General features: G+C 46.5%; 58 protein-coding genes, 1 tRNA gene and 1 rRNA gene (1 of these 60 only partly in view). 57 read left to right on the forward strand and 3 right to left on the reverse strand.

Annotated features, from left to right (window positions below):
- Both rrf and K1I94_RS09420 read left to right on the forward strand, forming a co-directional pair.
- Nucleotides 1–89: ribosomal RNA gene (gene rrf, locus K1I94_RS11485) — 5S ribosomal RNA — on the forward strand; the annotation flags it as partial.
- Nucleotides 90–94: 5 nt separating this feature from the next.
- Nucleotides 95–168 (forward strand) — tRNA-Asn (locus K1I94_RS09420).
- A 203-nt stretch (nt 169–371) separates the two neighbouring features.
- On the opposite strand, the gene K1I94_RS09425 is transcribed toward K1I94_RS09420, so the two are convergent.
- The gene (locus K1I94_RS09425) at nt 372–1736 is read right to left on the reverse strand and encodes an aspartate kinase (protein ID WP_002902457.1); all 1365 of its coding nucleotides are present in this window, start codon (nt 1734–1736) and stop codon (nt 372–374) included.
- Between the two features lie 250 nt (nt 1737–1986).
- On the opposite strand from K1I94_RS09425, the gene K1I94_RS09430 reads away from it, so the two are divergent.
- The 17 genes from K1I94_RS09430 (at nt 1987) to K1I94_RS09510 (ending at nt 19554) form a co-directional block, all read left to right on the forward strand.
- Nucleotides 1987–2778: an enoyl-CoA hydratase gene (locus K1I94_RS09430; protein ID WP_223315163.1), complete on the forward strand. Its 792-nt coding sequence runs from the start codon at nt 1987–1989 to the stop codon at nt 2776–2778.
- Nucleotides 2779–2919: 141 nt separating this feature from the next.
- Nucleotides 2920–3354, forward strand: coding sequence for a fatty acid biosynthesis transcriptional regulator FabT (fabT, locus tag K1I94_RS09435; protein ID WP_002901186.1), 435 nt, complete (start codon nt 2920–2922; stop codon nt 3352–3354).
- Entirely contained in the window at nt 3354–4328 is a 975-nt protein-coding gene (locus K1I94_RS09440; protein ID WP_223315164.1) for a beta-ketoacyl-ACP synthase III, read from the forward strand. Before fabT ends, K1I94_RS09440 begins: the two co-directional genes overlap by 1 nt.
- A gap of 55 nt (nt 4329–4383) precedes the next feature.
- Entirely contained in the window at nt 4384–4608 is a 225-nt protein-coding gene (locus K1I94_RS09445; RefSeq protein WP_002893611.1) for an acyl carrier protein, read from the forward strand.
- 136 nt (nt 4609–4744) lie between these two features.
- Nucleotides 4745–5719, forward strand: a complete 975-nt coding sequence (gene fabK / locus K1I94_RS09450) for an enoyl-[acyl-carrier-protein] reductase FabK (RefSeq protein WP_002902460.1) — start codon at nt 4745–4747, stop codon at nt 5717–5719.
- Nucleotides 5712–6632, forward strand: coding sequence for an ACP S-malonyltransferase (fabD, locus tag K1I94_RS09455; protein ID WP_223315165.1), 921 nt, complete (start codon nt 5712–5714; stop codon nt 6630–6632). Before fabK ends, fabD begins: the two co-directional genes overlap by 8 nt.
- A gap of 12 nt (nt 6633–6644) precedes the next feature.
- Nucleotides 6645–7379, forward strand: coding sequence for a 3-oxoacyl-[acyl-carrier-protein] reductase (fabG, locus tag K1I94_RS09460; RefSeq protein WP_002893608.1), 735 nt, complete (start codon nt 6645–6647; stop codon nt 7377–7379).
- A 64-nt stretch (nt 7380–7443) separates the two neighbouring features.
- Nucleotides 7444–8676: a beta-ketoacyl-ACP synthase II gene (fabF, locus tag K1I94_RS09465; protein WP_124765618.1), complete on the forward strand. Its 1233-nt coding sequence runs from the start codon at nt 7444–7446 to the stop codon at nt 8674–8676.
- A 6-nt stretch (nt 8677–8682) separates the two neighbouring features.
- Nucleotides 8683–9171: an acetyl-CoA carboxylase biotin carboxyl carrier protein gene (gene accB / locus K1I94_RS09470; RefSeq protein WP_124765616.1), complete on the forward strand. Its 489-nt coding sequence runs from the start codon at nt 8683–8685 to the stop codon at nt 9169–9171.
- Nucleotides 9168–9590, forward strand: coding sequence for a 3-hydroxyacyl-ACP dehydratase FabZ (gene fabZ, locus K1I94_RS09475; RefSeq protein WP_002896886.1), 423 nt, complete (start codon nt 9168–9170; stop codon nt 9588–9590). The genes accB and fabZ overlap by 4 nt, the downstream gene beginning before the upstream one ends.
- Nucleotides 9591–9608: 18 nt before the next feature.
- Nucleotides 9609–10976, forward strand: a complete 1368-nt coding sequence (locus K1I94_RS09480; RefSeq protein ID WP_049540997.1) for an acetyl-CoA carboxylase biotin carboxylase subunit — start codon at nt 9609–9611, stop codon at nt 10974–10976.
- A gap of 99 nt (nt 10977–11075) precedes the next feature.
- Entirely contained in the window at nt 11076–11939 is an 864-nt protein-coding gene (gene accD / locus K1I94_RS09485; RefSeq protein WP_002901174.1) for an acetyl-CoA carboxylase, carboxyltransferase subunit beta, read from the forward strand.
- Complete coding sequence (locus tag K1I94_RS09490) at nt 11936–12706, forward strand: acetyl-CoA carboxylase carboxyl transferase subunit alpha (RefSeq protein WP_002927615.1); 771 nt, start codon at nt 11936–11938, stop codon at nt 12704–12706. The genes accD and K1I94_RS09490 overlap by 4 nt, the downstream gene beginning before the upstream one ends.
- A 199-nt stretch (nt 12707–12905) precedes the next feature.
- Nucleotides 12906–13454 (forward strand): carboxymuconolactone decarboxylase family protein, encoded by a 549-nt coding sequence (locus tag K1I94_RS09495; RefSeq protein WP_223315166.1) that lies wholly within the window; start codon nt 12906–12908, stop codon nt 13452–13454.
- Nucleotides 13455–13472: 18 nt separating this feature from the next.
- The gene (locus K1I94_RS09500) at nt 13473–14537 is read left to right on the forward strand and encodes an acyl-CoA dehydrogenase family protein (protein WP_223315167.1); all 1065 of its coding nucleotides are present in this window, start codon (nt 13473–13475) and stop codon (nt 14535–14537) included.
- Between the two features lie 73 nt (nt 14538–14610).
- Nucleotides 14611–15528, forward strand: a complete 918-nt coding sequence (locus K1I94_RS09505) for a TDT family transporter (protein ID WP_223315168.1) — start codon at nt 14611–14613, stop codon at nt 15526–15528.
- A 327-nt stretch (nt 15529–15855) separates the two neighbouring features.
- Complete coding sequence (locus K1I94_RS09510; RefSeq protein WP_002907205.1) at nt 15856–19554, forward strand: pullulanase; 3699 nt, start codon at nt 15856–15858, stop codon at nt 19552–19554.
- A 95-nt stretch (nt 19555–19649) separates the two neighbouring features.
- On the opposite strand, the gene K1I94_RS09515 is transcribed toward K1I94_RS09510, so the two are convergent.
- Both K1I94_RS09515 and K1I94_RS09520 read right to left on the reverse strand, forming a co-directional pair.
- Nucleotides 19650–20615 (reverse strand): LacI family DNA-binding transcriptional regulator, encoded by a 966-nt coding sequence (locus K1I94_RS09515; protein WP_002907204.1) that lies wholly within the window; start codon nt 20613–20615, stop codon nt 19650–19652.
- Entirely contained in the window at nt 20596–22050 is a 1455-nt protein-coding gene (locus K1I94_RS09520) for a sucrose-6-phosphate hydrolase (protein WP_223315169.1), read from the reverse strand. The genes K1I94_RS09515 and K1I94_RS09520 overlap by 20 nt, the downstream gene beginning before the upstream one ends.
- A 196-nt stretch (nt 22051–22246) precedes the next feature.
- Here K1I94_RS09520 and K1I94_RS09525 point away from each other — a divergent pair, with 196 nt between their 5' ends.
- The 38 genes from K1I94_RS09525 to K1I94_RS09710 form a co-directional block, all read left to right on the forward strand.
- Nucleotides 22247–24259 carry a sucrose-specific PTS transporter subunit IIBC gene (locus tag K1I94_RS09525; protein WP_223315170.1) on the forward strand — a complete coding sequence of 671 codons (2013 nt, stop codon included), beginning with the start codon at nt 22247–22249 and terminating at the stop codon, nt 24257–24259.
- Between the two features lie 159 nt (nt 24260–24418).
- Nucleotides 24419–25318 carry a fructokinase ScrK gene (scrK, locus tag K1I94_RS09530; protein WP_002907200.1) on the forward strand — a complete coding sequence of 300 codons (900 nt, stop codon included), beginning with the start codon at nt 24419–24421 and terminating at the stop codon, nt 25316–25318.
- 46 nt (nt 25319–25364) lie between these two features.
- Nucleotides 25365–25775 (forward strand): peptide deformylase, encoded by a 411-nt coding sequence (locus K1I94_RS09535; protein ID WP_223315171.1) that lies wholly within the window; start codon nt 25365–25367, stop codon nt 25773–25775.
- Between the two features lie 78 nt (nt 25776–25853).
- Nucleotides 25854–26189 (forward strand): hypothetical protein, encoded by a 336-nt coding sequence (locus K1I94_RS09540; RefSeq protein ID WP_002903845.1) that lies wholly within the window; start codon nt 25854–25856, stop codon nt 26187–26189.
- 174 nt (nt 26190–26363) lie between these two features.
- Nucleotides 26364–26822: a MarR family winged helix-turn-helix transcriptional regulator gene (locus K1I94_RS09545; protein WP_002907197.1), complete on the forward strand. Its 459-nt coding sequence runs from the start codon at nt 26364–26366 to the stop codon at nt 26820–26822.
- Complete coding sequence (locus K1I94_RS09550; protein ID WP_223315172.1) at nt 26815–28578, forward strand: ABC transporter ATP-binding protein; 1764 nt, start codon at nt 26815–26817, stop codon at nt 28576–28578. The genes K1I94_RS09545 and K1I94_RS09550 overlap by 8 nt, the downstream gene beginning before the upstream one ends.
- On the forward strand, nt 28568–30325 hold the full coding sequence (locus K1I94_RS09555) for an ABC transporter ATP-binding protein (RefSeq protein ID WP_223315173.1): 1758 nt from the start codon (nt 28568–28570) through the stop codon (nt 30323–30325). The genes K1I94_RS09550 and K1I94_RS09555 overlap by 11 nt, the downstream gene beginning before the upstream one ends.
- A gap of 300 nt (nt 30326–30625) precedes the next feature.
- Nucleotides 30626–31984 carry a cobyrinate a,c-diamide synthase gene (locus tag K1I94_RS09560; RefSeq protein ID WP_223315174.1) on the forward strand — a complete coding sequence of 453 codons (1359 nt, stop codon included), beginning with the start codon at nt 30626–30628 and terminating at the stop codon, nt 31982–31984.
- A 1-nt stretch (nt 31985) separates the two neighbouring features.
- Nucleotides 31986–32936, forward strand: a complete 951-nt coding sequence (gene cbiB, locus K1I94_RS09565) for an adenosylcobinamide-phosphate synthase CbiB (protein ID WP_223315175.1) — start codon at nt 31986–31988, stop codon at nt 32934–32936.
- Between the two features lie 9 nt (nt 32937–32945).
- On the forward strand, nt 32946–33644 hold the full coding sequence (locus K1I94_RS09570; RefSeq protein ID WP_223315176.1) for a cobalt-precorrin-8 methylmutase: 699 nt from the start codon (nt 32946–32948) through the stop codon (nt 33642–33644).
- Nucleotides 33645–34349 carry a cobalt-precorrin-8 methylmutase gene (locus K1I94_RS09575; protein ID WP_002901146.1) on the forward strand — a complete coding sequence of 235 codons (705 nt, stop codon included), beginning with the start codon at nt 33645–33647 and terminating at the stop codon, nt 34347–34349. It abuts the gene before it with no gap.
- The gene (gene cbiD, locus K1I94_RS09580; RefSeq protein WP_223315177.1) at nt 34349–35476 is read left to right on the forward strand and encodes a cobalt-precorrin-5B (C(1))-methyltransferase CbiD; all 1128 of its coding nucleotides are present in this window, start codon (nt 34349–34351) and stop codon (nt 35474–35476) included. Before K1I94_RS09575 ends, cbiD begins: the two co-directional genes overlap by 1 nt.
- On the forward strand, nt 35467–36099 hold the full coding sequence (locus tag K1I94_RS09585; protein ID WP_125377357.1) for a cobalt-precorrin-7 (C(5))-methyltransferase: 633 nt from the start codon (nt 35467–35469) through the stop codon (nt 36097–36099). Before cbiD ends, K1I94_RS09585 begins: the two co-directional genes overlap by 10 nt.
- On the forward strand, nt 36071–36640 hold the full coding sequence (locus tag K1I94_RS09590) for a decarboxylating cobalt-precorrin-6B (C(15))-methyltransferase (protein ID WP_223315178.1): 570 nt from the start codon (nt 36071–36073) through the stop codon (nt 36638–36640). The genes K1I94_RS09585 and K1I94_RS09590 overlap by 29 nt, the downstream gene beginning before the upstream one ends.
- Nucleotides 36640–37413, forward strand: coding sequence for a cobalt-precorrin-4 methyltransferase (locus tag K1I94_RS09595; protein ID WP_002896463.1), 774 nt, complete (start codon nt 36640–36642; stop codon nt 37411–37413). The genes K1I94_RS09590 and K1I94_RS09595 overlap by 1 nt, the downstream gene beginning before the upstream one ends.
- Complete coding sequence (gene cbiG, locus K1I94_RS09600) at nt 37403–38464, forward strand: cobalt-precorrin 5A hydrolase (RefSeq protein WP_223315245.1); 1062 nt, start codon at nt 37403–37405, stop codon at nt 38462–38464. The genes K1I94_RS09595 and cbiG overlap by 11 nt, the downstream gene beginning before the upstream one ends.
- 76 nt (nt 38465–38540) lie before the next feature.
- Entirely contained in the window at nt 38541–39266 is a 726-nt protein-coding gene (cobJ, locus tag K1I94_RS09605) for a precorrin-3B C(17)-methyltransferase (RefSeq protein ID WP_002896461.1), read from the forward strand.
- Entirely contained in the window at nt 39263–40012 is a 750-nt protein-coding gene (gene cobK / locus K1I94_RS09610; protein WP_223315179.1) for a precorrin-6A reductase, read from the forward strand. The genes cobJ and cobK overlap by 4 nt, the downstream gene beginning before the upstream one ends.
- Before the next feature lie 18 nt (nt 40013–40030).
- A complete protein-coding gene (gene cobA, locus K1I94_RS09615; protein ID WP_223315180.1) occupies nt 40031–41470 on the forward strand; it encodes a uroporphyrinogen-III C-methyltransferase in 1440 nt (479 codons plus the stop codon).
- 13 nt (nt 41471–41483) lie between these two features.
- On the forward strand, nt 41484–42251 hold the full coding sequence (locus K1I94_RS09620; protein ID WP_223315181.1) for a sirohydrochlorin cobaltochelatase: 768 nt from the start codon (nt 41484–41486) through the stop codon (nt 42249–42251).
- A gap of 9 nt (nt 42252–42260) precedes the next feature.
- Nucleotides 42261–42962 (forward strand): cobalt-factor II C(20)-methyltransferase, encoded by a 702-nt coding sequence (locus tag K1I94_RS09625; RefSeq protein WP_002910536.1) that lies wholly within the window; start codon nt 42261–42263, stop codon nt 42960–42962.
- Between the two features lie 69 nt (nt 42963–43031).
- Nucleotides 43032–43766, forward strand: coding sequence for an energy-coupling factor ABC transporter permease (locus tag K1I94_RS09630; protein WP_002901131.1), 735 nt, complete (start codon nt 43032–43034; stop codon nt 43764–43766).
- Nucleotides 43763–44068, forward strand: a complete 306-nt coding sequence (locus K1I94_RS09635; RefSeq protein WP_002896451.1) for an energy-coupling factor ABC transporter substrate-binding protein — start codon at nt 43763–43765, stop codon at nt 44066–44068. The genes K1I94_RS09630 and K1I94_RS09635 overlap by 4 nt, the downstream gene beginning before the upstream one ends.
- A gap of 116 nt (nt 44069–44184) precedes the next feature.
- Complete coding sequence (locus K1I94_RS09640; RefSeq protein ID WP_002932250.1) at nt 44185–44859, forward strand: CbiQ family ECF transporter T component; 675 nt, start codon at nt 44185–44187, stop codon at nt 44857–44859.
- A gap of 62 nt (nt 44860–44921) precedes the next feature.
- On the forward strand, nt 44922–45737 hold the full coding sequence (locus K1I94_RS09645; RefSeq protein WP_223315182.1) for an energy-coupling factor ABC transporter ATP-binding protein: 816 nt from the start codon (nt 44922–44924) through the stop codon (nt 45735–45737).
- Complete coding sequence (locus tag K1I94_RS09650) at nt 45722–47221, forward strand: cobyric acid synthase (RefSeq protein WP_223315183.1); 1500 nt, start codon at nt 45722–45724, stop codon at nt 47219–47221. The genes K1I94_RS09645 and K1I94_RS09650 overlap by 16 nt, the downstream gene beginning before the upstream one ends.
- Nucleotides 47218–47793 (forward strand): cob(I)yrinic acid a,c-diamide adenosyltransferase, encoded by a 576-nt coding sequence (locus tag K1I94_RS09655; protein WP_002919585.1) that lies wholly within the window; start codon nt 47218–47220, stop codon nt 47791–47793. The genes K1I94_RS09650 and K1I94_RS09655 overlap by 4 nt, the downstream gene beginning before the upstream one ends.
- An 11-nt stretch (nt 47794–47804) precedes the next feature.
- Nucleotides 47805–48236: a precorrin-2 dehydrogenase/sirohydrochlorin ferrochelatase family protein gene (locus K1I94_RS09660; protein ID WP_002903866.1), complete on the forward strand. Its 432-nt coding sequence runs from the start codon at nt 47805–47807 to the stop codon at nt 48234–48236.
- Between the two features lie 15 nt (nt 48237–48251).
- Nucleotides 48252–49505, forward strand: coding sequence for a glutamyl-tRNA reductase (gene hemA / locus K1I94_RS09665; RefSeq protein ID WP_223315184.1), 1254 nt, complete (start codon nt 48252–48254; stop codon nt 49503–49505).
- Nucleotides 49492–50412, forward strand: coding sequence for a hydroxymethylbilane synthase (gene hemC, locus K1I94_RS09670; RefSeq protein WP_223315185.1), 921 nt, complete (start codon nt 49492–49494; stop codon nt 50410–50412). The genes hemA and hemC overlap by 14 nt, the downstream gene beginning before the upstream one ends.
- Complete coding sequence (locus K1I94_RS09675; RefSeq protein ID WP_223315186.1) at nt 50397–51122, forward strand: uroporphyrinogen-III synthase; 726 nt, start codon at nt 50397–50399, stop codon at nt 51120–51122. The genes hemC and K1I94_RS09675 overlap by 16 nt, the downstream gene beginning before the upstream one ends.
- Nucleotides 51109–52080 carry a porphobilinogen synthase gene (gene hemB, locus K1I94_RS09680; protein WP_223315187.1) on the forward strand — a complete coding sequence of 324 codons (972 nt, stop codon included), beginning with the start codon at nt 51109–51111 and terminating at the stop codon, nt 52078–52080. The genes K1I94_RS09675 and hemB overlap by 14 nt, the downstream gene beginning before the upstream one ends.
- A gap of 43 nt (nt 52081–52123) precedes the next feature.
- The gene (gene hemL, locus K1I94_RS09685) at nt 52124–53422 is read left to right on the forward strand and encodes a glutamate-1-semialdehyde 2,1-aminomutase (protein ID WP_223315188.1); all 1299 of its coding nucleotides are present in this window, start codon (nt 52124–52126) and stop codon (nt 53420–53422) included.
- Nucleotides 53415–53999, forward strand: coding sequence for a bifunctional adenosylcobinamide kinase/adenosylcobinamide-phosphate guanylyltransferase (gene cobU / locus K1I94_RS09690; RefSeq protein ID WP_125377389.1), 585 nt, complete (start codon nt 53415–53417; stop codon nt 53997–53999). The genes hemL and cobU overlap by 8 nt, the downstream gene beginning before the upstream one ends.
- Entirely contained in the window at nt 53996–54724 is a 729-nt protein-coding gene (cobS, locus tag K1I94_RS09695) for an adenosylcobinamide-GDP ribazoletransferase (protein ID WP_223315189.1), read from the forward strand. Before cobU ends, cobS begins: the two co-directional genes overlap by 4 nt.
- Nucleotides 54721–55293, forward strand: coding sequence for a histidine phosphatase family protein (locus tag K1I94_RS09700; protein WP_223315190.1), 573 nt, complete (start codon nt 54721–54723; stop codon nt 55291–55293). The genes cobS and K1I94_RS09700 overlap by 4 nt, the downstream gene beginning before the upstream one ends.
- A 54-nt stretch (nt 55294–55347) precedes the next feature.
- A complete protein-coding gene (locus K1I94_RS09705) occupies nt 55348–56451 on the forward strand; it encodes an NADH-dependent flavin oxidoreductase (RefSeq protein WP_223315191.1) in 1104 nt (367 codons plus the stop codon).
- Between the two features lie 117 nt (nt 56452–56568).
- On the forward strand, nt 56569–57087 hold the beginning of the coding sequence (locus tag K1I94_RS09710; RefSeq protein WP_223315246.1) for an ABC transporter substrate-binding protein. It continues 1077 nt past the right edge of the window; only the first 519 of its 1596 coding nucleotides appear in the window; its start codon is at nt 56569–56571; the stop codon falls past the right edge of the window.

Here is a 57087-nt window from a genome sequence, read left to right on the forward strand (position 1 = left end):
CCTGTACCCATGCCGAACACAGCAGTTAAGCCCTAGAACGCCGGAAGTAGTTGGGGGTTGCCCCCTGTGAGATATGGAAGTCGCTTAGCAGTTATCCGCCATAGCTCAGTTGGTAGTAGCGCATGACTGTTAATCATGATGTCGTAGGTTCGAGTCCTACTGGCGGAGTTTCAAAGAGGTTTTTTACCTCTTTTTATTTTTAGTGATGGAGTATACTGGAGACAAGGTATTCTATAGTCTTATTTTAGTGTATTCTAAAGTTTGACTTTGTATTCTTTATAGTTAAATGAAAAAAGCAGAAGTTAGTCAGTGACTAGTTTCTGCTTTTTTGATTAGATTTTGTTTGATAAACATGGTTTCTAGGTATGGTCTTACTCCTGTGTTTGGGGTTCAAAGAAAGCTCGGTAAAGTGCGCGAATGGCAGCTTTTTCTTGATTCTTTTCAACAACAAACATGATGGATACTTCGCTTGAGCCTTGGGACATCATTTGAATGTTGATATTGTTTTCTGAAAGAGCTTTCGTTGCAGTGGCAGTTACACCAATATGACTTTTCATTTTTTCGCCAACAATCATGATAATGGAAAGGTCGTGTTCAATTTCTGCATGATCAACCTCTGCTTTTTGGACAAGTTGGCGAAGAATTTCTTCCTCTTTGATAGGAGTTAATTCGCGCTCACGTAAGATAATGGAAAGGTCGTCAATTCCTGTAGGCATGTGCTCCCAACCAATATTCAGGTCTTCGAGAATTTGAAGGACGCGTCTACCAAAGCCAATTTCTCTGTTCATCAGGTACTTGGACATATTAATGCTGACAAAGCCTGCATCTCCAGCAATTCCTACGACTGGTAGATGGTCCTTGCTGTGTTTATGAACAATTTGGGTACCTGGATGTTCTGGGTTGTTGGTATTTTTAATAACCAGCGGGATTTTGCCGCGGTATGCTGGAAGCAGAGCCTCGTCATGGAGAACGGTAAAGCCAGCGTAGGCTAATTCACGCATTTCACGATAGGTTAGCTCGGGAATGGAATGTGGCTTGTGGACAATGCCAGGATGGGCAGCAAAGATCCCATCAACATCAGTAAAGTTTTCATAAATATCTGCTTTGACACCCGCAGCAATGATAGAACCTGTAATATCAGAACCACCACGGGAGAAAGTACAGATTTGGCCATCTTGAGTAACACCAAAGAAACCTGGGATAACTAGAACTTCGTCAGAATTGTTGAGTTCTTCAATCTTATCATAGCTAGAAGGGAGAATTCTTGCATTGCCAGGTTCACTGGAAACGACGAGTCCTGCTTCTCTTGGATGTACGTAGCTAGCTGGAACGCCATTTTGACTGAAATAAGCTGCAATTAATTTGGCGTTGTTGTTTTCTCCAGCAGCAAGAAAAGTATCATAAAGAAATGCATTATCTTCAATTGGCAAAGTTGCAAGGCTTGTGATGCTTTTGGAAATTTTCTCCAGAACTTTTGGTTTCAAACCAAGTTCTGCCACCATATCTGCATAGCGATTGATAATCCACTGTTGATTTGGTGTGACATCATTTCCTGCTATGTACTCTCGGTAGTATTTAATCAGAGCATCGGTTACTTTGATATCGTCATCGTGTCGTTTTCCTGGCGCTGATACTACAACAAACCGACGTTCAGGATCAGATTTGACAATGTTCAAAACTTTTTCTAATTGAGTCGCAGAAGCCAGTGAACTTCCGCCAAATTTTACAACTTTCATTGGTTCTCCTATCTTATTTTAAAAATTATAACAAAATTCTGAAAATTATTCAAACGCAGTTTTTATACTATTTTTATCCAAAATATTACTTTTACACTTCAAATTTGAAGACCATCTATTTTTTCCCATTTTTTATTTCCTTTCTTTTATATTTTATGATAAAATATAAGTTGTGTATAATTTGAATATCAAATTATTTAAGAATAAAACAAAACGGCTGATTTGAAATCGGGTCGGGAATGGAGCTGAAATGACATTTAATGGAATTCTCTATCATGTAGCAGATGAGGTAGCAACGATTACTTTTAATCGTCCTGAAGTTTCAAATGGCTTTAATATTCCTATGTGTGAGGAAATTTTAGAGGCTATTGAACTTGCTGCTAAGGATGAGTCCGTCAAATTTTTAGTTATCAATGCTAATGGTAAGGTTTTTTCAGTGGGTGGGGATTTGGCTGAGATGCAGAGAGCTGTCAGTGATGATGACGTCCAATCCTTGGTGAAAATCGCAGAGCTGGTGAATGATATTTCCTTTGCTATGAAGCGTCTGCCTAAGCCTATCATCATGAGTGTTGATGGCCCAGTTGCTGGTGCGGCTGCTAATATGGTCGTTGCAGCAGATTTCTGTATTGCCACTGAAAAATCCCGTTTCATTCAGGCCTTTGTAGGTGTTGGTCTGGCGCCAGATGCTGGTGGTCTTTTCTTACTGACTCGTGCTATCGGGGTAACTCGGGCGACCCATCTGGTTATGACTGGGGAAGCTCTGACTGCAGAGAAAGCTCTGGATTACGGCTTGCTTTATAAAGTCTGTGAAGCAGAGAAATTGGAAAAAACAACGGAACAGTTGCTGAAGAAGCTGAAACGTGGCTCTCTAAATTCTTACAGAGCCATGAAAGAAATGGTTTGGAAGAGTCTGTTCAGTGGCTGGTCTGAGTATGCAGAGCTAGAGTTGGAACTGCAGAAATCGCTGGCTTTCACAGAAGATTTCAAAGAGGGAGTTCGGGCATACTCTGAGAAGCGTCGTCCAAACTTCATAGGTAAATAATGTATTGGTTCAAGGTTGCTTAATTTGCAAGTTGTTTACGGAAATATTTGAAAATCAAATTAATTTTCAAAAAAGCTTGCAAATTACTTTTCTATCTGATAAAATTTGATTGTCAAAGTATTTTCTTAAGGAGGGTTGGTTTTGAATTTTCAGTTAGTAAATGATTACTTAACGTCTATTTTCAATAATGTCTTGGTTATTGAAGAATCGAGCCTAAGAAGCAGTCGCTTCAACGATGTCTCCATTAAGGAAATGCATACAATAGATGTCATTGGCACAACCCCAAATGCTACTCCAAGTGATATATCACGAGAATTGATGGTTACCTTGGGGACTGTTACGACTAGTTTGAATAATCTGGAGCGTAAGGGTTATATTGAGCGGCGTCGGTCGGAAGTTGACCGTCGTGTGGTGCATCTGAATTTGACAAAGAATGGGCGGCTTTTGTATCGTCTTCACAAGCGATTCCACAACCGCATGGTCATGCAAGTAGTGGATGGGATGAGTCCAGAAGAGAGACAAGTGATGCAAAAGGGCCTGCAAAATTTATATAGTTTCCTAGAGGATTTGAAATAATGAACTATGCTAAGATTAGCCAAGCGGCTCATTATGCTCCCCGTCAGATTGTCAGCAATGATGATCTAGCCAAGATTATGGATACCAGTGATGAGTGGATTTCAAGTCGAACTGGGATTAAAAAACGCCATTTATCGTCAGATGAAACGACCAGTGATTTAGCTACAAAAGTAGCAGAGAGTTTGCTGCAAAAGTCAGGAATTTCTGCTCAAGATCTGGACTTTATCATTGTTGCCACCATTACACCTGATTCTTTAATGCCTTCAACAGCTGCTAGAGTACAGGCAAACATCGGTGCTAAGAATGCCTTTGCCTTTGATTTGACGGCAGCCTGCAGTGGCTTTATCTTCGCCCTATCTACTGGGGAAAAATTTATTTCTTCAGGCCGTTATCAAAAAGGTCTAGTCATAGGAAGTGAGACGCTCTCTAAGACGGTAGATTGGTCGGATCGTTCAACAGCGGTTCTCTTTGGAGATGGTGCTGGCGGTGTCCTGTTGGAAAGTGCTTCAGAACAGCATTTTTTGGCAGAAAGTCAGTTTACGGACGGATCTCGCGGAGATAGTCTGACCTGCGGAAAAATCGGTTTGTCTTCACCTTTTTCAGAAAAAGGTGAGAATCAGCCTTATCTGACAATGGACGGTAGAGCTATTTTCGACTTTGCTATTCGTGATGTTGCTCGTTCTATCAGGGAAACCATTGAAAGCAGTCAGCTTTCAGCGGAAGATTTGGATTTTCTGTTGCTGCATCAGGCAAATATCCGTATTTTGGATAAAATGGCTAAGAAGCTTGGTGTTGCGCGGGAGAAACTTCCAGCCAATATGATGGAATATGGCAATACTAGCGCTGCTAGCATCCCGATTTTATTATCTGAGTGTGTCGAGCAAGGACTGATTAAACTGAACGGAAATCAGACAATTTTGATGTCAGGTTTCGGTGGAGGTTTGACATGGGGCACGCTTATTGTTACAATTTAGTTAATCAAGTGGAAACACATGATAAAAAATATTTTATTTTTAAAGGAGTCTATCCATGGCAGTATTTGAAAAAGTACAAGAAATTATCGTTGAAGAACTTGGCAAAGAGCCATCAGAAGTTACTCTTGAGTCAACTTTCGATGATCTTGAAGCAGATTCATTGGATTTGTTCCAAGTGATTTCAGAAATTGAAGATGCATTTGACATCCAAATCGAAACTGAAGAAGGTTTGAACACAGTTGGTGATTTGGTTGCTTATGTAGAAGAAAAAACTAAATAAGCAAGTAACTGAGAGTATCGAAAGATATTCTCTCTTGTTTAGGTAATAGTTTGACTGTCAAAGTAAAGAAAATACATCTAGCGTGTGGTAGTTTGAAATCAAGCTATTACTTAAGCAATGATAAAAGGAAGGTATTATGCAAACACGTATTACAGAATTATTGAACATTGATTATCCTATTTTCCAAGGCGGGATGGCCTGGGTTGCTGACGGCGACTTGGCTGGCGCAGTTTCAAAAGCCGGTGGTCTTGGTATCATCGGTGGCGGAAATGCACCTAAGGAAGTGGTAAAGGCTAATATTGACAAGATTAAGTCCTTAACAGACCGTCCTTTCGGGGTTAATATCATGCTGCTGTCTCCTTTTGCGGACGACATTGTTGATCTCGTCATTGAAGAGGGAGTAAAAGTAGTAACGACTGGTGCGGGTAATCCAAGCAAGCACATGGCTCGTTTCCATGAAGCGGGGATTACAGTTATCCCTGTTGTGCCAAGTGTGGCCTTGGCTAAGCGGATGGAAAAAATCGGTGCGGATGCAGTCATTGCAGAAGGTATGGAAGCAGGCGGTCACATCGGGAAATTGACTACCATGTCCTTAGTTCGTCAGGTTGCAGAAGCAGTCAGTATTCCGGTTATTGCTGCCGGTGGTATTGCAGATGGTGCTGGTGCTGCGGCTGGATTTATGCTGGGAGCAGAGGCTGTTCAGGTCGGAACTCGCTTTGTTGTTGCAAAGGAATCCAATGCCCATCAAAACTATAAGAACATGATTTTGAAGGCTCGCGATATTGATACGACTATCTCTGCACAACATTTTGGTCACGCGGTTCGTGCTATCAAGAATAAGCTGACACGTGATTTCGAAAAGGCAGAAAAAGAAGCCTTCAAGCAAGAAAATCCAGATTTGACTGTTTTTGAAAATCTTGGAGCTGGTGCTTTGGCCAATGCGGTTGTTCGCGGAGATGTGGAAAATGGTTCCGTCATGTCTGGTCAAATTGCTGGTTTAATCAGTAAGGAAGAGACAGTCGAAGAAATCCTCAAAGATATCTACTATGGTGCTGCTGAGAAAATTCAGCAGGAAGCTAAACGTTGGGCAGGAGTAACTAGAAATGACTAAAAGAGCCTTTCTCTTTGCCGGTCAGGGAGCGCAGTACCTTGGAATGGGGCGTGAGCTTTATGATCAGTATGAGCTTGTGCGGTCAACTTTTGATGAAGCTAGCCAAGTTCTAGGTTATGATGTCCGAGCTTTGATCGATCAAGATGAAGAAAAGCTCAATCAAACTCGCTACACGCAACCGGCTATTTTAACAACTTCAGTAGCTATTTATCGGCTCTTGGCTGATAAGGGAATCGAGCCTGATATGGTAGCAGGTCTCTCGCTTGGAGAATATTCTGCTTTGGTGGCTGCGGGCGCCCTTGATTTTAAGACTGCAGTGGGCTTGGTTGCTAAGCGTGGTAGCTTCATGGAAGAGGCAGCTCCAGCAGGTTCTGGAAAAATGGTCGCAGTTTTAAATGCTGAGGCTTCTCTCATTGAAGAGGTCTGTCAGGAAGCAAGCGCTATTGGTGTAGTCTCACCAGCCAACTATAATACGCCTAGTCAGATTGTTATTGGCGGAGAAGTGGCAGCAGTAGACAAGGCTGTGGGGCTTTTGAAAGATGCCGGTGTCAAGCGCTTAATTCCGCTCAATGTATCCGGGCCTTTCCATACGGCGCTTTTAAAGCCAGCCAGCGAACGATTGGCAGAAGTCTTGGAAACAGTTGAGTTTTCAGATTTTGTACGGCCATTAGTCGGAAATACTGAAGCAAGTGTGATGGAAAAAGAAAGAGTCAAAGAGCTTTTGACCCGTCAGGTAATGGAGCCGGTGCGCTTTTATGACAGCATTGCTAAGATGCAGGAAACTGGTGTGACTGAATTTATCGAAATCGGTCCTGGCAAAGTCCTGTCTGGTTTTATTAAGAAAATTGATAAATCTGCGGATGTACGCCAAGTTGAAGATGTAGAAAGTTTGAATGCTCTTCTAGAAAAATAATGAGGAATCATCATGGAATTACAAAACAAGAATGTGTTAATTACAGGGTCCGCTCGTGGGATTGGGCTGGCAATTGCGCATAAATTTGCCAGTGTCGGAGCCAATGTTATCTTAAACGGACTAAGCGGGATTTCTGATGATATTTTGGCTGAATTTGCCGGCTATTCTGGTAAAGTCGTAGCTGTTATTGGGGATGTGTCTAAATCTGCGGATGCTCAGCGGATAGTGGAAGAAGCTGTTGCGGCTCTGGGGTCTGTGGATGTATTGGTCAATAACGCTGGTATTACACGTGATAAGCTGATGCTGAAAATGACGGAAGAAGATTTTGAGCAGGTGCTGAAAGTGAACTTGACTGGAACATTCAATATGACACAATCAGTCCTGAAACCGATGACAAAAGCTCGTCAGGGTGCTATTATCAACCTATCGAGTGTTGTTGGTTTGGCTGGAAATATCGGTCAGGCAAACTATGCAGCTTCCAAGGCCGGTCTGATTGGTTTTTCTAAGTCAGTAGCCCGTGAAGTGGCAGCGCGTAATATCCGTGTGAACTGCATTGCCCCTGGCTTTATCGCATCTGATATGACAGATGTGCTCCCAGAAAAAATTAAGGAAGCGTCTCTGGCGCTCATTCCGATGAAGCGTTTTGGTACTCCGGAAGAAGTAGCAGATGTTGCTCTCTTCTTGGCGGGTCAAGAATATCTGACGGGTCAAGTCATCACGATTGATGGCGGCTTTACTATGCAGTAAGTCACAGTTTTTGAATATTAACGAGTAGAAAATCAGTTGATTCATCTAAATAAAGGAGCTCAATATGAAACTTAATCGAGTTGTTGTAACAGGATACGGTTTAACTTCACCTATCGGGAATACTCCAGAAGAATTCTGGAATAATTTAAAAGAAGGCAATATTGGAATCGGTCCAATTACTAAATTTGATCATAGTGAATACAGTGTTCACAATGCGGCGGAAATTCAGGATTTTCCTTTTGATAAATACTTTGTCAAAAAGGATACCAATCGTTATGATAATTACACACTTTATGCGATTTATGCTTCTCAAGAAGCGGTCAACAATGCTCACTTAGATGTAGATGCGTTGGATAAGGATCGCTTTGGTGTCATTGTGGCTTCAGGTATCGGTGGGATTCAGGAAATTGAAGAGCAGGTTGTTCGCTTGCATGAAAAAGGTCCTAAACGTATCAAACCTTTGACCTTGCCAAAAGCCCTGCCAAATATGGGGGCAGGAAATGTGGCTATGCGCTTTGGAGCCAATGGTATCTGTAAGTCGGTCAATACAGCCTGTGCCTCAGCAAACGATGCGATTGGTGAAGCTTTCCGCTCAATTAAGTTCGGTTATCAAGATGTCATGCTGGTCGGTGGCTCAGAAGCTTCTATTACGCCGTTTGCGATTGCTGGTTTCCAGGCTCTGACTGCTCTTTCTATGACAGAAGATCCTAAGCGCGCTTCTATTCCGTTTGATAAGGACCGCAATGGCTTTGTCATGGGTGAAGGTTCTGGTATGCTGGTTCTGGAAAGTTTGGAACATGCTGAGAAGCGTGGAGCAACTATTTTGGCTGAGGTGGTAGGATACGGCCACACTTGTGACGCTTACCATATGACCTCTCCGCATCCAGAAGGTTTGGGCGCTATCAAGGCGATTAAACAGGCGGTTGAAGAAGCTGAAATTGAGCCAAAAGATGTAGCTTATGTCAATGCTCATGGTACATCAACCCCTGCTAACGAAAAAGGCGAAAGCGGAGCCATTGTTTCTGTCTTTGGTAAAGATGTAGCGGTGTCTTCAACTAAATCCTTTACAGGACACTTGCTCGGTGCAGCGGGCGCGGTTGAGGCTATTGCGACGATTGAAGCAATGCGTCATAGCTATGTGCCAAAAACAGCTGGTACAACAGAGCTGCCAGACTATATTGAAGCCAACGTTATTTACGGTCAAGGTAAGGAACAGGAAATCCCTTATGCAATTTCCAATACATTTGGCTTTGGCGGCCACAATGCAGTTCTTGCCTTTAAACGCTGGGAGGCTTAAAAACCTATGAATATCAACGAAATTAAAGATTTAATGGCGCAGTTTGACCAGTCTAGTCTGCGTGAGTTTTCTTACAAAAATCAGAGCGATGAGCTGACTTTTAGTAAGAATGAAGGTCAGGCTCCAGTTCCAACAGCCAGTGCTGCTCCAATTGCTGCACCTTTGCAGGCTACGAGTGCGCCTGTGATTGAGCCAACTCCTCAAGCAGCTCCGCCTGCAGAGCCAGAAGCAGTTTCAGAAGCTCCGGCACCTGCTGCTGAAGGTGATGTTGTGGAAAGTCCTTTGGTTGGTGTGGCTTACTTAGCAGCTGGTCCAGACAAGCCGCCGTTTGTATCTGTTGGAGACCAAGTTAAAAAAGGTCAAACCCTGATGATTATTGAAGCGATGAAGGTCATGAATGAAGTTCCAGCACCTAAAGATGGTCTGGTTACAGAAATTCTGGTTCAGAATGAAGAAATGGTTGAATTTGGGAAAGGGCTGGTACGGATCAAATGATTGATATCAATGCAATAAAAGAAGCACTTCCGCACCGCTATCCGATGCTTTTGGTAGACCGAGTTTTGGAAGTTAGTGAAGATGAGATTGTTGCTCTGAAAAACGTTACAGTCAATGAGCCTTTCTTTAACGGACATTTTCCTCAATATCCTGTGATGCCAGGTGTCTTGATCATGGAAGCTCTAGCTCAAACAGCCGGCGTGCTGGAATTGTCCAAAGAAGAAAATAAGGGCAAACTGGTCTTCTATGCTGGCATGGACAAGGTTAAGTTCAAAAAGCAAGTTGTACCAGGTGATCAGCTAATTATGACAGCTAAGTTTGTCAAGCGTCGCGGAACCATTGCGGTTGTAGAGGCGAAAGCAGAAGTTGATGGGAAACTTGCAGCCAGTGGTACCTTGACCTTTGCGATTGGCCAGTAGATAAAAGGAGCTTTCACCATGTTTCGTAAAATTTTAATTGCTAACCGTGGGGAAATTGCGGTCAGAATTATTCGTGCAGCCCGCGAGTTGGGAATTGATACGGTAGCTGTCTATTCAACGGCTGACAAGGAAGCACTCCATACCTTACTGGCTGATGAGGCTGTCTGCATCGGCCCAGCCAAGTCTACAGATTCTTATCTGAATATGAACGCTGTCCTGTCTGCTGCTGTTCTGACAGGTACAGAAGCCATTCATCCTGGTTTTGGTTTTTTGAGCGAAAACTCTAAATTTGCGACCATGTGCGAAGAAGTCGGCATTAAGTTTATTGGACCTTCAGGTGCTGTGATGGACTTGATGGGCGACAAGATTAATGCTCGGGCTCAAATGATTAAGGCGAAAGTGCCGGTTATCCCAGGTTCTGATGGAGAAGTTCATACCTCTGAAGAAGCTTTGGAAGTCGCTGAAAAGATTGGTTATCCAGTCATGCTTAAAGCTTCTGCTGGCGGCGGCGGCAAGGGAATTCGTAAGGTTGAGAAGGCTGAGGATTTAGTAGCGGCCTTTGAGTCTGCATCTAGCGAAGCCAAAGCGGCCTTTGGTAATGGTGCTATGTATATGGAGCGAGTCATCTATCCAGCGCGCCATATTGAAGTGCAGATTTTGGCAGATCAGCAGGGGCATGTCGTCCACTTGGGCGAGCGGGATTGCTCTTTGCAGCGTAATAATCAGAAGGTGCTGGAAGAAAGTCCATCTGTGGCGATTGGGAAAACCCTGCGTCAGCAGATTGGTGAAGCAGCTGTTCGGGCTGCTCAGTCTGTCGGCTATGAAAATGCTGGTACAATTGAGTTTCTGCTTGATGAAGCCAAGGGTGAATTCTACTTTATGGAGATGAACACTCGGGTGCAGGTTGAGCATCCAGTGACCGAGTTTGTTACCGGTGTGGATATTGTAAAAGAGCAGATTAAGATTGCAAACGGTCAGAAGCTGTCCTTCAGTCAGGATGATGTTGAAATCCGAGGGCATGCGATTGAGTGTCGGATTAATGCTGAAAATCCAGCCTTTAACTTTGCGCCGAGTCCAGGTAAGATTTCAAATGTTTATCTGCCAAGCGGTGGAGTGGGTCTGCGCGTGGATTCAGCCGTCTATCCTGGCTATACCATCCCGCCTTATTACGATAGCATGATTGCGAAGATAATTGTTCACGGGGAAAATCGCTTTGATGCTCTGATGAAGATGCAACGTGCACTCTATGAACTAGAAATTGACGGTGTTGTGACCAACAGTGGTTTCCAATTGGACTTAATCTCAGATTCTAATGTAATTGCTGGTGATTATGACACAGCCTTTCTCATGGAGAAGTTCCTTCCGGCTTATCAAGAGAAACAATAGATGAGACATGTAAGAGCTGCTCTGTAAACTCGAAAGATAGTGGCTCTTGCTGTTTGATGTGCCTGAGTATAAAATCTTGAAAAGGAGAAGACGTAAACGATGGCTTTGTTTTCAAAGAAGGATAAATATATCCGTATCAATCCTAATCGAGCGAGTCGGGAAAAGCCTCAAGCAAAGCCTGAGGTACCAGACGAACTCTTTTCGAAATGCCCAGGTTGTAAGCATACCATTTACCAAAAAGATCTTGGGAATGACAGTGTGTGTCCTAACTGTGGCTATAATTTCCGTATCTCTGCTCATGAGCGCTTAAACCTAACTGTGGATGAGAACAGTTTTGAGGAGATGTTCACTGGAATTGAAACCAAGGATCCTCTGAACTTCCCAAACTATCAGGAGAAGTTGGCTCTTACCCGTGAGAAGACGGGACTTGATGAGGCTGTTCTGACTGGGACGGCTAGCATCAAGGGGCATAAAACGGCTCTTGGAATCATGGATTCGAACTTTATCATGGCTTCTATGGGGACAGTTGTGGGTGAAAAGATTACCCGCCTCTTTGAGTATGCGACAGAGCATAAATTGCCAGTCGTTCTGTTTACGGCTTCTGGCGGTGCCCGCATGCAAGAGGGCATTATGAGCTTGATGCAGATGGCTAAGGTCTCTGCGGCTGTTCAGCGGCACTCTGCTGCAGGCCTCTTCTATTTGACTGTCTTGACAGATCCGACAACTGGTGGTGTCACAGCCTCTTTCGCTATGGAGGGTGATATTATTCTGGCTGAAACTCAGGCTCTTGTTGGATTTGCCGGGCGTCGGGTCATTGAGTCTACAGTTCGTGAGAAGCTGCCAGATGATTTTCAAAAGGCTGAATTTCTCATGGAGCATGGTTTTGTTGATGCCATCGTCAAGCGTGGTGACATGAGAGATACACTTGCTACCTTATTAGCATTCCATGGAGGTCAAGCATGACAAAAATCACTCGGATTATTAAAGAAGCGCGTGATCAGGCTCGTTTGACTGCGCTGGATTTTGCACAAGGAATTTTTGATAACTTCGTCGAGCTGCATGGAGATCGCTCTTTTCGAGATGACGGTGCAGTGATTGGAGGTATTGGGACACTAAACGGTCAGCCTGTAACGGTGGTCGGTATTCAAAAGGGTCGCAATTTGCAGGATAATTTGCGACGAAACTTTGGACAGCCGCATCCGGAAGGCTACCGCAAGGCTCTGCGTCTCATGAAGCAGGCGGAAAAATTTGGTCGTCCTGTGGTAACCTTTATCAATACGGCAGGTGCTTATCCTGGTGTCGGTGCTGAGGAACGTGGCCAAGGGGAAGCTATTGCCCGCAATTTGATGGAAATGAGCAATCTCAAAGTACCGATTATTGCCATCATCATTGGTGAAGGTGGCTCAGGTGGTGCCTTGGCTTTGGCTGTAGCAGACAAGGTCTGGATGCTGGAAAACTCTATGTATGCAGTTCTTAGTCCAGAAGGCTTTGCTTCTATCCTCTGGAAAGACGGCAGCCGCGCTATGGAAGCAGCCGAGCTGATGAAAATTACTTCACACGAGCTCTTGCAGATGGAAGTGGTGGATAAGGTCATTCCTGAAAGAGGCTTTAACAACCATGAATTACTGGCTGCAGTGAAAGAAGAAATCGCAACTGAGTTGAATAGTCTGTCTCAGCTACCCTTGGAGCAATTACTGGAAAATCGCTACCAGAGATTCAGGAAATATTAAAAAATCGAAGCCCAAAGGCTTCTTTTTCTCGTTTCGGATTCTTGTTTGGAATTGATGTGGAGCTACCTCACGAGGGAAATATATTTTAGTTTGAAAAATCGCATTATATTCTCTTTATAGGACTTATATAAAATATATATTATACAAGCTATTGGTCCTATGTTAAGATAGTTTCTAATTAAAAGAAATGAGGTTTCATATGTCAGAATTTACTATCCACACGATTGAGTCCGCACCAGCCGAGGTAAAAGAAGTCCTGGAAACTGTTCAAAAAGATAACGGTGGTTATATTCCTAATCTTATCGGTCTTTTGGCCAATGCGCCAACGGCTTTGGAAACATATCGGACGGTTGGAGCTATCAATCGCCGTAACAGCCTGACACCGACTGAGCGTGAAGTAGTGCAGATTACGGCTGCGGTTACCAATGGCTGTGCTTTCTGTGTGGCGGGTCATACAGCTTTTTCAATCAAGCAGATTCAAATGAATGATGATCTTTTGGAGGCTCTGCGCAATCGTACTCCGATTGATACAGATCCGAAGTTAGATACACTTGCTAAATTTACCATTGCTGTCATCAATACCAAGGGACGGGTCGGAGATGAAGCCTTGGCAGACTTCCTAGAAGCGGGCTATTCGCATGAGAATGCTCTGGATGTAGTTCTGGGTGTCAGCCTTGCGACTCTTTGCAATTATGCCAATAATCTGGCCAACACGCCAATTAATCCGGAATTACAGCCTTATGCCTAGTATTTAAGGAGGTGGCAAATGACATTTTTTTCAGAAGAGTTTATCAACTGGTTGGATGATCACGCTGATCAGATTGACAAAGAATCCTGTGAAGCGGGTAACCAACTGATTGAGCGTATCGCCGCTGAAGGAGCCTTTAGGGTTGGCGTTCCAGAAGAGCTGGGAGGCCGAGGTGGCAATGATACCGATGTGATTGAAGTGCTCAAGGAGCTGGCTCACCATTCCTTGACCGCTTCCTTTATCTCTTGGGGGCAGAGGACCTTTATTGATAACATTTTAAAATCTCCTAATCCCTACTTTAGACACCACTATTTGGAAGGGCTCTTGTCAGGGGAATATGCAGGTGCGACAGCCCTGTCCAATGCTGTTAAATTCCTGTCGGACTTAGAAGAGTTAAATGTCTCTATTGTGGAAGAAGATGGACAGCTTTATCTCAAGGGACGTCTGCCTTGGGTAACCAATGCTCGCGCGGATCGCTTTCTCAGCATATTTGTTGCCGGTTTCGAAGACGGGAGCCGCCAGCCGCTGGTTCTGGCTGTGCCATCTGACGCAGAGAATTTCTCCCGTTCAGCGGATTTAGAGTTTGTATCTTTGCAAGGGGGAAATACAGCTGCCCTGACCTTTAACCATGTGCCTTTGCAAGAGGAATGGATTCTTGCTCAAGATGTCCAGGACTTTTTGGCAGAAAATCGCCCAGCTTTTCTAGGTTATCAGTTTGGTTTGGCTCTTGGCTTAGCAGAGAAGTCTCTGACGGAGGTCGAGGCCAATCTGTCAGTTCGCTCCATTTTGAGAGAGGAGTGGGAGGAGCAAGTGGCTGCTCTGACTGAAATCCAGGATCAGCTCTATAGAGGACTTCTCCAGCCTGGCTATTTTGTTGAGCGTCCTAAGGAGCTCTTCCAGCTGCGAATTGATATAGTTGATGTAGTGGCTCAAAGTCTGCTCTTGGAGTTGCAGGCTAGTGGAGGCAGAGGATACTTGAGTAATTCGACTTCTGGATTTATCCGCCGTTGGAACGAAGGAGCTTTTCTTCCCATTGTCTCACCGAGTGCAGTCCAGCTGCGGCATATTTTAGAAGTTTCATAGAAATGATAGCAAACAAACGTCTGATTGGCATTGAAAAGGGACTTCATGACATTACTATAAAAGGAGTTGCTTCGTGAACAGCAAACGACCGCCCATTCTCTTATCTGGGTTGATTCTTGGCCTATTTGGCTTAGCTAATCTTTTACTGAACTACCATTCTATCTTTTTCCACTTGTTAAATGGTCTGGCATTGATACTTTGGATTTATCTGACACTGGCTTTAGTACTGTCATTTTCGGACTATCGGCAGGATTTGCAAAAGGCCCCTTTCTTATCGAGCTTTGCGACTTATCCTATGGCTAGTATGCTCTTAGCTTCTTACCTAAGCAAGCTTGGCTTATTTTGGATGAGCCAGTTGCTTTGGTACTTGGCCTTGCTGCTGCATGTTTTTCTAATAGCTATCTTTACTTGGAAGTATGTTTTTAAGGCCGAAGGATTATCTTTAACCCCGAGCTGGACGGTTCTCTATGTTGGCTTGGCCATGGCAAGCTTGACTCAGGGTGTAGTTCATCAGCCATTTTTGGGCTATGTAGCTTGGTTTTTTGCTCTGCTACTGAGTTTGATTCTATATCCCTTATTTTACAGGGCTAGGCGGTCACAAAGGCTGCCTGATGCTTTAAAGCCGCAGTGGGCCATTTACTGTGCACCTTTTTCGCTCCTGCTGGGAAGTTATATCCGTTTGGCTAGTTCTGATGCTGAAGGTTGGTTTGTCGCCTTGCTGCTCCTCTTATCGCAGGCCTTTTATCTCTTGGTTCTATGCCTCTTACCTCGCATTTTCCGACTGGGACCTCAGCTTAGCTGGTCAGCCTTGACCTTTCCTCTTGTCAATACAGCTTTTGCCCTGAAACTGGGACTTGATTATCTAGGTTGGGCATGGCTTGTTTGCCTAAGTCATGCAGAAGCTCTGCTAGCTTTCGTAATTGTCCTTTATGTTTGTTTTTACTATACAGTCTCATTGCGAGCCAGAAAGATAACAAAAAATCCGAGATGACACTCTTTGAAAATCTGTTTTTGATTTTCTCTGAGTTGATCTCGGATTTTTTTAATTTTAGCAAAATAAGTCTGCATTTAGACCTAGTGATAAGGGAAAAGTTGTGTACAAGTCATCCGTTTTTAAGGTGGTTCATAACTGTCAAAGGTGGTTTAAACCAGAAATAGTTTATCCTAATCATCAAAATCCGCACAGAGAGCATGAAATATCTGAGTTAAAAAACTCTTCTTGAAAGCCTTTACAACTTGAAGGAGAATCGGTATAATAAATACAGAAAACGTTTGCATAGATGTTCTCTATAAGAAAAAATAAAGGAGTTTTCTGTTTATGAAAAATAACTATCACCTACAGTCTCGGATGGGGGAAAAGCGTCATTATTTCGGCATCCGTCGCTTAAAAGTAGGAGTGGCCTCTGTTGTCATTGCCTCAGTTTTCCTACTGGGGAATGCTCAGCTAGTCCAAGCGGATGAGGCGAGCACAGCCACCAGCCCAGCAACAGAAGCAGTATCTAATGCAAATGCGTCCGCCCTACCTAAGTCAGTAGATGAAGAAAAAACTGGAGAGGCAGATAGTTCAGGAGCGGGGGCTTCAGAGCAGGCAGCTCCAACTGGTATGCTAGCAGATCAAGCTCCAGCTAGTGCAGTTTCAGAAGCAGCTGGTCAAGATGCTGCAAATCCAAGTGAAAAAGACAAGCAAGAACCCGTTAGTCAGCCGCAAGCTTCAGCGAAAGAAGCTATCGAAGAGGGCAATATTCGCTTTCATTTCAAAACCTTGCCCTCACAAAATTTAGATAGCTTGGGCCTGTGGACTTGGGATGATGTTGAGACGCCTTCTAGTCAAAAGGGAGCTTGGCCGACCGGAGCGACTAGTTTTGCGACTGCTAAAGAAGATGACTACGGTTATTATCTTGATGTTAAGATGGCTGAGAAAAGAAGCAAAATCAGCCTTCTAATCAATAATACAGCAGGTCAGAATATTACGGGTGACAAGACGGTCGAGCTACTCAGTCCTCAGATGAATGAGATTTGGTTTGACACAGACTATCAACCTCATACTTACGAGCCTTTGAAAAAAGGGATGGTTCGAATCAACTACTATCGTACAGACGGCCAGTATGATAAGAAGTCGCTCTGGCTCTGGGGAGATGTCCAAAATCCAAGTAAGAATTGGCCTGACGGAGTGAACTTTGAGAAGACTGGGAAATATGGCCGCTATGTAGATGTTCCCTTGAAGGATGCTGCTAAGACGATTGGCTTCTTACTTTTAGACGAAAGCAAATCAGGAGATGATGTGAAGATTCAAAATCAGGATTATAATTTCACGAATTTGGAGAAAAACAGCCAAATTTTCTTGCGTGATGCGGATCCGACAGTTTATACCAACCCTTACTTTGCCAATGATATTCGTATGACGGGAGCCCAGCATATTGGCTTGACTGAGATTGAGGCCAGCTTTTCTACCTTAGAAAGTGCTAAAAAAGAGGACATTTTAAAGAACTTAAAGATTACAGACAAAGATGGCCATGAAGTCGCTGTTAAAGATGTGGTTCTGGCTCCTGAGACCAAAAGTGCCAAATTCATCGGTGATTTTAACCAAGCCCAGTCACCTTACCTTATCAAATATGGAAATGATCAATTCAAAACCAGCATGAACTGGCAGCTGAAGGATAGTATTTACAAGTATGATGGTGAGTTGGGAGCGCGTGTTTCTCAGGCGGGCAAACAAGTGGACCTAACTTTCTGGTCACCAAGTGCGGACCAAGTTGATTTGGTGGTCTATGACAAGGAAGATCAGAACAAGGTCCTTGGGCGCATAGCTATGCAGAAAGGTGAGTCTGGCACATGGACCAGCAGTTTGACGCCTGAGAGCGGTCTAGGAATTTCTGACTATCGTGGATATTTTTATCATTATGAAATTACTCGCGGCGGCAAAAAGTTTCTTGTGCTGGATCCTTATGCCAAGTCTTTAGCAGCTTGGAACAGTGAAGATGCGGACAAGGGGGATGCCTACAAGATTGCTAAGGCAGCCTTTGTAGATCCAAGTGAATATGGACCGAAAGACCTGACCTATGCTACTATTCCGAACTTCAAGAAGCGGGAAGATGCCTTGATTTATGAGGCGCACGTTCGTGACTTTACCTCTGATCCAGCTATTTCAAAGGATTTGAAATCTCAATTTGGAACCTTCTCAGCTTTCATTGAGAAATTAGATTATTTGAAAGACTTGGGAGTGACCCACGTTCAGCTCCTGCCAGTTCTAAGTTATTACTTTGTAAATGAGCTGAAAAATGCTGAGCGCATGGACAAGTACGCTTCTAGCAACAGCAACTATAACTGGGGCTATGACCCGCAAAACTACTTCTCGCTGACAGGTATGTACTCCAGTGCGCCGACAGATCCAGCCAAGCGCATTGAGGAATTCAAAAATCTTGTCAATGAAATTCATAAGCGCGGCATGGGCGTTATCATGGATGTGGTCTATAATCATACGGCTAAAACCTCTATCTTTGAGGATTTGGAGCCTAATTACTACCACTTTATGGATGCGGATGGTACACCGAGATCCAGCTTTGGCGGCGGCCGCTTGGGTACTACTCACTATATGAGCAGACGGGTCTTGGTGGATTCGATCAAGTACCTGACAGAGCAGTACAAGGTAGATGGTTTCCGCTTTGATATGATGGGGGACCACGATGCTGAGTCCATCCAAAAAGCTTTTGAAGAAGCTAAAAAGCTCAATCCAAATCTCATTATGCTGGGTGAGGGCTGGAAGACTTATGCAGGTGATGAAAATAAAGCTGTCCAGCCGGCTGACCAATCTTGGATGAAGTCAACAGACACGGTAGCAGTCTTCTCTGATGATATTCGCAATACCTTGAAATCAGGTTATCCAAATGAGGGAACACCAGCCTTTATCACCGGTGGCAAACGCAGTGTGGAAAATGTCTTCAAAAACATCAAGGCGCAGCCAACCAATTTTGAGGCGGATAGCCCAGGAGATGTGATCCAATACATCGCAGCCCATGATAATCTGACGCTCTTTGATATCATTGCTCAGTCAATCAAGAAAGATCCGGCAGTGGCTGCCAATTATCAAGAGATTCATCGCCGCCTGCGTCTGGGAAATCTGATGATTCTGACTTCGCAAGGGACACCATTTATCCACTCTGGTCAAGAGTACGGCCGGACCAAGCAATTCCGCGATCCCGATTATAAATATCCGGTCTCAGAAGACAAGGTTCCAAACAAAGCGCATTTGTTAACCAATGAGGACGGCACGCCGTTTGACTATCCGTACTTCATTCATGATTCTTATGATTCGAGCGACGCGGTCAACCATTTTGATTGGACCAAGGCGACTGATTCGGAGAAATTCCCTGAAAATGCCAAGAGCCGTTCCTATATGAAAGGCTTGATTGCCTTGCGGAAATCAACGGATGCCTTTACCCGCAGTTCCAAAGATGAAGTGGAGCAAAATGTGACCCTCATTACCCAGCCTGGCAAGGATGGTGTTGAGAAAGAAGACCTTGTGCTCGGTTACCAAGTAGTTGCGTCAAATGGTGATATTTATGCGGTCTTTATCAATGCAGACACCAAGGAACGACAATTCAACTTTGGTGAAGCCTACAAGCATCTAGCAGGTGCAGAGGTTGTGGCAGATGGTAATACGGCAGGAGTGACAGCCATTTCTGATCCAGCAGGTGTCACCAGAAACAGCAATGGTTTAGCCCTAGCTCCGCTGACAGCGACTATTTTGCGACTTCGAAAAGTGACCCCAGCTCAGGAAGAAAAATCTCAAGCTCCAGTAGCTCAAAAAGAGCAGCTGTCTGCCCCTTATGCAGCCAACGCTCAGCCTCAGGCTTTATCCTTGGATGGGCAAAAAACTCAGGCTTCAGAAGTAAAAGAAGCGGCTAGCCAAACAGAAAAAGCCTTGCCAAAAACCGGAACAAGCACTTCCCTGCTGGCACTTTTAGGTGGCTTCCTTGCTTTCCTGGCCGGTTTGTTAACCTTTAGAAAGAAAGAGTAATAATTGATTATTGCCCTGTGAGAAATTTTTTAGACTATGGCTAAATAAAGACGACTTCCAATAATGGATGTCGTCTTTGCTTGCTTATATCTGTGTTAAACACTCTTACCAGGCAAGAGGCTGACTGGCAGGAAATAGCCAGTTGTTTGGACTTCTTGGCCGGCAATTTTTTTGAGGAGTAGGTCTACAGAGAGACGGGCGATATCTTTCAGTGGCTGCTTGATCGTTGCCAGCTGTGGGTAGTAGTTCTCCACAAAGTAGGTGCCATCGTAGCCAATGATTTTCAAATCTTCAGGGATCTGGATGTTCAGCTCCTGTGCGACCTTCATAATTAAAATGGCTGTCAGATCGTCTGATGTAAAAATGCCATCAGGTTTGGTCTGAGTCAGAATTTGCTTGATTTCCATCTCCTTACGGACCGGTGAGAAATCACTGGAAACATTGATAATCGGTGCGTCTGGCAGGACGGAAGCAAAGCCAGCATGGCGCAGGCCGGTTGGTGAGTTGGAATTGTCATTGCCAGTTATCATGATGACGTTTTGAGCTCCGGCCTTGACCAAGGTCTGAGCCGCCAGTACTCCGCCTCCGTAGTTGTCTGAGGAAACAACTGGGATATCCGGCGAGAGATTCCGGTCAAAGGCAATGATTGGTGCTGTCACGCGATTGTAGTCCTCGATACCTAGATTGTGGCTGCCGGAAATGATGCCGTCCACCTGATTGGCTTCCAGCATCTCAAGGTATTCACGCTCCTTGTCAGAGTCATGCTCACTATTGCAGATGATGGTTTTATAGCCTTGTTTAAAGAGCTCATGCTCCAGCTTGTCAATCAATTCTGCATAAAAGACATTGCTGATATTAGGAAAAATGAGTCCAATTAGCTTGGCCGACTTTCCCTGGAGGCTGCGCGCCAGATTGTTGGGCTTGTAGGCCAATTCTCGCATGGCTGCCTCAACCTTAGAGATCGTTTTGTCGGATAAGTAGCCTTTTCTGTTGATGACGCGGGAAACAGTTGTGGGGCTGACTCCTGCTAGTTTTGCTACATCAGTTAGCTTTGCGACCATAATCTAATTCATAGTAAGTACCGGTTGGATTACCCTTGGTAATAGCAATACCTGTCTGGTCTTCTCTTGGGAAGACACGGCCGGAAAATACTTTCTCTCCTTTATTGATGAAAATTTCAAAAATCGATTTATCGATGAAGATAGTAGCACTTGTGGCTTCTTTGTCAATATCACAGCTTCGGATGGTTCCAAAGTCCAGAGCAAATGGCTCACCTGCCTGACTGCGGTCAACGATCACTTTCCCTGCCTTGAGGTCGAAGTTGATGCGTAGTCCCTTGCCATCCTTGTCTGCAAAGAGGACGATTTCATGCTCGGTGTCTGCAGCGAGATTTAGATCTAGTTCGTAGCTGTTCTTGCTTTCTGCCAGAGCAGTGAAAGGCTGTTCCTCTGCTCGCAAATCCTTGATAGAAGGCACTGGGTACTGGTAGAGCTTGCCGTCTTTCAGACTTAATTCCTTGACGAGGGAGAAGGCTCCTTGATGGTCGAAGCGGTCAGATGGGTATTCCACATCAGGCAAGCCTAGCCAGCTGACAGCGAGTGCACGACCGTCAGGTGCGTTAAAAGCTTGGGTCGCGTAGCAGTCGAAGCCATAGTCCAGATTTTGGATAGGGCTAGGATTAATCAAAGTAGCGTTACTTGTGTCAAACGATTGACCTATTTTATACATGTTTGGATAAATGTTGCCATAGTCCTGTACATCCTTAGACAAACCTTGAGGGCAATAGAGCAGGACTGGCTGGTCATTGATAAAGACTAGATTAGGACACTCCATCATATAGGCTGTCTTGTCATTGGCGAAGTCCAAATCGCCAACGACTTCCCAGTTGGTATAGTCATTATCAACTGCCTTGTATAGCTCGACATAACCTTGCCTGTCTAGGTTTTGCCCACCAACAATGGCATAGAACTGCCCTTTGTAGTTGAAAATCTGGGGATCGCGGAAGTGGTCGGTCGCTTCAGCAGGCTGCTCAATCAAGACCTTGTCAATTTTTTTGAGATTGCCTGATTTATCTAACAAGGCACCGATTTGATAAGGATGACGCACCCAGTTTTCATCACGAACATTGCCAGTATAGAAGAGAAAGAGCTTGTCGTCAAACTGCATGGCAGAGCCAGAATAGGCGCCGTGGCTGTCCAGAGCAGTATCTGGCAGCACTCGAAGACCAGTTTCCGTGAAGTGAACTAGGTCGTCACTTTCCATCTGGACCCAGCACTTGAGACCGTGAGCTGCTCCGAAAGGAAAGTTTTGGTAGAAAACCACCCACTTGCCGTCAAAATAAGAAAAGCCATTGGGGTCATTGAGCAGACCTGTTTGAGGCTCTACATGGTAATTAGCCCGCCAAGGAGATTTAGCGATATTGTCTTTGATGTGCTGTAGCTCTTCCTGAGTCCAGTCTTCATAGCGTTTGTAGCGTTTTTCAGTCGTCCAAGCCAATCTTTTATCCTCCGAATCATATTATTTCTTATTACTATAGTAAACGTTTTCCGACGAAAAATCAACATTTAACAGTGAAAAAATATTTTTTCTGCAAAACGCTTGACATATTTTTGAATCATGGTAAAATAATATTCGTAAAGGCGATAAAATCGCTTTCAAAAAGTTAAAAATATTTATAAGGAGATTTTTGCAAATGGATAATACTGAAATTGCAAAAAAAGTCATCGAAGCCCTTGGCGGACGTGAGAATGTCAACAGTGTGGCTCACTGTGCGACTCGCTTGCGCGTGATGGTTAAAGATGAAGGTAAAATCGACAAAAATACTGTCGAAAATCTGGAAAAAGTTCAGGGTGCCTTCTTTAACTCAGGCCAGTACCAGATTATCTTTGGTACCGGTACGGTTAATAAAATCTATGACGAAGTTGTAGCCTTAGGATTACCAACTTCATCAAAAGATGACATGAAAGCAGAAGCTGCTAAGCAAGGGAATTGGTTCCAACGCGCCATCCGTACATTTGGTGATGTATTTGTACCAATTCTTCCAGCTATTGTTGCGACAGGACTTTTCATGGGAGTTCGTGGAGCAATTGCTCAGGATCAAGTTTTAGCTTTGTTTGGTACTACTGCGGATGCTTTCAAAGCAACTGACTTCTATACTTATACAGTAGTCTTAACTGATACTGCCTTCGCTTTCTTCCCTGCTTTGATTTGCTGGTCGGCTTTTAGAGTTTTTGGCGGAAACCCAATCATTGGTTTGGTTCTTGGCCTAATGATGGTTAACTCAGCACTTCCAAATGCTTGGGAGGTAGCTGGTCAGGCTACTAAATTTGCTGTTGATCCTTCTAAGGACATTTTAGACAAAATTGCTAATATGGATGTTCTAGGAAGTTTGAAATTTACCAGCGAAGTTACAGCAACAAAAGTTCACCCAATTTACTTCTTTGGTTTTATTCCAGTAGTTGGCTACCAAAACTCTGTGCTTCCAGCCTTCTTTGTAGGTTTGTTTGGTGCAAAATTTGAAAAATGGCTGCACAAGAAAATTCCAGATGTTTTGGATCTTCTTCTTGTTCCATTCCTTACTTTCCTTGTCATGTCTATTCTGGGACTCTTTGTGATTGGCCCAGTCTTCCACATTGTAGAGTCATATGTTTTAAATGGAACAGAGTTCCTTCTTAGCCTTCCGTTTGGTCTTGCTGGATTGATTATCGGTGCTGTGCATCAGCTGATTGTCGTAACTGGTGTTCATCACATCTTCAACTTACTGGAATCTCAGTTGGTATCTCAAACTGGGAAAGATCCATTTAATGCGATTATCACTGCTGCTATGACAGCTCAAGCTGGTGCGACTTTGGCTGTAGCTGTGAAGACAAAATCTAAAAAACTCAAGGCTCTTGCCTTCCCAGCAGCACTTTCTGCAGGATTGGGTATTACTGAGCCAGCTATCTTCGGGGTTAACTTGCGCTTTGTTAAACCTTTTGTAATTGGACTGGGTGCCGGTGCCGTTGGTGGTTGGTTAGCTTCTATTATGGGGCTTGCAGGTACAAGTTTCGGTATCACAATTATTCCAGGTACTCTCCTTTACCTGAATGGTCAATTGTTGCAATATATCTTTATGGTTGTTTTGACAACTGGTTTGAGTTTTGTTCTGACTTATTTGTTTGGTTACAAAGACGAAGAAACTGCTGAAGAAAAAGCCGAAACTGAAAAACTGGTTGAGGAAGAAACAACTGGTAATGTGCCAGCTGCCCTCCAAGACGAAACAATTATCTCTCCAATCGTTGGTCAGGCAGTGGCTTTGAGCGATGTTGATGATCCTGTTTTCTCTAGCGGAGCGATGGGACGAGGAATTGCTATCAAGCCTAGTGAGGGTGTGGTTTATGCTCCAGCCGATGCAGAAGTTACGATTGCATTCGCGACTGGCCATGCTTATGGTTTGAAGACAGCTAATGGTGCTGAAATTCTGATTCATGTCGGAATCGACACAGTGTCTATGGGCGGCGAAGGTTTTGACCAAAAGGTTGCTCAAGGCGACAAGGTCAAAGCTGGTGATGTTCTGGGAACATTTGAAGCTGAGAAAATTGCAGCTGCTGGTCTGGATGATACGACTATGGTCATCGTTACCAACACAGCTGATTACGCTTCCGTGACTCCAGTAGCAGAAGGAGCTCTTGCTAAAGGTGACGCAATTATTGAAGTGAAAGCCTAATGGAATTTAGAAAACGAACAAATCAGTTTTTGTTCGTTTTTTATGTCATAAGTGCAGTCTTGTTGAAAAAGCTTTTAAAAGACTATTTTTAGCAAGAAGTCTGCAAGAGATATGCTATAATGAATAGAGTAGAAATCAAATTTTAAAAGAGGATTTATAATGACAAAATTGTATGGAAGTTTGGAAGCGGGCGGCACTAAGTTTGTCTGTGCTGTAGGCGATGAACGGTTTGAAGTTGTTGAAAAGACACAGTTTCCAACGACCACGCCTATTGAAACGCTAGACAAGACGATTGAGTTCTTTTCTCGTTTTGACAATCTAGCTGGTCTGGCTGTAGGCTCTTTTGGGCCGATTGATATTGATCCCAACTCAAAGACTTACGGCTTTATCACGACTACGCCTAAGCCACACTGGGCTAATGTGGATATTGTCGGAGCTCTGCGCCGGGCTCTCAATGTGCCTATTTACTTTACAACGGATGTCAATAGTTCAGCTTATGGTGAAGTGGTAGCTCGCAACAATGCTGGTGGCCGTATTGAAAATCTGGTCTATTATACGATTGGGACAGGAATCGGTGCTGGCGCTATCCAGCGAGGCGAATTTGTAGGGGGGACAGGTCACCCAGAGATGGGGCATTATTATGTAGCGAAGCACCCTATGGATGTGGAAAAAGAGTTCAATGGCGTTTGTCCTTTCCACAATGGCTGTTTGGAAGGATTGGCGGCTGGGCCAAGCTTAGAGGCACGGACCGGAGTTCGTGGGGAAAACATTAAACTCAATAGTTCCGTCTGGGATATTCAAGCTTACTATATCGCTCAGGCGGCTATTCAGGCGACAGTAACTTTCCGTCCAGATGTTATCGTCTTCGGTGGCGGGGTTATGGCTCAGCAGCACATGCTGGATCGGGTTCGTGAGAAATTCACAGTTCTTCTGAATGGCTATTTGCCAGTCCCTGATGTCCGTGACTATATCGTGACACCGGCTGTGGCTGGAAATGGCTCCGCAACGCTTGGCAACTTTGTACTGGCTAAAGAAGTTAGTGAGCGCCACGCAAAATAAGTTTATAGGGTCTGATTTATCAGGCCCTTCTCTATGAGGAAAAGTAATGGAAAAAGCAATTGTCAAAGATATTTTCTTCCTACAGCAGCCATCAGAGCAGGCTAGCAGAGAAGACCTTTATCTGGCTCAAGACTTGCAGGATACTCTGCAGGCCAATCGAGAAAACTGTATAGGACTCGCAGCCAATATGATTGGCGTCCGTAAGCGAGTCATTATCTTTCTATATGGTTTGGTGCCGGTAGTCATGTTTAATCCGGTGCTGCGCTCTAAGTCAGGCCCTTATCAGACAGAAGAGAGCTGCCTGTCCTTGGTTGGAAGCCGTCCTACCCAACGTTATCAGGAAATCACAATTGATTATCTGGATAAACATTGGCAGCAGCAGACCATGACCTTGAAAGGCCTGCCTGCCCAAATCTGCCAGCATGAATTGGATCATTTGGAAGGGGTTATCATTTAGAAAAATTTGACAAAATTGCAAAAAATGTCTAAAATTAGAGATAATTAGCAGAATAATATTGAAGGAGGCAAGATGTAAATGAAAACAAAAACTTTAGCACTGATAAGCGGTCTGGTTGGTTTGATTGGAGGGACTATTTTGCTGCTCTCGAATATCTTTTTTGTTCCTTTTTCAGCCCTACTAGGTGATTCTGGCCTGAATTTACTGGGAGCGGTGATTAAATTGGCAGCTCTGGGCTTGGGAATTACTTCCTTGGCTTATTACAAAGGTCAAATGCGTTTCAGTGTCGCAGCGGGCGTCCTCCTTATCGTCGGAAGCAGCAACATCGCGCCCATTCCATTTATAGGCTGGATTGCAGGCATTCTCCTTATCATTGGAGGGGCTCTATTCCTCGCTTCTTCTTCAAAATTTTAATGCGGGACCAATCAATTTTTAGGCTGTTTGTCAGTTTGAAAGGAAGGGTGAAGAAATTTTCTTCGCTTTTTTTCTTGTTGAAAAAATAGTTCTCATGGAAACTTTTTTCTTGACTTTCTTTTTTCTTGTGTTAAAATAGTTCTCACGAAAACTATTTTTACAAAGGATACAGGTATGGATAAGCCTTTACTGGAATTGAAGCGTTTTGGACGAAAGATTCATCTCATAGCGGAAAAGCTTGCCAAGGAGCAAGGGATTGAGTCCATGGCTGGGCCTCAGGGGCAGGTCTTGCATATTGTCGCCTGTCGTATGGAAGAGGGGAAGGATACCCTTATCAAGGATATTGAGCAGGAGTTGGATATTTCCAAATCGGTGGCCTCTAACTTAATGAAAAGGATGGAGAAGAATGGCTTTATCCAGCTGGAAGCGAGCAAGACAGACAAGCGGGCTAAATATATCCGTCTCACTCCGCAGTCGCAGGAAAGAATGAAAAAAATCCGTGACTTTTTTGATGAAATGAACCTTTCTATTTTGAATGGTGTTTCTGAGCAGGAACTGCTGATTTTTTCTCAAGTCATGGCCAAGTTTTATCAGAATATCGAAAGTTTAGAAAATGGAGGGAAAGATGTTTAAGTTATTTAAACGGCTGACGGTAAGGGAAGTGAGCATGATTGTTCTCAGTGTGCTCTTCACCTTCCTAACGGTATATCTGGAATTAGAAGTTCCAACCTATATTTCGACGATTACAGAGTTGCTGCAAACACCAGGGACTGGTTTGGCAGATTTGTGGGAGCCAGGTCTGAAAATGATCGGCCTGTCTTTTGCTAGCTTGCTGTCAGCTATTGTGGTTGGCTTTTTTGCCGCTCGTATAGCAGCCAGCTTTACCCAGAGCTTGCGGAGCGATATTTTCAACCGTGTGCTAGACTATTCGCAGACGGAGATTAAGAAATTTTCAATCCCTAGTCTGCTGACTCGGACGACAAATGATATTACCCAGGTACAGACCTTAATTACCATGGGGCTTCAGGTGGTGACCAGGGGACCGATTATGGCGATTTGGGCCATGACCAAGATTATTGGCAAGTCCGAGAACTGGCTGATAGCAGTTCTTATTGCTGTTATAGTCAATATCCTGCTGACAGTAGTTTTGGTGACATTGGCCTTTCCCAAACAGTCAGTTGCGCAACGCTTGGTCGATAAGCTAAACAGTGTCACTAGAGAGAGTCTGACTGGGATTCGCGTGGTCCGGGCTTACAATGCTGAGGATTATCAGGATGAGAAATTTGCGGCGGCCAATGATGAAGTAACTCGACTCAATCTTTTCATCGGTCGTCTGATGGCCATGATGAACCCAGTTATGATGGGGATTTCCAGCGGTTTGACACTGGCTATTTACTGGATTGGTGCTTATTTGATTCAGGAGGCTGGGCTGCAGGAACGTCTCCCGCTCTTCAGTGATATGGTCGTCTTTATGTCCTATGCTATGCAGGTTGTGATGGGCTTCTTGCTCATGGGTGCCCTCTTTATCGTCCTGCCTCGGACCATTGTATCCGCTGGCCGGATTAATGAGGTGCTGGATCTGCATTCTTCTATCACCAGTCCGGAACATCCTAAGGCAGCAGATAGCAAGGGAGAAGTGGTCTTTCGAGATGTGTCCTTCCGCTATGCTAGGAATTCTGAAGCGGTCATTGAACATGTCAGCTTTACAGCGCAAGCTGGTGATACTGTGGCCTTTATCGGCTCAACTGGTTCAGGGAAATCCACGCTTGTCAATCTCATCCCTCGTTTCTACGATGTGACTGAAGGAGAGATTCTGGTAGATGGCGTCAATGTTCAGGATTACCAGCTGGAAGATCTGCATAATAAGGTCGGCTACATCCCGCAAAAGGCTGTGCTTTTCTCTGGCGATATTGAGAGTAATCTGGACTTCGGTCAAAGCAAAGAAAGCCCACTGGATGAGCAGAAAATGTGGGATGCTCTTGATCTAGCGCAGGCTAAGCCCTTTGTCCAAGAGAAGGAAAAAGGGCTCAAGTCAGAAGTGGCTCAAAGCGGGACCAACTTCTCTGGTGGTCAGCGTCAGCGTTTGGCCATTGCCAGAGCCTTGGCTCGTAAGCCAGAAATCCTCATCTTTGACGATTCCTTCTCAGCCCTAGACTATAAGACAGACTGCATTTTGCGCAAGGAACTGGCTGAGCGGACGCAGGATATGACCAAGCTAATCGTGGCACAGCGGATTTCTACTATCATGGATGCGGATCAAATCTTGGTCTTGGATGCTGGTAAGGTAGTCGGTCAAGGGACCCACAGAGAGCTCTTAGCCAGCAACGAAGTCTATCAAGAAATTGCCTACTCACAACTATCCAAGGAGGAATTAGAAAATGGAAAATAAGAAGCCTTCATTATTTAGCCAGATACGGCCTTATCTCAAAGGCTTCCAGCTTCCTCTTGCTTTGGCATTTGTGGGAGCTGTCTTGTCAAACATTATTACGGTCTATGGGCCAAATAAATTAAAAGAAATTACCAATCTCATTTCTGATGGTTTGGCTACCAGCATTGATTTGAAAGCTGTGTCTCAGATTGCCCTTCTGCTGACCGTGCTCTATGCAGTCGGAGCTCTGCTCAACTATGGTCAGTCCTTTATCATCAGTACGGTTATCCAGTATTTCTCCAAGCGGCTGCGGACGGCCATTGCGGAGAAGATTAACAAGTTGCCGTTGGGCTATTTCGATGGTCATTCTCAGGGGGATACTCTGTCGCGCGTGACCAATGACGTAGATACGGTCGGCCAATCCCTCAACCAGAGTCTGGGGAATGTTATCTCTGCCAGCCTGCTCTTGGTGGCTGTGGTTTTGACCATGTTCTTCATGAACTGGATCTTGGCTTTGGTAACTATCTTGGCTACTATACTCGGCTTTGTTTTTGTCGGTCTCATCATGGGCAAGTCCCAGGGCTATTTCACCGCCCAACAAAACGATCTGGCTGCGGTAAACGGTTATGTGGAGGAGATGTACTCCGGTCATAATGTCGTTACCAGCTATAATGCTATTGAGCAGTCTAAGGAGCGCTTTGCAGTTCTCAATCACAATCTCTATAACAGTATTTGGAAGTCTCAATTTATCTCTGGCATGATGATGCCGCTCATGTTCTTTACGGGGAATTTTGCTTATGTGCTGGTTATTTTGGTAGGTGCTGCTCTGGCGATTAATGGCTCTATTAGTATCGGAATTATCGTCGCCTTTATGGTTTATGTGCGGACCTTCTCTCAGCCTTTGTCACAGATTGCGCAAGGAATCACTGTCTTGCAGCAGGCTGGCGCAGCACTGGTTCGTGTCCTTGAATTTCTGGCTGAGCCTGAGATGGAAGATGACCAGCATAAAGAGCAGCAGCTTACTGCTGTCAAGGGAGATGTTGCCTTTGAAGATGTCTTCTTCGGTTACAAGCCAGACCAGACGATTATTCATGATTTCTCAGCCCAGGCCAAAGCCGGACAGAAGATTGCCATTGTCGGCCCGACGGGTGCTGGTAAGACGACCATCGTTAATCTGCTCATGAAGTTCTATGAAATTAATAAAGGGCGTATCAGCATTGACGGTATAGATATTAAGGATATGAAGCGCTCTGAGGTTCACGATGCCTTTTCAATGGTCTTGCAGGATACCTGGCTCTTTGAGGGGACGATTCGGGAAAACTTGATTTACAATCAGGAGCATGTGACTGATGAAGCAGTTGTTGCTGCAGCGAAGGCGGTCGGTGTTCATCACTTTATCATGACTCTGCCGCAGGGCTATGATACAGTGCTGGATGACACGGTCAACTTATCGGTCGGTCAGAAGCAGCTGCTGACCATCGCTCGTGCTCTGCTGAAAGATGCGCCGCTCTTGATCTTGGATGAGGCAACTTCGTCAGTAGATACACGAACGGAGGAGCTGATTCAAAAGGCTATGGACAAACTCATGGAAGGCCGGACTTCTTTTGTCATTGCCCACCGCCTGTCTACTATCCGTAATGCGGATCTTATCTTGGTCATGCGCGATGGAAATATCATCGAGCAGGGTAACCATGATGAACTCATGGCTCAGAATGGCTTCTATGCGGACCTCTATAATAGTCAGTTTGTAGAGGAAGATGCAGGTTGATGCTCAAATAAAACATCAGGAATGTTCCTTTTCCTGATGTTTTTTTAAATTTAACAGAATTGTAAAAAATGCCCAATTTTCAGTGAAGACGCTCTAAAATCCTGACTTTTTTCGCAGATGCTCTATCAAAAACTTGACAGTTTTTATGCTTTATATTAAAATAAATTTAATATAAGAACTGGAAGCGAACACAACGGGGTGTTTGCTCTACATATAAGTGAGCAACGGTGCTACAAAAAAAATAAAAATTCCTTATTTTTTTTGTAGTACTTTTTTTATCAGCGAATCTGGAGTAAAGCGATGAAGCAATTTATGCTAGCGGGTGTTTCCAGCGGTGTCGGAAAGACCACAGTTACCCTAGGGATTTTGAAAGCTCTGGCAGACAGAGGTTATCAGGTTCAGCCTTATAAGGTAGGACCTGATTATATTGATACAGCTTATCATAGTCGGATTACCAAGCGTCCGTCGCGGAATGTGGACAGCTTTATGATACCGGACGATCAGAGCCTGGCCTGGTCCTACTACAAATGGCATGGAGATGCTGATGTGGCAGTGGTTGAAGGAGTCATGGGGCTCTTTGATGGTCTGGGAACGGACAAGGACTGTGCGTCTTCTGCTTCTGTTGCTAAGAAGTTGGGAATTCCGGTTGTCTTGATTATTGATGGAAAGGCGACATCTACCTCGGCAGCTGCCATGGTCCATGGCTTTGCGACTTTTGATCCGGATTTGGATATTGCTGGGGTCATTATCAATCGGGTGGCTTCACAGACTCACTTTGAACTTATCAAGGGCGCCATTGAGCGTTACACGGATGTCGAAGTGTTGGGCTATCTGCCTAAGAATGCAACAGCAGAGCTGCCATCGCGTCACCTGGGTCTAATCCCTGACGTAGAAATGGATGATTTGGACCGTCGATTTGAGGACTTGGGAGCGGCAGCAGCCAAGTATATAAATCTAGATAGATTGCTGGAAAAGGCAGAACTTCCCGATAAGCAGATGGCCAATCCTTTTCATATCCGCAACGATCAGCCCTTGACTTTGGCCTATGCCTTGGACGATGCTTTCCACTTTTACTACGAAGATAATCTAGACTTTCTAAGAGAGCTCAATGTCCAGCTGGTACCTTTCAGCCCTCTGAAAGATAAGGAACTGCCAGCAGCAGATGCTTATTATTTTGGCGGTGGTTTTCCAGAAGTCTACGCTCAGGAGCTGATGGCAAATGCTGACTTTCGGGCTTCGGTTAAGAAAGCTCACGAGCAGGGCCGGCCAATCTACGCAGAATGCGGCGGACTCATGTATCTGGGAGAGATACTGGAAGTAGATGAGCAGGTCTATGAAATGGTTGGAATTTTCAAGGGCAAGAGCCTGATGACCCCCGGCCTGAAAAGCTTTGGTTATTGCCAAGCAGAAACGCAGGTAGACAGTCTTTTTGGTCCTAAAGGTACGTCGGTCAGAGGACATGAGTTTCACCATTCAATATTTGAGACGGAGGAAGATACGGTCCTCAAGCTAGAGAAGGTTAGAGACGGTCAGGTCGTAGCTGCCTGGACAGGCGGTTATCAAAAGGACCGGACCTTTGCTAGCTACCTGCATGTTCATTTTTATCAGGATGAGCAGATGCTGGCCAACTGGCTGAATTATATCAAAGAGGCGAACTGATATGACACTCATTGCAATTTTTTTGGCCGTTTTACTGGACTGGCTGATTGGCGACCCCTATAGCTGGCCTCATCCAGTTAAGTGGATGGGTTCCTATATTTATCTATGTATGCGTTTGCAGGAGAAAAGGCAGTTTTCGCCCTATCTATTTGGCTTTTTCCTCTGGCTGACAACAGTTGGACTAGCGCTGGGAGTGAGCTACGGGCTGCTCTGGCTGGCTGGTCTGGTTCATCCGGTCCTCTACTGGATTGTCTGGATCTATCTGGCCTATGCCAGTCTGGCGGCTAAAAGTCTGGCTTTTGAGGCCCAAGAGGTTTACCATACGCTCAAGTTTGGTAGTTTGGAAGAAGCTAGAAAGCAAGTTGGTATGATTGTCGGCCGTGAAACTTCCCAGCTGACACCAGAGGAAATCAGCAAGGCGACGATTGAGACGGTGGCTGAAAATACCAGTGACGGGGTTATCGGCCCTCTGCTCTGCCTCTTTCTAGGCGGACCCATTCTAGCCATGACCTATAAGGCCATCAACACCTTAGACTCTATGGTAGGCTATAAGACGGAGAAATACCGCAAAATCGGCTTGATATCCGCAAAGATGGATGATCTGGCTAATCTGATTCCTGCGCGTTTGACTTGGTTTTTCTTGATTCTCAGCAGTCAGATTTTACTGCTGGATTTCAAGGGGGCGTTGCGAATTGGCTGGCGGGATCGCTACCAGCATGCCAGTCCCAACAGTGCTTTTTCGGAGGCAGTTGTAGCTGGAGCTCTGGGCATTCAGCTGGGCGGACCGCACGTCTATCATGGAGAGCTGATTGAGAAGCCAAGCATAGGAGAGGCTTCCAGACCGGTTGCGGCGGATGATATTCAGACGGCGATCTCTCTGCTTTATACAAGTAACATGACAGGTTTAATCTTGTTCACTCTTTTTTATTTAGTAATGCAAGCATATTTCTAGGAGTATACTATGACATATATCCAAAACCCTTCCTCTATCGAGGAAAAGAGCTTTCAAATTATTCAGTCTATGATTACTGAAAAAGATCCTGATTATGTCTTCCATTCGGAAATGGAAGAATCCATCATCAAGAGGGCAATCCATACGACGGGAGATTTTGATTATCTCTATACCATGCGCTTTGAGCACGATGTCCTTAAAAAAATTGAAGAGGTAATCAGAGCTAAGGGGACTATCCTTCTAGACTCTAATATCTCACTCAATGGGATTAACAAGCGCGTGCTGGACCAGCTGGGTGTGGGCTACCGCTGTTTAATCAGCGATGAAGAAGTGGTTGCGCTGGCCAAGGAAAAGCAGATTACCAGAGCTATGGCGGCTGTTGAGATAGCAGCTAAGATTGAAGGGCCTAAAGTATTTGCTTTCGGTGGTGCTCCTACGGCTTTATCTTACCTGATTGAGCTAGCAGAGCAGGGATTGGTAGAAGCAGATGCAGTGATTGGGGTTCCAGTCGGCTTTATCAATGTCGAAGAGTCAAAAGAAGAACTGCTTCAGTCAGGTCTTCCTGCCCTTGTCAATCTCGGCAGAAAAGGCGGCAGCACCATTGTAGTAGCCATTGTCAATGCCATTATCTACCAGCTGAGAGAAGTGGTGACAGATGACTATGTCCGTTATTCTACACCATCCAGTAAAGAAGGAGGAAAGAACTAGATGTCCTATCTAAAAGCAGCGCACAAGATTGAAGAAGCTAGTTTCAGCAAGATTCAGGAAATTATTGACCAAGAGCATCCAGATATTCATTTTTCGGATCCTTTTGAAGAGGCAGTGCTCAAGCGGGTTGTCTTTACTAGTGCAGACTTTGACTACCTCTACAATATCAAGTTTTCCAATCAGGTTATTGAGAAAATCCTCTACGTCCTCCGAAACAAGGGTACCATTTTTACAGATACAACCATGGTCTTGGGCGGTTTTAATAAGAAATTGCTAGATGATCTAGGTGTTTCCTACCGTTGTCTGGTCAATGAGCCAGCAGTCTTTCAGGAAGCTAAGGAAAAAGGAATTACTCGCTCCATGGCCGCTGTAGAATATGCAGCTAAAGTGGACGGTCCAAAACTATTTGTCTTTGGGAATGCTCCAACTTCTATCTTTAAGGTTTTGGATATGGTCGAAGAGGGGAGCTTGCAGCCGGATGCGGTTGTCGGAGTTCCAGTCGGCTTTGTCGGAGCGGCAGAATCCAAGCTCAAACTGCATGAAAGTTCGGTGCCTTCTATCGCAGCGTTGGGACAAAAGGGCGGCAGTACCATCGCAGCAGCTGTGGTCAATGCCATCCTCTACCAGCTCAAGCTCGACACTACAGACTATGAACGTTACAGTGTTTCAGATAAAAAGCAGGCTCCGGAGAAAGGAGAGGGCTAATGATGGATGAATACGCTTATGTCAATGGAAAGAAATTAAGAAAAGGTTTTACAACTGGTACTTGTGCAACGGCAGCGACTGTTGCAGCCTTGAGCATGATTTTAAATCAGGAAAGGGAAGAAAAGGTTACTGTGCATACGGCTTCAGGTGTGGAAGTGACCATGGATGTTCACAATCCTTCCTTCGGGCCAGAAGAAGCGACAGCGGCCATTGAAAAAGATGGCGGCGATGATGCAGATGCGACGCACGGCCTCTTGATTTATTCGACTGTGACCCTTCTGCCAGATCAGACGGAAATTGAGATTGACGGTGGTCAGGGCGTTGGGCGCGTGACCGAGAAGGGGCTGGCCTGTGATGTCGGCATGGCAGCCATCAATCCGACTCCTAGACGGATGATTGAGCAGCATGTCCGTGAGATTATCGGTCCCAACTGTGGGGCGAGGGTCATCATTTCTGTTCCTGGCGGCGAAGAAACGGCCAAGCTGACCTACAATTCCAGATTAGGCATTGTCGGCGGCATTTCAATCTTGGGAACGACAGGGATTGTCAATCCAATGTCCGAGGACAGCTGGAAGGCGTCCATCACGATTGAGTTAACCATGCTCTACAATCAAGGACATCGTTCAGTCGTCTTGGTACCGGGGAACTATGGTGAAGACTTTGCTACTAATACTGTGGGGATTCCAGCTGGGCGCATCGTCAATATGAGTAACTTTGTCGGTCATGTCCTCAAAGAAGTGCAGCGCATCGGCTTTACCAAGGTTTTGATGATTGGTCACATGGGCAAGTTTGTCAAAGTGGCGGCTGGGATTTTCTCTACCCACAGCAAGGACTCGGATGCTCGTATGGAAACGCTGGTGGCTAATCTAGCCCTGATGGGGGCGCCTATTGAGCTGCTGGAAAAGGTTGACAAGTGCTTGACGACCGAGGCAGCTGGAACAGCCATTAAGGAATTTTCTTATGAGGGTGTCTATCAGGTCTTGGCGGATAAGATCAAGGCTAGAAGTGAGCGTCTGCTCCGCTATCGTAAGCCAGAAGTCAGTATTGAAGTGGTCATCTTTGGGACTGAGGAAGGCTATTTGGCATCGACTCAGCCTTTAGAGCAGATAAAGGAGGAATGGACATGATTTATGTTATCGGAATTGGTCCGGGAGATCCGAGCTATGGTCTTCTGGGACAGGAAGCCTATTTTGAGAAGGCTGACCGCATTTTGGGCAGCGAGCGGCATCTGGAAATTTTGCCGCCGGCTTATCGGGATAAGGGTTTGGTCCCTCCTAAAAAATTAGCTGCGTTGGCAGAATTGCTGGAAAGCTTTGGTGAGGATGAAGAAATTCTATATCTGGCCTCAGGCGATCCCCTGATTTACGGCTTGGGCAAATGGCTGTCAGAGAAGTTCAAGGGGCGTGTGGTTATCTCGCCTGGTATCAGCGCCATGCAGTATCTGGCCAGCAGAATTGCCCTGCCTATGAACGACGCTTATCTGACGAGCAGTCATGCTAAGGTGCCTAACTTTGACTTGATTATGAGTCTGTCAAAAGTCTTTATGGTGACGGATCAGAAAGTAGGCCCCTACGAGATTGCTCAAGAGGCCGTTAAAAGAGGCTTAGATAAGGTGTTGGTCATCGGTGAGCAGCTGAGTTATGAAGACGAGCGTATTACCATTCTGCCTGCGAATGAGGTAGAAGATAGAGAATATGAAATGAATGTGGTGGTGGTGTTAGATGAGGGATTCGGAATTTATCAGGGCTAAAGTCCCTATGACTAAGGAAGAAGTCAGAGCCATCAGTTTGGATAAGTTGGAGCTGCATCGGGCCAAGCGCATGCTGGATGTCGGCTCTGGAACTGGCAGTGTTACGATTCAGGCAGCCCGAACCTATCCAGAACTGGAAGTGGTGGCAGTGGAGCGAAATGAAGACGCGGTGGCCTTGACGCAGGAGAATATCCAGCACTTTGGCTGCCACAATGTCCGTCTCCATCAAGGACTGGCTCCGATTGAGCTTGATGGTAGTTTTGATGCTATTTTTGTCGGAGGGACCGGGGGCAATATGCAGGAGATTTTCGACTGGTGTGCCCAGCTCATGGAGCCGGGCGGTCGGCTGGTCTTGAACTTTATCCTGCTGGAAAATGCTCTGGAAGCAGCTCAAATAGCGGAACAGATGGACTGGGAGGATTTAGAGATTGTATCAGTTCAGGCTAGTCGCTGGACAGGTATAGGTAAGGGGCACTACTTTAAGCCTCAGAATCCGACCATTATCGTTTCCTGTAAGAAAAAAGAAAGAGAGGCTAATTGATGTCCAAAGTACATTTTGTTGGAGCTGGCCCAGGTGATGTGGAGCTGATTACGCTCAAAGGTTACAAGCAGCTGTCTGAGGCTGACGTGGTCATTTATGCGGGCTCCTTGGTCAATCCAGACCTGCTGAACTACTGTAAAGAAGGGGCTGAGATTCACGACAGTGCCAGCATGCACTTGATGGAAATCATCGATGTCATGGAGGCTGGAGTCAAGGCTGGTAAAGATGTAGTCCGCCTGCAGACGGGTGATTTCTCCATTTATGGCTCCATTCGAGAGCAGATCGAAGAGATGAAGAAGCGCGACATAGAGTTTGACTGTACGCCGGGCGTCAGTTCTTTTCTGGGAGCTGCTTCCAGTATCGGGGCGGAGTATACCGTACCAGAGGTTTCTCAAAGTCTCATCATCACTCGGATGGCTGGTCGGACGCCTGTGCCAGATAGGGAATCCCTGAAAAGCTATGCTCAGCATCGGACCTCTATGGCTATCTTCCTGTCTGTTCAAGGCATTGAAAAGGTCGTCAGTGAGCTGATCGAGGGTGGCTATCCTCCAGAAACGCCTGTGGCTGTTATTTACAAGGCTACTTGGCCGGATGAAAAGAAGGTCTTTGGCGATTTGACAAACATTGCTGAGAAAGTCAAGGAAGCTAAGATTAGAAAGACAGCTTTGATTTTGGTCGGTGACTTTTTAGGTCAGGAATTCTACTATTCCAAGCTCTACCATGCGGATTTTCAGCATGAGTTCAGACGGGGGAAGAGCAGCCATGCCAAGTGATTCTCAAGCCCGCTATGCCATTGCAACTGTGACAGCGGTAGGTAAGGACTTGGCTCTGACTCTGCGGGAGAAGCTGGGCAAGGAAATCCCTATCTATACGACGCCTCGATTGGCAGATGACAGGGTCATTGCTATCGAAGGACGAGTGGTTGAGGCGCTTGGTCAGCTCTTTCAGGAAGTGGATGTTCTCATTTGTATCATGGCTATCGGGGCGGTTGTGCGAGCTATTGCACCAGTCTTGAAAGACAAGGCGACTGACCCAGCAGTGGTTGTCATGGATGAGAAAGCGACGAATGTCATCAGTCTGCTGAGCGGACATCTAGGCGGAGCCAATCAAGTGGCGCTAGACATCGCAGAATTGCTCGGTTCAAATCCTGTTATCACGACAGCGACAGATGTGCAGAATGTAACAGCTCTGGACAATCTGGCTCAATCAGTCAATGGCTGGCGGCCAGAATTGAGAGAGTTCATCAAACCTTTCAACAGCTATCTAGGAAGCGGCCGAAAAGTCTACTTCTATCAGGAAAAGGACTGGGTTACGGACCTCCGCGGTCTGACTCTGGTGGATGAGGAAGAACTGGCGGCTGTTCTCAAGGGAAGTGAACCGCTGATTCTGCTGACTACTGAAAAAAAGGACATTCAAAGAGAAAACCTGGCTCTCATCTATCCTCAACCTTATATCTTAGGAGTTGGTGCTAGGAAAGATGTGGCTCCTGCTGTCTTCCGAGAAGGCTTTGAGGAATTTTGTCAGCAGCAGGGGATTTCTGCCAGTGAGATTTCCAAAATCGTCAGCATTGATGTCAAGAAGGATGAAGCTGCTATTCTGGCCTTGGCTGAGGAATTGGGCTGTCCCTTTGAAACCTTTAGCAAGGAAGAACTGTCTGTCGTAGCAGACCGCTATCCTCAGTCAGAATTTGTCAAAAAGACAGTCGGAGTCGGCAGTGTCGCCTTGGCCAGCGCAGATCTGGCCAGTCAGGGTCAAGTCCTGACAGAGCGCTTTGCCAAGAACGGCTGTACCTATGCGCTTGCAAAAGCAATAACCAAAAAGTAAATCAAAAAGAGCAGACGGTCTTATGAACCAACTGCCCTTATACAATTTTATCATACCCATAAAGGAGAAAAAATATATGTTATACGTTATCGGATTAGGCCCAGGTAAAGAAGAATTGATGTCGCAAGAAGCATTGGCTGCTATAGCAGATTGTGAAATTATCGTCGGCTACTCGACTTATATGCGGTTGATTCTTGATTTGGTCAAGGACAAGGAGCTCGTAGCGAATGGAATGCGCCAGGAAATCGACCGTTGTCAAAAGGCCATTGATTTGGCTAGAGAGACTGGCAAAAATGTCGGAGTTGTTTCTAGTGGAGATGCCGGAGTCTATGGAATGGCTGGCTTGATTTTAGAATTGCTGGGAGATGCTAGTGATGTAGAAGTTAAAGTGGTTCCAGGTATTACAGCTAGTCTGGGTGCTGCTGCAGTTATGGGTGCTCCCCTCATGAACGACTTCTGTCACATCAGTCTGAGTGATTTGATGACGCCTTGGGAAATGATTGAGAAGCGTCTGCATGCCGCAGCTCAAGGTGACTTTGTAGTCTGCCTCTACAACCCTCGGAGTAAGGGACGTCCAGACCATCTTACAAAAGCACTTTCTATCATGTCTGAGTACAAGTCAGAGGATACCATTGTCGGTATCGGTAAGGACATTGGCCGTAAGGATGAGGAAATCATCTTGACGACTATCAAAGACTTGGATGAGACTTTAGTAGATATGACGACAATCGTTATCGTTGGTAACAAAGAAACTTATGTTAAAAACGGACGCATGATTACACCTCGAGGATATACTTTATGATGAAATTACTGCTGGGAGGGACATCTGATAGCACCGCTATTTTAGAAGTGCTTGACCGATTAAAGATTGATGTGACCAGCTCTGTTGTCACAGACTACGGCCGGCACTTGGCTTCCAAGTTCGGCCAGCCGGTCATTCAGGGCCGGCTGACAGCCGAGGATATGGTTGCCTTCATCAAAGAGAATGATGTGGATGAAATCATTGATGCGACCCATCCTTTTGCGGATATTGTTTCCAAGGAAGCCATTCGGGCGGCAGAGATGGCCGGTGTATCTTACCTGCGCTTTGAGCGTCAGGCGACCTTGGATTTGAGCGGGGCCATCGTGGTGCATTCGACCCAAGAAGCGATTGATGAGATTGCCAAGCGCGGCTACAAGACAGTCTATCTGGGAACAGGCAGCAAGACCTTGCCACTCTTTGTCAAGGGTCTGCCAGAGCAGCGGATTGTCGTTCGCGTTCTGCCGACTTCAGAGGTGCTTCTAGCCTGTGAAAGTCTGGGACTAGTAGCGGATCAGATCGATGCGATTAAGGCTCCATTTTCCAAAGAGTGCAATAAAGAGCTCTTGCTGCGCTCGGGAGCAGATGTCTTTGTTTCCAAGGAGAGCGGTACCGTCGGTGGTATTCGTGAAAAGATTGATGGCTGTCAAGAGCTGGGGATGGACTGCATTATCATCTCTCGGCCAATTGTGGCCTATCCGCAGATGGTTTCTAGATTAGAAGAGCTAGAGGCCTATCTGACAAAATAGCTAATAAAAGGAGAAAAAATGTCCGGTTTAGTAACATTACTGGGAGCAGGCCCTGGCGATGCGGAGTTGCTGACCCTCAAAGGCAAGAGACGGCTTCAAGAAGCAGATGTCTTGGTCTTTGACCGCTTGGTCAATCAGGAGCTCTTTCAGCATCTAAAGTCTGACTGCGAAAAGATAGATGTCGGCAAAAAGCCAGGCCAGCCCTGCATCCGACAGGAAGAGATTGAAAAGATTCTCATCGAAAAAGCCCGTCAGGGTAAGCGGGTAGTCCGCCTCAAGAGCGGTGATCCCTATATCTTTGGTCGAGGCGGAGAAGAAGGAGTCAAGCTGGTGGAAGCTGGCGTGGACTTTGAAGTGGTGCCAGGTATCACCTCTGCTGTGGCTGGTTTGACCTATGCAGGGATTCCTATGACTTATCGAGATGTAGCGACTAGTTTCCATGTCTTTACAGCCCATCTCAAGGATGAGACAGAAATGCTCAACTGGGAAGCAATTTCTGAGCTCAAAGGAACCTTGGTCTTCCTCATGGGTATGAAAAATCTGCCTTCCATCGTCCAAGAGCTGACGGCTAGAGGCTATGGCAAGGACAAGCCAGCCGCCATCGTTGAATGGGGAACCCATCCTCAGCAGCGCTCGGTGGACGGAACCTTGGGGAACATAGTCGAACTAGCAGAAGCTAAGGACTTTAAGGCACCGAGTGTCATCGTGGTAGGTGATGTCGTGGCCTATAGAGAACAGCTGAATTTCCATGAGAATCTGCCGCTTTTCGGCCGGAAAATCCTTATTCAGCAGTCAGAGACGGGCAGGCTTCCTCGCTTGCTCAGGGATGCTGGAGCTGCGCTGACTACTTTCCCTGCTCGAGATTTGGTTGAAGAGTTAGAATTGCAGCTGCCGGACTTGGAGAAAGTAGACGGTCTCCTCTTTGCAGATATGCAGAGCTGGCCTCTCTTCTTGAAAGCCCTCCGCAAGGCAGGCAAAGACTTGCGCAGTCTGCCGCATATTCGCTTTGCAGCTATCGGTCATCATACGGCTAAATCTATCGAAGCGAGCGGGATTGTGCTGGATCGGATGACGCCTCAGCAGTCGGATACGGATTTTGCAGCTGCTCTTGAAAAAGAAGGCGGCAACTGGTATATTCTGACAGCTGAGCATAAGAAAGCCAGTCTGGCAGAACTCTATTCGCTGCCGATTATTGCTAGTCACAGACTGGCCTTTGACAGTCAGATTAGCAGTGACAATTGGTCAGAGATTGAAGTTGTCTGTCTTCCGAACTCTGCTGCGGCCATGAACTTTGTCGCAGCCAGTCAAGAAGCTGGATATGACTGGAAGGATGTTCCAATCGTTGTCATGGGTGCCAGCACGCGGGCTGTTTTAGAGGAAGCAGGCTTTAGCAAGATTGTTGAGACAGATGAAGCGACTATTGCTTCCATCATTGACAAATGTCGGGAAATTCTCTGAAAGGATACGGGTCATGAGTAAAGCTATAGTAGTAGTCAGTTTCGGAACAACCTATCCCGAGACCAGACGAAAAACAATCGAGGCTTGTGAGCAGGCCATTCAGGAACATTTTCCAGATTATCCGGTCCATCGAGCTTTTACCTCCAATGTCGTTAGACGGCGGATTAAGAAGCAGGAAGGGCTAGATATCCCTACGGTCAAAGAGGTTTTGGAGCAGCTCTTGGAAGCGGGTACTGAAGTGGTCTATATCCAGCCTCTCCATGTCATTTTGGGCAGCGAGTATGAGAAGATTCTTACCCAAGCCAAAGAGTTTGAATCAGCTTTTAAAAAGCTGGTCGTTGCCAAGCCTCTGCTCAACAGCCAGGAAGACTATGAGGCTGTCAAGGATATTCTGCTGGAACGGTATGGCCATGAGGGTCAGGATGCAGCAACAGTTCTGATGGGCCACGGCAGCCAGCATTATGCTTTTACAGCTTATGCGGCCTTGGATCATATGCTGAAGGGAAGCTCAGTCTATGTCGGCTGTGTAGAGAGCTATCCTCCAGTTGAGCTGATTGAGCAGGAACTGAAGAAAGAGGGCGCCCGAGAAGTGCATCTGGCACCTTTCATGCTGGTAGCAGGCGACCACGCGACCAATGATATGAGCTCAGATGAGGAAGGTTCTTGGTATCACTTCTTCAAGGAGCAGGGATATGAGGTTAAGGCCCATCTGGTCGGTCTGGGCGAATATCCTGAGGTTCAGCAGCTCTACATCCAGCATTTAGAAGAAATCATCGAATAGGAGGAAGGAATGGCAAAATTTTACGGAATTGGTGTGGGACCAGGTGATAGCGAGCTAGTCACTATCAAGGCCAGTCGGCTTTTGGAAGACTTAGATATTCTCTATACACCAGAGGCTAAGAAGGGGAGCAAGAGCTTTGCATTAGGCATTGCAGAACCCTACCTAAAAGAGCATCTGGAAATCAAGCAGCGGCATTTCCCTATGGTCCGTTCCAATTCGACCAAAGAAGTCCAGTGGCAGGCCATCTCTGCTGAAATAGCAGAGGATGTCAAGTCTGGCAAGAATGTCGGCTTTATCACACTGGGGGATCCCATGGTCTACAGCACTTACAGTTACCTGCTGGCCCTGCTGGAAAAGGAAATCGACTGTCAGACTATCCCTGGTATCACCTCTTTCTGCAGCATGGCTTCTGAGCTAGGTCAGCCCCTGACCATGGATGAGGAGTCTCTGGCGGTCATGCCGGCTACGGCTTCAGCTGAGAAGATCGAGGCGGCGCTTGAGCTGCATGACTCGATTGTGATCATGAAGGTAGCCAATCACCTGGATACAGTCCTGCCTCTGCTTGAAAAGCTCGGTCTCTTGCAGCAGACTTTTATGGTTAGCAACTCTTCGACGGACAAGCAGCAGACTCTGCTGGGTCTCGAAGGAATCACACCAGAAACCAAGCTGCCTTATTTTACTACCTTCCTCGTGAAAAAGAAGATTTTTTAAAATCAGAGTCTATGTTCAAGGATGAAGATTCATTCTTGTGAGCTCAGGCTCTTAGAAAAGGAAAAAAACATGAAACTATTAAAAAATAAAAAAGTAACTTTTGTTGCCTTGCTGGCTATTTTGGCGGTACTGAGTACCCAGTCTGTGTCAGCTATGCATATCATGGAAGGCTATCTTCCGCTCTTTTGGTGTATCTTCTGGTTCGCCGTATTCCTGCCTTTCTTTGTAGTAGGCTTGATGCGCATCAAGAAAATTGTTGCAGAGGATCCAAATTCCAAGACTATGCTGGCCTTGTCCGGTGCCTTTATCTTTATCCTGTCTTCTTTGAAGATTCCGTCTGTTACAGGATCTAGTTCGCATCCGACCGGGGTTGGTCTGGGGACAGCTATGTTTGGCCCATCCGTTATCAGCGTTTTGGGAACCATTTGCTTGCTCTTCCAAGCCCTTCTCTTGGCTCACGGCGGCTTGACAACTCTGGGTGCCAATGCATTCTCGATGGCAGTGGTCGGTCCATTTGTTGGTTATTTCGTCTACAAGTTTGCTAAATCTATCAAGCTTTCTACACCGGTTTCGATCTTTATCTGTGCTGTGATTGCGGACTTGGCGACTTATGCGACAACTTCTATCCAGCTCGGTTTGGTCTTCCCTGATGCTAACAGTGGCTTTGTTGGTTCTGCACTGAAATTCATGGGTGTCTTCTTGACCACTCAAATCCCAATCGCTATCGTAGAAGGATTGCTGACAGTTGTCCTCTATAACTTAATCTCAGAAAATGTCAAAGAAAGAGCAGGTCTGTTCAAATGAAAAAATACAAGAATATCATCTTAATCTTGGCTGCAGTAGCAGTCACTCTAGCTGCCTTTATCTTTGCACCTAAGGGTGTGGAATACAGTGGAACAGATGACGCTGCTGAAAAAACCATTAGCTCTATCCAAAAGGACTATGAGCCTTGGTTTTCACCAATTTTTGAGCCAGCAGGTCCGGAAGTAGAAAGTCTGCTCTTCACCCTGCAAGGCAGTATCGGAGCGGGTATCATCTTCTATGTCATTGGCTACCACAAAGGGAAAAAGCAAGGCCAACAAAAGGAAAACTCTGAACATAAATAAAAGCCTTCAACAGTATGAGAGAGCTCTGGTTCTTGATAGCGATTCAGCTTGTTTGGGACCGGAGCTGCTCTGTACTGGGGGCATGGTAAAAACAAAGCTAGAAAGGAGACCTCCACTTGTTTGCGATTGATAAATACGCCTATCAAAATCGGCTGAAAAATCTGCCGGTTGCTTATAAATTTGTCATCTATCTGCTCTTGTTAGCTGCCAGCTTTTCTGGTGTCAGGAGTCTGCAGCTAGGACTTATCGTCTTGGTGGCGCCTCTGACTTGCTATGTGGCTCGGCTTCCGTGGCTGCGCTATCTGAAGTGGTATCTGCATGCCAGTATCTTTATCCTGATTAGTCTCTTGACCTTTGTCTTGACCTATCAGAACAGTCAGGAGCAGCTCTTGCTGGCCTTGCCTTTAGGTCAGGGCTATCTGGGCATCAGCCAATCTTCTGTTCAGCAGACCATTTTTATCCTCTTGCGCATCTATTCATCCTTGGTTTCGACTTATTTCTTTGTCCTGACGGTGCCTTTTGCTCAGATGCTGCGGCTTTTTAAAGCCATGCATGTGCCACGGGTACTGCTAGACTTGATTGTCCTCATGTATCGCTTTATTTTCCTGGTCTTCTATGAGTTTGTGACCATTCGAGATACCTTGGACTTGAAATTCTCCTTTTACAATAAAAGGAAGCAACACCAAGCTTGGGGCAGATTAGCCAATACTCTCTTTGTTAAATTGCTAGATGATAATCAGCATTTAAATGAGGTGCTGACGCTAAGATTTGATGCAGAGCACAGTGAATAATGAAAGCGCATTTACAATAAGACTGCTTTTATACTATAATGGAAAGTAGATAGGAAACATAGATGTTACAAGTAAAGAATATTTCTTTTTCGTATGACGAAAATCCAACGCTGCACGATATTTCTATGGACTTCGAAGAGGGCCGGATTACTGGCATTCTGGGAGTCAACGGTTCAGGTAAGTCTACCATCATGAAAATCATCACCCGACTGCTCCAACCGCAGAAGGGCAGTGTTTTATATGATGGTCAGCCTGTAGGCGACTCTAAGAAGGCCTTGTTCCAGTATCGGCAGCATGTCAATATGGTCTTTCAGAATCCAGAGCAGCAGCTCTTTTATACCATTGTGAAGGACGATATTGGCATGGCCTTGGAAAACTTAGGCTATGAAGAAGACGAGATAACCAGCAGAGTAGCGATGGCTTTAGAGATAATGGACATTTCCCATCTGCAGGACAGACCCTTGCAGTATCTGAGCTACGGCCAGAAAAAGCGGGTGGCTATTGCCGGCATGCTAGCCCTGCAGCCCAAGTATCTGCTGCTGGATGAGCCTACGGCAGGGTTGGATCCCAAAGGGCGGGATCAGATGGCCGAGACCATGAAAAAGCTGGTTCAGGCTGGGACAAACATCATCGTATCCAGCCATGACATGGATCTGATGTATGACTGCTGCGACTATGCCTACCTGCTGCAGAAAGGGCATTTGATCGCGGAGGGCAGCAAGTATGATTTCTTCCAGCAGGGAGATCTGCTAGTAGAGGCGGGCTTGGCTGTGCCTTGGATTGTCAAGCTTCATCAGACTATTCAGACGCCACTGGCAGAAAATGAAGCTGCTTTCTTTGAGCAGCTAGGAGGAAATGTAAAATGGTCAAATCATTGATGGTACAGGGAACTGCCTCAGATGCTGGGAAGAGCATTATTGCGGCAGGGCTCTGCCGGATTTTCAAGCAGGATGGCCTAGAAGTGGTGCCTTTTAAGTCGCAGAATATGGCGCTTAATTCCTTTATCACCAAAAAAGGAGATGAAATGGGCCGGGCTCAGGTCGTTCAGGCTGAGGCAGCTGGCAAAGAGCCGGATGTCCGCATGAATCCAGTCCTGCTCAAGCCCACGTCTGACCGCAAGTCTCAGGTCGTTTTTCTAGGTCGGGTACTGCGGGATATGGATGCCGTCGAATACCATGAATACAAGCAGCAGCTCCTGCCTAAGATTAAGGAAGTCTATGAGGAGTTAGGTGCTGAAAATGATATTATCGTCATTGAGGGCGCAGGCAGCCCAGCTGAAATCAATCTCAATGACCGCGATATTGTCAATATGGGCATGGCTAAGTTGGTCGATGCACCAGTGATTTTAGTGGCTGATATTGATAAGGGAGGCGTTTTTGCCTCTATCTATGGAACGATTGAGCTCATGCCGCCTGAGGATCGCAAGCGGATCAAGGGGGTTATTATCAATAAATTCCGTGGCGATGTGGCCTTGCTGCAGTCTGGTATTGACATGATTGAGGAGCTGACTCAGGTGCCGGTTATCGGGGTCGTGCCTTATGCCCAGCTGGATATTGACAGCGAAGACAGTGTCGCACTGGTACAGAAAAGCCGGCGCTTTGATAGCAGAAAGAGTCTGGATATTGCAGTTGTAAGCCTCAAGCGCCTGTCCAACTTTACGGATTTCCACAGTTTAGAAATCCAGCCGGATGTTTCTGTCCGCTATGTCCAGCCTGGTGATGCGATTGGTCGACCGGACCTCTTGATTCTGCCGGGCAGCAAAAACACCATCGAAGACATGAACTACCTTCGAGAGTCTGGTCTTGAAGCCGAGATTCTCGAGTGTCTGGAGCAGGGCGTGCGAATCTTTGGTATCTGTGGCGGCTATCAGCTGCTGGGGCAGAAGATTAGCGATCCGCTGCACCTTGAGTCTGACTTAGAAGAGACTAGGGGTCTGGGAATTTTAGAGACAGAGACGGTGCTTCAGCCGGTCAAGCGGACGACTCAGGTTAGAGCCCTGCATGAGGGACAAGAACTAGAGGGCTACGAGATTCACATGGGGGAAACCCAGCTGGCGGATAGGCTTGAGCCATTCTCCATCATCAAGGAGCAAAATGGTGAGGCGACCGAGCGTCTGGATGGAGCAGTGGGTTATGGCGGTCAGGTGCAAGGAACCTACCTTCATGGGGTCTTTGACAATCTAGAATGGACTCGTCAGTACCTGAATGAACTTCGTCTGGCTAAGGGCTTAGAGCCGCTAGAGGACCAGCTTGTCAGTATCAAAGACTTTAAAGATAGAGAGTATGATAAGTTGGCAGACGTCCTGCGCCAGTCTTTGGATATGGAGCAGATTTATCAAATCATCAACAGAGAAGAAAAATGAGAATTTATACGAAATACGGAGACAAGGGCTTTACACGGCTCTACGGTGGGGACCGAGTATCCAAGACCCATATTCGGGTCGAAGCTTATGGAACGATGGATGAGCTATGCTCTCATCTTGGCTATGTCGTATCTGAGATGCGTGACTATCCTATCTTGGATGACCTGCGTCTGGAATGCGAGGAAATCCAGCAGCATCTATTTGACTGCGGCAGCGACTTGGCTACACCGAGGGAACTGCGCCCCTACAAGCAAGAGCCAGCCAATGTCAGCTGGCTGGAGGAGCGGATGGATGAGTATATGCACATCCCTCCGAAAATCGACCGCTTTATCATTCCGGGCGGCCATCGGATTGCGAGTCTTCTGCATGTGGCTCGCACTATGACCAGACGCCTGGAGCGCCGTATGGTAGCTGTTATAGAGGCAGAAGAAGCGGTCAATGAGGTAGGCTTGATCTACATCAACCGTCTGTCGGATTACTTTTTTGTGCTGGCTCGATTGGTCAATGACCGGCTCGAGGAGCCAGATACGGTCTACAAACGCAGCGCAAAAATCTTTCGGGAAAAGAAATAGGAGAAGCTAGCATGTATCCAGTCATGATTAATATCAGAGAGAAGAAAGTCGTGGTAGTGGGAGGCGGCAAGGTCGCTGCGCGGAAGATTAAGACTCTGCTGGCTGAGCAGGCTGCTGTGACGGTGGTCAGTCCGACTCTGCATGCTGACATTCCTCAGGCTGAGGTCCAATGGCTAGCTAGACCCTACCAGACAGGTGATTTGGAAGGCGCGAAACTGGTCTTTGCCTGTACAGATCAGGCGGAAGTTAACCGTCAGATTATGGAGGATGCTGCACCCAGTCAGCTGGTAAACAATACGGGCGACAAGACCTTTTCTGACTTCTACAATGTAGCCATTGCGAGAAAGAAGGACGTATCTGTCATGATCTCGACCAACGGTCTTTCGCCTAGCCGTTCCAAGGAGATTCGCAAGAAGATAGAAGCGATTTTAGACCAACTTTAAAAGAAGGAAAGAAGCATGCACCTATTATATGTGGGCTTGACCCATCGGGAAACGCCGCTGTCAATTTTGGAAAAAGCACATTTTTCAGATCAGGAGGGGCTGAAAGCTCTGAAGCTCCTGAAAAGAGAAAAAAGTATCTTGGAAAATATCATCCTGTCCACCTGCAATCGGACCGAGCTCTATCTGGTGGTGGACCAGCTGCACACTGGCCGCTACTATTCCAAGCATTTTTTGGCGGACTGGTTTCAGATTCCTGTCAAGGAGCTGGAAGAGTATTTAGTCTTTCGTGAGGGGGATGAGGCCTTGCGGCATCTGCTGCGGGTCTCTATCGGATTGGAATCCAAGATTGTCGGTGAAAGTCAGGTCTTGGGCCAGCTCAAGCAGGCTTTCCTGACAGCGCAAGATGCTGGTACGACTGGAATTGTCCTCAATCAGGCTTTCAAGCAGGCGCTGACCTTTGCCAAGCGCATGCATGATACTTATCGAATCAATGACCGGCCCATTTCTATCGGTCTGACCGCCATCCAAGAATTGGACCGACTGGTGCTGGATTACAGCACTAAAAAGGTAGCTGTTATCGGTCTGGGAGAGATTGGTCAGTTGGTGACTAAGTATGCTCTGCAGCGGCCATTCGAATCAGTCATGCTGCTCAATCGGACGGTCAGCAAGGCCCAGCCTTTTCTGACAGAGGACAGGGTATCTGCCCATGGCTGGGATGAGTTGGAGGCAGTGCTGGCGGATGCGGATGTGGTCTTTTCAGCTGTTAAAACGGAAGAATACATTATCTTTCCCTCCATGCTTAAGGCGGATGCGGTCGTGTTTGACCTCTGTCTGCCTCGTTCCTGCCATCCAGGCTCATCTCTGAAGCTCTATAATATCGAAAATCTGACCAATCAACTGGAGCAATACAAAGCGGAACGGCAGGAGATTGCCGGTCGGATTGCTTTGGAGATTGATGAGGAGCTGGTCAAGTTTGCTGACTGGCGTCAGCAACTGGGCATTATTCCTCTGATTCAGGAAATCAGGGATAAGGCTTTGGAAGCTCAAGCTTCGGCCATGGAAAGCCTTAATCGTAAGTTTCCGGATTTGACCGAGCGGGAGCAGAAGCAGATTTCCAAGCACATGAAGAGTATTATCAACCAAGTCTTGAAGGAGCCAATCTTGCAGCTCAAAGAGCTGTCAGTCGGAGAGCATTCAGACTATGACATTGCCTTGATTGCCAAGATATTTGGCTTGCACAGAGAAAGGGGAAAAGATGAAGGTCATTAAGGTAGGAACCCGCAAGAGTAAGCTGGCTATGACCCAGACCCAGCAGTTAGTGGACCAGCTCAAGGCGATCCATCCAGAGCGGGATTTTGTCCTCGTTCCCTATACCACAAAAGGAGATCGCTTGATCCATGTCAGCCTCCAGGAAATTGGCGGCAAGGGAGTCTTTGTCAAGGAAATTGAGCGAGCTCTCTTAGCTGGTGAGATTGATATGGCGGTTCACAGTCTCAAGGACATGCCGGCTAAGCTAGCTGAGGGCTGTGCACTCGGTGCGATTAGCCAGCGAGAAGATGTTCGAGATTGCTTGATTTTCCGTCAAGCTGGCCAGACGCTGGCTAATCTTCCTGAGGGCGCTCTTATAGGAACCAGCAGCATTCGCCGGCAGGTTCAGCTGCAGGCTCAGAGACCGGATTTGGCTTTTAAACCACTTCGAGGCAACATTGATACACGCATCAAGAAGCTGGAAGAAGGCGAGTACGACGCGATTGTCTTGGCTATGGCCGGACTTAAACGCTTGGGCTGGCTGGACCAAAGCCGTCTTCACATTCAGCCGTTAGAGACCAGTCTTTGTCTGCCAGCTATTTCTCAGGGCGCTTTGGCAGTGGAATGCCGGGAAGAGGATGAGGAACTGCGGAGTCTCTTGGCGGCTGTTCAGGATGAGAAGACAGCAGCTGAAGTGGCAGTTGAGAGGGCAGTTTTGGCTCAGATGAATGCAGACTGCACCTTCCCTATCGCTGCTTTTGCCCAGAAAAACGGTCAGGACTATCAGCTAGAGGCCATGCTGGCCAAGGAGGACGGCCAATGTGTCTTTGTCAGCCTTCAAGGGCAGGATGGTCAGGAATTGGCAGAGCAGGCTGTGCGCCAGTTAGCCGATAAGGGAGCAGTAGGAATGCCATGGTTAAAAAAATAATCTTTACCAGGGAGCAGGCGCCGGACTCTGCCTGGCTAGAAAAGATCAGACAGGCTGGATTTGAGACGCATCATGTTCCTCTCATCCGCTGCCAGTCTCTGCCCTTGCCAGAAGCTGTCCAAGCAGTTCTTCCAGAAGCCGACTGGGTCTTTTTTACCAGTGCTGTCGCAGTAGAGGCTTTCAGTCCCTATCTGAAAGCGGACTACCAGATTGCGACCATTGGGCCGCAGACCAGTCAGGCGCTGGACAAGCTAGGCCGAGCCTGTGATTTTCAGGCCAGCAGCCACTATGGTCTTGACTTTATTCAAGAGTGGCTGGATTTGGCTCTGCCGACGCAGAAGATCTTGCTGCCCCAGAGTAGCTTGTCCAATCCCAGTTTGGCTGAGAAATTAAAAGAAGCAGGTCATGATGTCTGGGCTTGGCCTATGTACGAAACGACCTCAAATCCTGCTGGTCAGGACCGGCTCGAGACCTATCTGTCCCAGGAGAATGTGATTTGGACCTTTGCCAGTCCATCGGCTTGGCAGAGTTTTTGTGCTATTAAGCCCCATCTAGCATCTAGCCATCAGATTGCAGTGATTGGTCAGACAACGGCTCAGGCAGTCAAGGAGTCCGGCTATGGGGTAGACTACCAGCCCCAGAGTCCTTCTGTTGAGGAAATGGTCAAGGAAATAATCAAGAAAGAAGAGAAGAAGCATGGAATTTTATAGACATCGCAGACTGAGGAGAAGCAGCGGTCTACGGCAGCTGGTTCGAGAAACCAAGCTGTCTGTGGATGATTTTATCCAACCCTTGTTTGTCAAGGAAGGCTTGACTGAAAAGCAAGAAGTTGCCTCCATGCCTGGAGTTTATCAGTTCTCCATCGAGGATTTGCTGCCAGAAGTTCAGGAATGTGTGGACTTTGGCATTCGGGCTTTTATCGTCTTTGGCATTCCGTCAGAAAAGGACGAAAGAGGCAGTCAGGCTTCAGCTGAAAATGGCATTGTCCAAGAAGCTATCCGTCTAATCAAGAAGCATTTCCCTGAGACGGTCGTCATTGCAGACACCTGTCTCTGTGAGTTTACCAGTCACGGCCATTGCGGTATTTTGCGAGGGGAGGAAGTGGACAATGATCTGTCTCTGACTAGACTGACAGAAGTTGCTGTCAGCCAAGCCAGGGCTGGAGCAGATGTCATTGCTCCTTCCAATGCCATGGACGGTTTTGTGGCGGCTATCCGTCAGGGACTTGATGAGGCGGGCTTTGAAGACATTCCCATCATGTCCTATGCGATTAAGTTTGCCTCTAGCTTTTATGGACCTTTCCGAGATGCAGGTGAGAGTGCTCCGGCCTTTGGCGACCGCAAGACCTATCAGATGGACCCCGCCAATCGCTTGGAGGCCCTAAGAGAAGCCAAGAGCGATGAGGAGCAGGGAGCAGACTTTCTCATGGTTAAGCCGGCTCTGGCCTTTCTGGATATCCTCAGAGAGCTGCGCCAGGAAACCCAGCTGCCTCTGGTGACCTATAATGTCAGTGGAGAATACGCTATGGTCAAGGCAGCAGCCCAGCAGGGCTGGATCAATGAAAAAGCCATTGTCATGGAAACCTTGACCAGTATGAAGCGGGCTGGAGCAGACTTGATTATCACTTATTTTGCCAAGGATGCGGCCGGTTATCTGAAAGAAGGATAGAGACTGCGGAAAATCAGCAGTTTTCTAGATAAGGAGGACGAACTTGAAGAGAGAACATTCCAACCAATATTTCACAGAGGCTCAACAGCTCTTTCCAGGCGGGGTCAACAGTCCTGTTAGGGCTTTTAAGGCTGTGGGCGGCCATCCGCTTTTTATCGAAAAAGCCAGCGGAGCCTATCTGCATGATGTCGATGGCAACCGCTATATTGACTACGTCCTGTCTTGGGGACCTATGATTTTGGGGCATGCTCCTAAGGATGTGTTGCCAGCAGTTGAGGAAGCTATTTGGGAGGGGACCAGTTTTGGTGCTCCGAGTCCGAGAGAGATTGCTCTCGGCCAGCTGGTGCAGGAGCGTCTGCCTTTCATGGAAAGAATGCGGATGGTCAATTCAGGAACGGAAGCGACCATGAGCGCCATTCGGGTAGCGCGTGGGGTGACCAAGCGCTCTAAAATTGTCAAATTTATCGGCTGCTATCACGGTCACAGCGATTCCTTTTTGGTTCAGGCTGGTTCAGGCTTGGCCAGCTTTGGGATTGCTGATTCTGCCGGAGTCATTGCTCAGGTAGCTGGGGAAACTCTGGCCTTACCTTACAATGATACAGATGCTCTCAAGACTTGCTTCGAAAAGCACGGTGACGATATCGCCTGTGTCATTTTAGAAGCAGTTGCTGGCAATATGGGCTTGATTCCAGCGGATGCGGACTTTATCAGTACTATTCGCTCCCTCACTCAGGAATACGGCTCTCTTTTCATCGTTGATGAGGTCATGAGTGGTTTCCGAGCTCATTATCAGGGGGCAGTTGGCCTCTATCAGACAGAGCCGGATCTGGTCTGCTTGGGCAAGGTTATCGGTGGCGGCTTCCCAGTCGCAGCCTTTGGCGGCAAGGCCATCTATATGGATCAGGTAGCGCCTCTAGGCAGCATCTACCAGGCTGGTACCCTATCAGGCAATCCAGTCGCTATGACGGCCGGTTATGAAACTCTGAAACAGCTAACACCTGAACTCTTTGCTGAGATTGAAGAGAAAACGAGCTACCTCTGTGATGGCTTGCGAAATCTAGCAGACAAGTACAGTATTGATCTGCAAGTCGTATCCAAGGGGACCATGTTTGGCTTCTTCTTCAGCCAGAAGCCAGTCCGCAACTTTGAGGATTCTAAGGCGGCTGACCATGTACAGTTTGCACGATTGCACGGTCTCTTGCTGGAGCAGGGAATTTATCTGGCGCCATCTCAGTATGAAACCAACTTTATGTCCAGTGCCCATACTAGAGCGGATCTAGACCAGACCTTGGCAGCCTTTGAGCGGGCATTTCAAGCAATGAAAGAAGAAGCAAATGGCTAAGATTGTGTTAGTAACAGGCGGAGCCAGAAGCGGCAAGTCGGCATTTGCGGAGGAGCAGTTGGCGGACCGAGAGCGAGTTTGCTATATTGCGACTGGCCTGCCCCGAGGAGAAGATCCAGAATGGCAGGAGCGGATTCGGCTGCACCAAGAACGGCGGCCGGCTTCCTGGACGACTCAGGAGCAGTATGCTGGGCTGGCCGACTGGCTACGAGAGCAGTCGCATCCAGTTTATCTGCTGGATTGTGCTACGCTTTTGACCAGCAATCGCCTCTTTGATTTGATTGCCCAGCATTTTCCAGACAAGCTGGAACTGACGGAAGAGCACTTTCTCAGTCGGCAGGAGCAGTCTTTCCTGCTACAACTCTTGGAAGAAGAATGGCAAGAGCTCCTATCTACAATCCGTCAGACAAATGCTGAGTGCTGGATTGTAACGGACGAGGTTGGACTGGGCATTGTCCCAGAGACCAGACTAGGGCGCTTCTTCCGTGATGTGCAGGGGAAGATCAACCAACTGATTGCAAAGGAGGCGAGTGAGGCTTATCTAGTCATCTGCGGCCTCGCTCAGCAGTTGAAATGATAAAGGCATTGATTATCTATACTCAATTTTTTAGCCGAATTGTGATTCCAAAGGCAGTGGATATTTCCTATCTGCGACGGGGACTTCCTTTTCTGACCCTCTTTGGCCTCTTGCTGGGTTTGATTTCAGGTGGATTTTATTTCCTGATGAGTCTAGTTCTGCCTGGAATGGTCGCTTGGGTTCTGACCCTTGCTTTCGATGTTCTGCTGACAGGTGGTTTTCACTTGGATGCTTTAGCGGATACGGCAGACGGTCTCTTCTCCTCTCGGAAGAAGGAGCGGATGCTGGAGATTATGAAGGACAGCCGGATTGGCAGCAATGGCGTACTGGCACTCATTCTCTACTATGCTCTGATGCTGGTTCTCTATACTTATTTGCCAGAGCCTCGCTGGTTTATCGTGGCTAGTCTGACCATGATTGGCAAGGCTGGTCTGAGTCTACAGCTCTACCGGATGACCTATGCCAGAGAAGGTGGTGGTTCGGGGAATTTCTTCAGTGGCAGTAAGACGAGTCATATCCTGCTTGCCCAGCTTCTCCCCTTGCTCCTGTCTTTGCTGGTTTTCAGCTGGAGAGGTCTCTTGGCTTATGGCTTAGTATTTTTGGGAGCAATCGGCTATCGCCGTTTCGTTTATAATAAAATTGACGGCCACACAGGCGATACGCTGGGAGCCTATGTCGAAATTGCCCAGCTCCTCTATCTCTTAGGATTGGTGGTGCTAGGATGAAAAGATGGTATCTGATGCGGCATGGTCAGACAGACTACAACCGCAGGCGCTGTTTCTACGGCAGCCATGATGTCTCTATCAACGAGCAAGGCCAAAAAGATGCCAAGCAGCTGGCGCTGCTGATGCAGAAGCATGCGGTTGATGTGATTTACACCAGTAGTCTCAAGCGGACGCAAGAAACAGCCCAGTTAGCTTTTCCAGACTGGCAAGTCCAGGCCATAGCTGATTTTGACGAGCGAGGCTTTGGGCAATGGGAAGGCTTGACAGCTGATGAGATTGAAGCGGCTTTTCCAGAAGTCTGGCAAGCTTGGCTGGAAGCCCCCTTTGAGGTCACGCCTCCTGAGGCAGAAGTTTTCTCAGACTTTCAGACCAGAGTCTGGGCAGCAACAGACCGCCTGCTAGATAGGACTGATGAGTCAATCGCTTTAGTGGCTCATTTGGGAGTCCTTCGCTTGATTTACCAGCATTTGGTTGATGGAGAGGCTGTCTTTTGGAACATTGATGTCCCCCAAGGACGAGTGCTGCTCTTGGAAGAGCGGGACCAGACTTGGCAGGCGACCTTACTCTAAGGGCTTATTATTTAAAACAAACAACATGATTTATCTTGGGAAAGAGGTGACTAGATGAATACACAGATTCAGGATAAATTTACTTTTAAAAATGGTCAGACCATGCGCAATCGCGTTGTCTTGGCTCCTATGACCATCTGCGCGAGTGAGCCGGGTGGCTATGTATCTCAGGCAGATATTGACTTTTTTGCCCGCCGGTCTAGGTCGGTTGGCATGGTCATTACTGGCAGTACCTATGTCCATCCTCTGGGCAAGTCCTTTGCTGAGAGCTTCAGCGGCGCCGAGGACGATAAGATTGAGGGGCTTAGTCGTCTGGCCAAGGCCATCAAGGACCAAGGGGCTTTAGCTATTGTGCAGCTTTATCATGGCGGTCGCATGGTTCTGCCTGATTTGATTGACGGTCAGCCAGTAGCACCCAGCGCTGTTAAGGCTCCGCGCGACTATCTGGCAGAGCCGAGGGCGCTCAAGAATTCTGAAGTGGAGCAGGTGATAGAGGATTTTCTGTCAGCTATCAGACGGGCGATTCAGGCTGGCTTTGACGGAGTTGAGCTTCATGGAGCCAATACCTACCTGATCCAACAGTTTGTCTCTCCTCATTCAAATGTCCGTCAGGACAAGTGGGGCGGCAGTCTTAACAACCGCCTGCGCTTTCCAAAGACCTTGCTGAAAAGAGCCAAGCAACTAGTCAAAGAAGAGGCCGACCGCCCCTTCCTGATTGGCTACCGCTTTTCTCCAGAAGAGATTGAAGAGCCAGGTATCCAGCTTTATGACACCCTGCAGTTGCTGGAGCAGCTCATCTATCATCAGGTGGACTATCTGCATATTTCGACCTCTGATGTCTGGCGCTCGTCTATCAGAGATTCTCAGGATTCGGAACCAGTGATTCAGAAAATTATCAGAAAAATTAATGGTAGAGTGCCCCTGATTGGTGTCGGTCAGATAGAGACCAAGCAGGATGCCCAGCGAGTATTGGATGCGGGGATTCCGCTCTTTGCCCTCGGCAAGGCCCTGCTCCTAGACCCAGACTGGACAGAAAAGGTTGTCTCTGGCCGAGAGGAAGAAGTCATCCGAGCTTATCGTGATGAGCTGCAGGCTGACCTGGCTCTGCCAACTGCCTTTGTCGAAGATGCTCGAAGTTATCTGGAAGGAAAAGACTAAGACAAACAAATCCCCAAGGAGGAAAGAGAATGAGCAATCACTTGTTTTTCACTCGTTTGATCTCTCATCTTCAGGACATTGAACCACCTTAGACAGAGAGCCAAAGTCTATTTAGATTTGACTAGGACAGACCGTCTTAAAGTAGTTTACAAAATAGAAAAGGAATTTGATTATTTTATGAAACATTTTAAAAAAATTATGGCTCTAGCCTTGGCAGGCCTAGCCCTAGCTTCCTGTGTAAACCCTAGTAAAACCAGTGAGCCTACTGGCGATAGTGGCAGTAAGACTGTAACCATTGGCTACACTCAATTTCCAGCAAATGTAGATCCAGCAGCGGAATACAATGGCTGGTTCACGGTTCGTTACGGAGTGGGAGAAACCCTCTTTAAGATGGACGACAAACTTGAGGTAAAACCTTGGCTGGCTGAGAAAATCGAAGCAGTCTCAGACCTAGAGTGGAAAATTACCCTCAAGGATAAGGTGACCTTCCAAAATGGTGAAAAAATGACCGGTGAAAAGGTCAAAGCTTCTCTGGAACGCTTGATTAAGACAAGCGAGCGGGCAGCATCAGATATGGGCATTGACAGCATTTCTGCAGAGGGTCAAACCGTGACTATCAAGACAAAGGCTGTGCAG

The sequence above is a fragment of the Streptococcus sanguinis genome, assembly GCF_019929145.1.
GTDB classification, from domain to species: domain Bacteria; phylum Bacillota; class Bacilli; order Lactobacillales; family Streptococcaceae; genus Streptococcus; species Streptococcus sanguinis_U.

Bases quoted from the DNA above. Each gene is read 5' to 3' on its own strand.
- cbiB (WP_223315175.1), top strand. From the start codon at position 31,986: ATGACACTCATTGCAATTTTTTTGGCCGTTTTACTGGACTGGCTGATT.
- K1I94_RS09645 (WP_223315182.1), top strand. From the start codon at position 44,922: ATGTTACAAGTAAAGAATATTTCTTTTTCGTATGACGAAAATCCAACG.
- K1I94_RS09585 (WP_125377357.1), top strand. From the start codon at position 35,467: ATGGACATGATTTATGTTATCGGAATTGGTCCGGGAGATCCGAGCTAT.
- K1I94_RS09590 (WP_223315178.1), top strand. From the start codon at position 36,071: ATGAGGGATTCGGAATTTATCAGGGCTAAAGTCCCTATGACTAAGGAA.
- K1I94_RS09440 (WP_223315164.1), top strand. From the start codon at position 3,354: ATGAACTATGCTAAGATTAGCCAAGCGGCTCATTATGCTCCCCGTCAG.
- K1I94_RS09545 (WP_002907197.1), top strand. From the start codon at position 26,364: ATGGATAAGCCTTTACTGGAATTGAAGCGTTTTGGACGAAAGATTCAT.
- K1I94_RS09575 (WP_002901146.1), top strand. From the start codon at position 33,645: ATGTCCTATCTAAAAGCAGCGCACAAGATTGAAGAAGCTAGTTTCAGC.
- hemA (WP_223315184.1), top strand. From the start codon at position 48,252: ATGCACCTATTATATGTGGGCTTGACCCATCGGGAAACGCCGCTGTCA.
- fabG (WP_002893608.1), top strand. From the start codon at position 6,645: ATGGAATTACAAAACAAGAATGTGTTAATTACAGGGTCCGCTCGTGGG.
- K1I94_RS09550 (WP_223315172.1), top strand. From the start codon at position 26,815: ATGTTTAAGTTATTTAAACGGCTGACGGTAAGGGAAGTGAGCATGATT.
- K1I94_RS09535 (WP_223315171.1), top strand. From the start codon at position 25,365: ATGGAAAAAGCAATTGTCAAAGATATTTTCTTCCTACAGCAGCCATCA.
- K1I94_RS09630 (WP_002901131.1), top strand. From the start codon at position 43,032: ATGAAACTATTAAAAAATAAAAAAGTAACTTTTGTTGCCTTGCTGGCT.
- accD (WP_002901174.1), top strand. From the start codon at position 11,076: ATGGCTTTGTTTTCAAAGAAGGATAAATATATCCGTATCAATCCTAAT.
- K1I94_RS09540 (WP_002903845.1), top strand. From the start codon at position 25,854: ATGAAAACAAAAACTTTAGCACTGATAAGCGGTCTGGTTGGTTTGATT.
- K1I94_RS09655 (WP_002919585.1), top strand. From the start codon at position 47,218: ATGAGAATTTATACGAAATACGGAGACAAGGGCTTTACACGGCTCTAC.
- accB (WP_124765616.1), top strand. From the start codon at position 8,683: ATGAATATCAACGAAATTAAAGATTTAATGGCGCAGTTTGACCAGTCT.
- K1I94_RS09500 (WP_223315167.1), top strand. From the start codon at position 13,473: ATGACATTTTTTTCAGAAGAGTTTATCAACTGGTTGGATGATCACGCT.
- fabK (WP_002902460.1), top strand. From the start codon at position 4,745: ATGCAAACACGTATTACAGAATTATTGAACATTGATTATCCTATTTTC.
- cobK (WP_223315179.1), top strand. From the start codon at position 39,263: ATGATGAAATTACTGCTGGGAGGGACATCTGATAGCACCGCTATTTTA.
- K1I94_RS09675 (WP_223315186.1), top strand. From the start codon at position 50,397: ATGGTTAAAAAAATAATCTTTACCAGGGAGCAGGCGCCGGACTCTGCC.
- K1I94_RS09635 (WP_002896451.1), top strand. From the start codon at position 43,763: ATGAAAAAATACAAGAATATCATCTTAATCTTGGCTGCAGTAGCAGTC.
- K1I94_RS09425 (WP_002902457.1), bottom strand. From the start codon at position 1,736: ATGAAAGTTGTAAAATTTGGCGGAAGTTCACTGGCTTCTGCGACTCAA.
- K1I94_RS09555 (WP_223315173.1), top strand. From the start codon at position 28,568: ATGGAAAATAAGAAGCCTTCATTATTTAGCCAGATACGGCCTTATCTC.
- K1I94_RS09595 (WP_002896463.1), top strand. From the start codon at position 36,640: ATGTCCAAAGTACATTTTGTTGGAGCTGGCCCAGGTGATGTGGAGCTG.
- cobS (WP_223315189.1), top strand. From the start codon at position 53,996: ATGATAAAGGCATTGATTATCTATACTCAATTTTTTAGCCGAATTGTG.
- hemC (WP_223315185.1), top strand. From the start codon at position 49,492: ATGAAGGTCATTAAGGTAGGAACCCGCAAGAGTAAGCTGGCTATGACC.
- K1I94_RS09705 (WP_223315191.1), top strand. From the start codon at position 55,348: ATGAATACACAGATTCAGGATAAATTTACTTTTAAAAATGGTCAGACC.
- K1I94_RS09620 (WP_223315181.1), top strand. From the start codon at position 41,484: ATGAGTAAAGCTATAGTAGTAGTCAGTTTCGGAACAACCTATCCCGAG.
- K1I94_RS09700 (WP_223315190.1), top strand. From the start codon at position 54,721: ATGAAAAGATGGTATCTGATGCGGCATGGTCAGACAGACTACAACCGC.
- K1I94_RS09495 (WP_223315166.1), top strand. From the start codon at position 12,906: ATGTCAGAATTTACTATCCACACGATTGAGTCCGCACCAGCCGAGGTA.
- K1I94_RS09570 (WP_223315176.1), top strand. From the start codon at position 32,946: ATGACATATATCCAAAACCCTTCCTCTATCGAGGAAAAGAGCTTTCAA.
- K1I94_RS09525 (WP_223315170.1), top strand. From the start codon at position 22,247: ATGGATAATACTGAAATTGCAAAAAAAGTCATCGAAGCCCTTGGCGGA.
- K1I94_RS09510 (WP_002907205.1), top strand. From the start codon at position 15,856: ATGAAAAATAACTATCACCTACAGTCTCGGATGGGGGAAAAGCGTCAT.
- cobA (WP_223315180.1), top strand. From the start codon at position 40,031: ATGTCCGGTTTAGTAACATTACTGGGAGCAGGCCCTGGCGATGCGGAG.
- K1I94_RS09560 (WP_223315174.1), top strand. From the start codon at position 30,626: ATGAAGCAATTTATGCTAGCGGGTGTTTCCAGCGGTGTCGGAAAGACC.
- fabD (WP_223315165.1), top strand. From the start codon at position 5,712: ATGACTAAAAGAGCCTTTCTCTTTGCCGGTCAGGGAGCGCAGTACCTT.
- K1I94_RS09660 (WP_002903866.1), top strand. From the start codon at position 47,805: ATGTATCCAGTCATGATTAATATCAGAGAGAAGAAAGTCGTGGTAGTG.
- scrK (WP_002907200.1), top strand. From the start codon at position 24,419: ATGACAAAATTGTATGGAAGTTTGGAAGCGGGCGGCACTAAGTTTGTC.
- K1I94_RS09430 (WP_223315163.1), top strand. From the start codon at position 1,987: ATGACATTTAATGGAATTCTCTATCATGTAGCAGATGAGGTAGCAACG.
- cbiG (WP_223315245.1), top strand. From the start codon at position 37,403: ATGCCAAGTGATTCTCAAGCCCGCTATGCCATTGCAACTGTGACAGCG.
- K1I94_RS09515 (WP_002907204.1), bottom strand. From the start codon at position 20,615: ATGGTCGCAAAGCTAACTGATGTAGCAAAACTAGCAGGAGTCAGCCCC.
- K1I94_RS09625 (WP_002910536.1), top strand. From the start codon at position 42,261: ATGGCAAAATTTTACGGAATTGGTGTGGGACCAGGTGATAGCGAGCTA.
- cbiD (WP_223315177.1), top strand. From the start codon at position 34,349: ATGATGGATGAATACGCTTATGTCAATGGAAAGAAATTAAGAAAAGGT.
- hemB (WP_223315187.1), top strand. From the start codon at position 51,109: ATGGAATTTTATAGACATCGCAGACTGAGGAGAAGCAGCGGTCTACGG.
- K1I94_RS09650 (WP_223315183.1), top strand. From the start codon at position 45,722: ATGGTCAAATCATTGATGGTACAGGGAACTGCCTCAGATGCTGGGAAG.
- cobU (WP_125377389.1), top strand. From the start codon at position 53,415: ATGGCTAAGATTGTGTTAGTAACAGGCGGAGCCAGAAGCGGCAAGTCG.
- K1I94_RS09490 (WP_002927615.1), top strand. From the start codon at position 11,936: ATGACAAAAATCACTCGGATTATTAAAGAAGCGCGTGATCAGGCTCGT.
- fabZ (WP_002896886.1), top strand. From the start codon at position 9,168: ATGATTGATATCAATGCAATAAAAGAAGCACTTCCGCACCGCTATCCG.
- fabF (WP_124765618.1), top strand. From the start codon at position 7,444: ATGAAACTTAATCGAGTTGTTGTAACAGGATACGGTTTAACTTCACCT.
- K1I94_RS09480 (WP_049540997.1), top strand. From the start codon at position 9,609: ATGTTTCGTAAAATTTTAATTGCTAACCGTGGGGAAATTGCGGTCAGA.
- cobJ (WP_002896461.1), top strand. From the start codon at position 38,541: ATGTTATACGTTATCGGATTAGGCCCAGGTAAAGAAGAATTGATGTCG.
- K1I94_RS09445 (WP_002893611.1), top strand. From the start codon at position 4,384: ATGGCAGTATTTGAAAAAGTACAAGAAATTATCGTTGAAGAACTTGGC.